Raw genomic sequence first — 57671 nt, forward strand, 5'->3', positions numbered from 1 at the left:
AGCGGTACCGGGACCCCGGGGCGGGGCTCCTCCAGCGGTCCGTGCAGCACCCCGTCCGCGCCGATGCCGAAGTGCCGGTCGCAGACGAGCCGTACGGACTCGGGGGAGACGGGGACGTCGGTGTAGCGGGGGTCGATCACCACGTAGTCGTTGCCCAATGCCTGATACTTGAAGAAGTCGGTCATGACTCGTCTCAGGTAGGTGGCGGGGGACGGGGCCGTTCCCTGCGAGGTCCGGACGGGAACGGCCCCGTACGTCAGTCCTCTTGGTCGTCGAGGGCCGCGGCGTCGTGCTCGTCGCCGTACCACTTCTCCGCCCAGCGGGAGAAGGCGATGATCACAATGTCGCGGTGACCGGGCCCGCCATCGGCGGAGAGGACGTCGGTGACGTCATGGGCAAGCGCACGATCGTCCAGCAGGACCGCCTGGCCGGCGTCGAGAGTGCCCGACCAGAAGGGCTCGTCCGCCCCCGGGTTCCACAGCCGGGTGGTGCCGCCCGCCACGTTCACCTTGTTCAGGATCGCGATCATGACGAACTCGTGCCCGTCGTGGTGCACCCCTTCCGGAGTGAGCGGGCCGGGCTTGCCGCCCTCGGCACGGGTCCGGTTCTGGTGGACGTTGATCTGCCACGGCTCGGACCGGTCCAGGCCGAGTTCGCGGATGCCTTCGGCGATCAGCGGGGTGAAGTCCACCTCGATCGGATCGTAGACGCGGCGGATGCCGCCGCCGACCGGGTTGAACTTCTTGAACGTGGTGTAGTCGCGGTGCGGAAGCCGCTTGAACGACCAGCTCTCGTTCTCGACGGGAGTGAGCTTGTACTGCGAGAACCGCTTGAAGCGGGTCCCGTTGCCCATGTAGTCGTCGACCGGGCATCGGTCGTAGCTGGGCAGGATGTCGGGTGCGACCTCCGGCAGGTCGACGACGGTGAATCCTTGGCTGCCGAGCGGCATGTGCTCTCCCCTCCTGGTGAGTGGTGTCGGAATCAGCCGGCGATCGACGGCATGCGCTCGTCCAGATACGTCGCCGAGGAGTTGAGCCGCCACAGGATGCCGCGGGCGATGGCCCGGCGCATCCGGGCGGACTCGGCGGCGGGCAGCACCACGTTGTGGAACCAGCCCTGAGCGTGCTGGGAGTCGATGGTGACGTGCAGCCGGTGGTAGACGATGCCGACTTCGGGCAGGCCCAGCCGCTCCCAGGCGTGCACGACCTGGACGAATCGGTCCGGCGCCATCCACTCGGTCATGCCGAGGTAGCCGACGGCCTCCGGGTACAGGGCGCGGTAACGGCACAGCAGCACGGCGAGGTTGCCGTTGAGGAGCGAGTTGGCGGTGAGCGAGCGCTCCAGCTCCTCGTCCGGGATCTCGAAGACCTCGAAGATCTTGTTGAAGAGAGTGGTGTGGACCTGGGCGTGGTCGCCGTTGCCCATCTCGTCCCAGAAGTTGGAGGCGATCTCCATCTTCGCCGCACCCGCCGTGCCGACCTGCATCATCGCCAGCAGATCGTCGAAGCGGCCGTCGACCACGGACTCCTGCATCACGTAGTTGCGCAGGTCGTCCTCGGTGGCGCGGTTGCGGATGAACTCATGGTAGTACGGGTGCTTGTACACCCGGTGGTCGCGGGCGATCGCCTTCAGCCAGGAGAGATAGGCCCGCGGTTCGGTGGGCGCCTCCTCCAGTAGCCCCGGCTCGATCAGCCGGTCCTGCGCCTCGGCGGTCGCGGACTCCAACAGCCGCCCCATCTCGTGCACGACGGTCGAGCCCTCGGCGGTCTCCTGTTCGGAGATCTTGGTGTGCAGCCGGTAGAGACGGTCGAGCAGGAACTGCTGCGCGTACACGGCGTGCGGGTCATTGTCGGCCGCGGCCTTGTTGATCTCAGCCACCCGGCCGAGCAGGGCGGTGCGCGCATCGCCCGAGAACTGTGCGTCGACCTTGTCGGGCGCCTTCGCGAGTAACGCGGTGACCTCGTCGACGGTGGTCAGAAAGCGGGTGGCGGGCTCGGTCTCGGCCCGGGAAGTACCAACTTCGAGCATCTGCTTCCCCTTAAATTCACCTGATGCCTGTGCCGTGCCGTACGTGTCGTGCGGGTAGCCGTCTGTCGCGCTGAGGAAGGAGGGAGGACGAAGGGGGATCGCGCCGCACACAGCCCGGACGTACGGGGCCAGGTGTGTGCCAGAACGGTAGAGGCGGAGAATGAGCTGCAGGTCAGGCGGTCTCCGGCCTCGTACCTGGTGAGGTGGCGGGGAGCGAATAGCCGTGCTTCTCATGCGGTGCGCCGCCCATACTGCACGCAGACCTCTGGGCAGACTCTGTATGCGGTCTATACGGATTCCGGCCACCGGGCGGGGCGCGTGGTGAGAGCGGCCGGACCCGGGCGCGGGCATGCCGAAAGGGCGCGGAGTACGGGACCGTATCCGTACTCCGCGCCCTCATTCAGGGGTGACGCAAAGGTATTACTCAGGGTGACAGGGACTGCGGCGGCGGCGATCGGCCCCGGGTGAGGGCGTCTCCTTCAGGTTCAGGAGACGGTCCCCGGGGTGCTTCACCACCGAACTGGCATCGCACAGCCGCCGCGGCCTCGTCGTCCTGCCCGCGCCGCGCGGCACCCCTCTCCGGGTGCGCGGTACGGGCAGGGTCTGTGGGCCCAGGGGTGTCCGGCGGATCAGGCCTCGGTGTTGCACGGCGCTTTCAAAGTCAGTGACTGGGCGTCACCTCATGAAGAAGGTGCCCGTCCTGCGACACGTCGGCGCTGATCTCCGCGACGAGGACGGCCGGGGCGGTGGTCCCGGTTGACAGCGGCCGGTCCGCTCCCTGGCGTTCGGTCTACAACCTGATTAATATTCACATACACGGACGAGGAAGGATCCGGCGGCTCAAGGTCTGCACCGTCGCCGGACTGCTCTTTCCCGGGGCTGCCCAGGCCATCGAGCTCAAGCGCCGCCGGGTGGACCGCAAGACCGGGAAAATCAGCATCAAGACCGTGTACGCGGTCACCAGCCTGAATGCCGAACAGGCCACCCCCGCCCAGCTCGCCTCCTTGATCCGTGGGCACTGGTCGGTCGAAGCACCGCACCACGTCAGAGACACCACCTTCGCCGAGGACGCCTCACAGCTTCGGACGGGCAACGCGCTCCGCGCCATGGCCACCTGGCGCAACCTCGCCATCGGAGCCCTCCGCCTCGCCGGCCGCCACGGCATCACCGCCGCCCTCAGGCGAAACGCCCGCGACGCCACCCGGCCACTGCGAATCCTGGACATTCCATGATCAGAAAAACGCCAGTGTCCAACGGGCCGAAGGCCGCTACCGCCCGATGCCCGGCATCATCTCGGCGCTGCGCGACCACGCGAACCCCTTCTCGATCCTCACGAAGGGCACCCTGATCCTGCGTGACCTGGACCTGCTGCGACGGGCGGCCGAGGTCACCGAGGTCGGCATCTCCGTCTCCGTGGGCTTCACCGACCGCGAGCTGTGGCGCACCGTCGAACCGGGCACCCCCTCCCCCGAGCGCCGGCTCGACGTCGTCCGCACCCTGGCCGACCACGGCATCGAATGCTCGGTGCTCATGGCGCCGGTCATCCCCTTCCTCGGCGACGGCCCCGACCAGCTGCGCGCGACGGTCCGGGCCGTCGCCGAGGCCGGTGCCGCCTCGGTGACCCCCCTGGTGCTGCACCTGCGGCCCGGCGCCCGCGAGTGGTACATGCGGTGGCTCGGGCAGCACCACCCGCACCTGGTGCGGCGGTACGAGCGGATGTACGCGGGCGAGGCGTACGCGCCCACCTGGTACCAGCGCCGCATCACGCGCCGCGTGCACGAACTGGCCGCCGAGTTCGGGATCGGCCCCGCGCACCGGGGCGACTCCCGCCGGATCGCCGTGCGCGAGGAGGCGGCCGCCCTGCCGGACGAGCCCGGGCCCACCCAGCTGACCCTGCTCTGACCGCACCACCGCCTGTTGACCAAACGGGTCAACTCTTGCCGGAATCTGTCCCTCCGCACCCGGATGCGGGGAGCATGCGGCCGTGGCTGTACCCCTCACAGCCCCGATCCCCACCACGGGAGGCCGTATGACGAAACGTGCAGGCATTCTGGTCGCAGTCGGTGCCACCCTCGCCGGGCTGGTCACCGCGGCACCGTCCACCGCACAGCAGCCCCCTCGGGCTGCCGCGCCGCCGAAGTGGACCGCCTGCGCGACGCAGGCGTATCCCACCCTCCAGTGCTCGACCGTCCGCGCGCCGCTGGACCATGACATGCCGTCAGGCCGCCAGGTCACCCTCGCCCTCTCCCGGATCCCCCACACGGCGAAGACGTCACAGGGCCCACTGCTGGTCAACCCGGGCGGCCCCGGCGGGAGTGGACTCTCGATGGCGGGCTTCGTGGCGTCCTCGCTGCCCGAGAAGCTCGCCGCGCAGTACGACGTGATCGGGTTCGACCCGCGCGGGGTCGGGAGGAGCACCCCCGCCCTGGACTGCGCGCCGAAGCACTTCGACCCGGTGCGCCCCGACACCGTGCCGGACTCCTACGCGGCCGAGAAGACCAACCGCGACCGGGCGGCCGCCTTCGCCGCCGCCTGCGGCAGGACCCACGGCGACCTGCTGCCGTTCATGGACACCGTGAGCGCCGCCAAGGACCTCGACGTCATCCGCCGGGCCCTCGGCGCGCAGCGGATCAACTATTTCGGCTACTCCTACGGCACCTACCTCGGCGCGGTGTACGCCAAGCTGTTCCCGGAGCACGTGCGGCGCCTGGTGCTCGACTCGATCGTCGACCCCCGGGGCGTCTGGTACGAGGACAACCTGGGCCAGGACTACGCGTTCGACGCCCGCCACAAGGCGTTCGCCGCGTGGGTGGCGAAGAACGACGCGACCTACCGGCTCGGCACCGACCCGGCAGAGGTGGAAGCCGCCTGGTACCGGATGCGCGACGCCGTGAAGAAGCACCCCGCGGCCGGCAAGGTCGGTCCGGGCGAACTGGAGGACACCTTCCTGCCCGGCGGCTACTACGACGGCTACTGGCCCCACCTCGCCGAGGCGTTCGCGGCGTACGTGAACGGCAAGGACGAGGACGCGCTCGCCGCCGCGTACGAGAACTTCGGCGAGGTGGACTCCTCCGGCGACAACGGTTACTCGGTGTACACGGCCGTGCAGTGCCGCGACGCGGCCTGGCCCCGGACCTGGAGCACCTGGCGCAACGACACCTGGCAGGCGCACCGCAAGGCACCCTTCATGACATGGAACAACACCTGGTACAACGCCCCCTGTGCCACCTGGCCGGTGGAGCCGCTGACTCCGGTCCGGGTCACCAACCACAGGATCCCGCCGGCGCTACTGCTCCAGGCCACCGATGACGCGGCCACCCCGTACGAGGGCGGCGTCGCCATGCACGGCGAGCTCAGGGGTTCCGGCCTGGTCGTCGAGCAGGGCGGCGGCAACCACGGCATCAGCCTGAGCGGCAACAGCTGTCTGGACGCCTACCTGGTGGACTACCTCACCGACGGCACCGTCCCGAGGGCCGGCGGAAACGGGGCCGACGCGGTCTGCGACGCCCAGCCCGACCCGCAGCCACTGACGGCCGCGAAGACCGGCTCGGACACGAAGGGCAGCACGCTGCACGGGCTGCTCGGCTTCCGCGGCTGAGACGTACGGCAGCCCTCCTCCGGGGCGTACGCCGGAAGGGGTCGTGGACGACACGGCCCACTCCCGCGTACGCCCCGGCGTTACGCGGAGTCACTGCCTGTACCGCCGGCGCTCAGCGCACCGGCAGCCGGCTGAGGGCCGCTGCCGCCGCCGCAGCGAGGCGCGGGTGGGGCAGCGCCGCCTCCAGGACCGGGCGGGCCGCCCCGTCACCCAGGCTTCCGAGCCCTTCGACGCAGGCGAGCGCGACGCGCCAGTGCGGCTCCTGCGGCGCCAGCAGGCCCCGCAGGGTGCTGACGAGGGCAGGCACGGATTCCGGAGCCCGCAGGGCGGTGAGCAGCCGCACCGGGTGCAGGGCGTAGGCCGTCCGCAGCGTGTTCGTGGCGAGTGCCGCCGCGGCCCTGGGGGTCCGGGGGTCGCCGAGGAGCAGCAGCGCGTGGGCGGACGAGACGCAGCGCTCGGGGTCGCGGTGGTTGAGCAGCAGGACCAGCGCCTCGAAGGCCCGGCGGTCGCCCCGGCAGCCGAGCCGGAACGCCGCGAGCTCATGGGCCCAGAGGGGGCGTTCGCGCTCGACGAGGACGCGGGCGAGCTCCTCGGCGTCCTCGGTGGCGAGCAGTTGGTGAAAGGCCGCCGACTCTTCCGCCTCGCCCCGGAGCCGGTCGGTCAGCGAGCGGAACTCCTCGTCCATGACGCACAGTTTACCGCCGCATACGGACAGTGCCGCACGGCGGGGATGGAGAAGTGTGTGCCAGCGCACAGACCGCCAGGGCTGGCGCGCTCGTTACCCGCCGGTTAACCTCATGTGAGCGGGACACCCTCCCGCCGGCTCCGGTGGCCTGGTGACGCAGCCACCCGGAGTGCTTGTCGGTTCGGCAGCTTTGCGAGACGCGACTCCGGGACAGAGTCCGTCACCTTTCCCCGGTCCCGGTGCTTTCCGAGCACCCGGGACCCGTGCACCACGACACGCAACCCCCGCACGCCGAGCGCCGGTTCATCTCAGCGGCCCGCGCGCCCGGGTGCTCCTCACAGCCGTCACTCACCCTGGAGTCCCGTGATGGACACCCCGCTCAGCACCATTGCCGTCGTCGGTCTCGGCACCATGGGAACCGGCATCGCCGAGGTCCTGGCCCGTGCGGGCCGCGAGGTCATCGGCATCGACGTCAGCGAAGCCGCCGCCCTTCAGGCCGTCGTCTCCCTGGAGGCCTCCACCGCGCGGGCCGTGAACCGTGAGCGGATCACCGAGCAGGAGCGGCGCGACATCCTCGCCCGGTTCCGTACGTTCACCGATCTGCAGGCCGCCGCGGACGCGGAACTGGTCATCGAGGTCGTGCCGGAGACGTACGAGATCAAGCAGCAGGTCTTCCGGGATCTCGATGCGGTCGTCTCCCCCACCGCGATCCTCGCCACGGGCACCAACGCCCTGTCCGTGACCCGGCTGGCGGCCGAGTCGCAGCACCCCGAGCGCGTTCTGGGCATGCACTTCTTCAACCCGGCCCCGGCGATGAAGCTCGTCGAGGTGGTCTCCTCGGTGCTGACCGCGCCGCCGGCCGTGGAGAGCGTGACGCGCCTGGCGCGTGAGCTGGGCAAGGAGCCGGTCGCGGTCGGCGACCGGCCGGGTTTCGTCGCGGACGGACTGCTGTTCGGCTACCTCAACCAGGCCGCGGCGATGTACGAGGCGAACTACGCCTCCCGTGAGGACATCGACGCCGCGATGAAGCTGGGCTGCGGGCTGCCGATGGGCCCCCTCGCCCTGCTCGACCTGATCGGCATCGACACCGCCCGCACGGTGCTGGAGGCCATGTACGCGGCGTCGCACGACCGGCTGCACGCACCCGCGCCCGTGCTCGGGCAGCTCAGTGAGGCCGGGCTGACCGGCCGCAAGGCGGGGCGCGGTTTCTACACGTACGACACCCCGGGCGGCCAGAGCACGGTGCCGGACGCCCGGACGCCGTCGGCCGGTGCGGGCGAGGTGGCCGGACGCGAGGTCTCCGCGGTGGGTGTCGCGGGCTCCGGGACGATGGCCTCGGGCATCGCGGAGGTCTTCGCCAAGGCCGGGTACGCCGTGGTCCTCGCCGCGCGCAGCCAGGAGAAGGCGGACACCGCCAAGGCCCGGATCGCGAAGTCGCTGGAGCGCTCGGTCACCAAGGGACGGCTCACGGAGACGGCCCGCGACGAGGCGCTCGCCCGGATCACGGCGGCCGGTTCGCTGGACGCCCTCGCCGACGTGGACCTCGCGGTCGAGGCGGTCGCCGAGGACCTGGAGATCAAGCAGCAGCTGTTCGTCACGCTGGACAAGGTCTGCAAGCCGGGCGCCGTGCTGGCCACCACGACGTCCTCGCTGCCGGTCGTGGCGGTCGCACGGGTGACCTCACGCCCCCAGGACGTCGTCGGCATGCACTTCTTCAACCCGGCACCCGCGATGAAGCTGGTCGAGGTGGTGCGCACGGTGCTGACGGCCGACGACGTGCACGCCACCGTCCGCGAGGTCTGCCTTAAGGTGCGCAAGCACCCGGTGGACTGCGGCGACCGGGCCGGCTTCATCGTCAACGCGCTGCTGTTCCCCTACCTCAACAACGCGATCAAGATGGTCGAGGAGCACTACGCGACGCTCGACGACATCGACGCGGCGATGAAGCTGGGCGGCGGATACCCGATGGGCCCGTTCGAACTCCTGGACGTGGTCGGACTCGACGTCTCGCTCGCCATCGAGAAGGTCCTGCACAGCGAGTTCCGCGACCCAGGCCTGGCCCCTGCGCCACTGCTCGAGCATCTGGTGGCCGCGGGCTGCCTCGGCCGCAAGACGGGGCGCGGCTTCCGCGAATATGCCCGCCGCTGAGCAGTCGGCGGCAGGCGACACCACGAAGCCTGCCGCCGGCCCCGCCGGCGTCGGGGCCGGGTGGGGCGGGCTGCTGGGGCCCTCGGACGACCCGCCCCCACAGGCGCACTCCCCGGCACGGATGAGTTACGTTCACACCATGTCCCAACCCGCCAAGTCCCCCCGTTCCTCCGCCGCGTCCGACGCCCCGGAAAGTGCCGCAGGCACCCGCGCCGCCGCGCAGCGGCTCAAGATGCGCCGCGAACTGGCCGCCGCGGCGATGGAACTGTTCGCCACGAAGGGGTACGAGGCGACGACGGTCGACGAGATCGCGGGCGCTGCCGGAGTGGCCCGGCGTACGTTCTTCCGCCACTTCCGTTCCAAGGAGGAGGCGATCTTCCCGGACCACGACGACACCCTCGTCAGGGCCGAAGCCGTCCTCAACGCGGCACCCGCGCACGAGCACCCGCTCGACACCGTGTGCCGCGGCATCAAGGAAGTCATGAAGATGTACGCGGCGAAGCCCGCGGTCTCCGTGGCCCGCTACAAGCTGACCCGTGAGGTGCCGACACTGCGGGAGGCGGAGATCGCGTCGGTGGCCCGCTACGAGCGCTTGTTCACCCGCTATCTGCTGGGCCATTTCGACGAGCGTGACCACCACGTGGGCAACGACGACCCGCTGCTGGCCGAGGTGGCCGCCTCCGCCGTCGTCACCGCGCACAACCACGTGCTTCGGCGCTGGCTGCGGGCGGACGGCCAGGGGGACGTGGAGGCGCAGCTGGACCACGCCTTCGCGATCGTGCGGGACACGTTCGGTTCCGGTATCGGGGCCGGGCGGGCGGTCGGCGGCGAAACCACGAAGGCCCCGGCGGCCACGGTGACCGCCCAGGGGGAGGTGCTGGTCGCGGTGGCGCGTACCGACGCGCCGCTCGACGAGGTGATGCGCACGATCCAGCAGGCGCTGAAGGAGCTCTGAGCGCGCCGCCCTGCTACGCGTCCGCCGACGGCCGGACGGCCGCCGCCGCGTGCCAGGGCAGAGGCGCGCCCTCCTCGCTCCACGCAGACAGGGACTCCAGGTCCACGCAGAGGATGCCGCACTGTCCGGCGTACTCCAGGGCGGGTTCGGTGAACGTGCTCGTGGTGACGACGACGGCGACCTCCGCCTCGTGCACGGCGTAGCAGGTGCCGCCGAAGCGCTGCAGGTCCTGGGATCCGACCTTGTTGTCGGGTCCGTACTGCTTGCACTGGATCACCAGGCGGCGCCGGTCGGGGGTGGTGGCGACGACGTCGGCCCCGAGGTCACCGGCGCCGCCGACGACCTCGACCTCCGTGCAGCCGTCCCGCCTGCAGAGGCCGGCGATCGCCTCCTCGAAGGCGTACGGGTCCATGTCCAGGTAGTCGACCGGCTCCGGGCGTGGCCGCGGCTCCGGTTCCCGGACCGCCGCGTCGAGCTCCGCGAGCCCCGTGTCCACCATGTCGTACGCGGCCTCGACGACCGCTGCGGCCCCCTTGGCCGCCACCCTGCGGTTGTGGCGGCGGCGCAGGAACGCGGCGGTCACGGCGGCCAGGGCGGTCACCGTCGCCACGGCGACGGCCGGGTGCCGCAGGGCGCTCTGCCAGGCCGTCCGCAGGGCCAGCCCGGCGCCGCAGAGCAGCAAGGCGGCGAGAACGAAGCCGAGCGCCGTGCGGCGCAAGCTGAAAGCGGGCCGGTCGTTCCTCGGAACGCGCCTGCGGACCGGTATCGCCATCGGTGCCCCCTGTTCACTGTGGTGTGCGCGTCGGTGCGCGCTTCTGTCTGTCGTCCGTCGGTCAGCCCAAGATCACTTCCGTCTGCCCCCGGGGGCCTGACTTGACGCAGGCAGCCGCGAAACCCGTTTGTGCGGTGGGCGGGTGCGTGCTCGGGTGGGCCCATGGACCCTGCTGAGCTGCTTGCCCTGTTCGACCACGAGATGCGGGAGCACGCACGCCCGGACGGCCCGGGGGTGCGGGTGGAACGCGACGGCCCCCTCGTGCGCCAGGTGGGGGGCGCCGACGACTGGAACGGGGTCGTCTGGTCCGCACCGGACATGGACGCCACGGCGGCCGACGCGGCGATCGCCGCGCAGGTCGCGTACTACACGGCTCTGGGCCACGACGAGTTCGAGTGGAAGTGCTACGCCCACGACCGGCCGCGCGACCTCGGGCGGCGGCTGCTCGCCGCCGGTTTCACCCCACAGGACGCGGAAACCCTGCTGATCGCCCCCGTCGCGGACCTTCCCACCGCCTCGGCTCTCCCCCAGGGGGTCGAGCTGCACACGGTGGCCGACGCGGCCGGTGTGGAGCTGATGGTCCGGGCCCACGAGGCGGCCTTCGGCAGCGACGGGGCACGGCTGCGCCACCGCGCCCTGGCACGCCTCGCCGATGCCCCCGGCACCTTCGTCGCGGTCGTGGCCCTGGCGGACGGCCGGCCGGTGAGCTCGGCGCGCATGGAACTCTCGCCCGGCACCGGGTTCGCCGGGCTGTGGGGTGGCGGGACAGCCCCTCGGTGGCGGGGCAGGGGCATCTACCGGGCCCTGGTCGCCCACCGGGCGCGCACCGCCGCGGAACGCGGCTACCGCCACCTCCAGGTGGACGCGACCGACCGGTCGGCCCCGATCCTGCGCCGGCTCGGCTTCACCGCCCTGAGCACGACGACGCCGTACGTGTACCGCACCACGCCGTAGCCACCACAACAGGGGGACCGAACCGGCATACCGCGCATGATGTTGCTCATGCGTGCCACCGCGATGACAACTGAGAGAAATTGTTGGCACTGGGTGCCTTGCCACCTGTCACGCAGTGCCATACGTTGAAGGTGTCCGGGCGGCCGGCGTGCAGAGACCTCTCGCACGTCGGCTGTCCCCGCAAACCACGTGTCTGCGCGCCCGGGCGCCTGCGTCACAGGCAACCCCTTCTGCTCCACCGAGCAGGCCGAAGCACCACCCGCCGAACCGACGGCACACCTCCACACCGCTCAGCTCCCCTGTCCACAGGGGCCCTCCGGCGTTCCCTCGACGCCGGGGACCCGATCTGCCGGAGGCATCACCGTGAAGGAAATCCTGGACGCGATCCAATCGCACGACAGCACCGCTGCGGACTTCGCGGCCCTGTCACTCCCCGAGTCGTACCGCGCGGTGACCGTGCACAAGGACGAGGCGGAGATGTTCGCCGGGGTCGACAGCCGCGACAAGGACCCGCGCAAGTCCCTCCACGTGGAGGACGTGCCGGTGCCCGAGCTCGGCCCGGGCGAGGCCCTGGTGGCGGTCATGGCCAGCTCCGTGAACTACAACTCCGTCTGGACCTCGATCTTCGAGCCGGTCTCGACCTTCGGCTTCCTGGAGCGGTACGGCAGGCTCAGCGACCTCAGCAAGCGCCACGACCTCCCGTACCACGTCATCGGCTCCGACCTGGCGGGCGTCGTCCTGCGCACCGGCCCCGGCGTCAACGCCTGGAACCCGGGGGACGAGGTCGTCGCGCACTGCCTCTCGGTCGAGCTGGAGTCCTCCGACGGCCACAACGACACGATGCTCGACCCCGAGCAGCGCATCTGGGGCTTCGAGACCAACTTCGGCGGCCTCGCGGAGATCGCGCTCGTCAAGTCCAACCAGCTGATGCCCAAGCCGAAGCACCTCAGCTGGGAGGAGGCCGCGGCTCCGGGCCTGGTCAACTCCACCGCGTACCGCCAGCTCGTCTCGCGCAACGGCGCGGGCATGAAGCAGGGCGACAACGTGCTGATCTGGGGTGCGAGCGGCGGACTCGGTTCGTACGCCACGCAGTTCGCCCTGGCGGGCGGCGCCAACCCGATCTGCGTCGTCTCCAGCGACCAGAAGGCCGAGATCTGCCGGAAGATGGGCGCGACCGCGATCATCGACCGCAACGCCGAGGACTACAAGTTCTGGAAGGACGAGCACAACCAGGACCCGCGCGAGTGGAAGAGGTTCGGCAAGCGCATCCGTGAGCTGACCGGCGGCGAGGACGTCGACATCGTCTTCGAGCACCCGGGCCGCGAGACCTTCGGCGCCAGCGTCTACGTGACCCGCAAGGGCGGCACGATCGTCACCTGCGCGTCCACCTCCGGCTACAACCACGAGTACGACAACCGCTACCTGTGGATGTCGCTGAAGAAGATCGTCGGCTCGCACTTCGCCAACTACCGCGAGGCCTGGGAGGCCAACCGGCTGATCGCCAAGGGCAAGATCCACCCGACGCTCTCCAAGGTCTACTCCCTCGAGGACACCGGCCAGGCCGCGTACGACGTCCACCGCAACCTGCACCAGGGCAAGGTCGGCGTCCTCGCGCTGGCACCCCGCGAGGGCATGGGCGTGCGCGACACGGAACTCCGCGAACAGCACATCGACGCCATCAACCGCTTCCGCAACGTCTGAGGTCGACGATGACCGAACGTCAGAAGGACCGTCCGTGGCTCATGCGGACGTACGCCGGTCACTCGACCGCCGAGGCGTCCAACGAGCTCTACCGGCGCAACCTCGCCAAGGGCCAGACGGGTCTGTCGGTCGCCTTCGATCTGCCCACGCAGACCGGTTACGACCCCGACCACGTCCTCGCCCGCGGCGAGGTGGGCCGGGTCGGCGTGCCCGTCTCGCACCTCGGTGACATGCGGCGGCTGTTCCAGGACATCCCCCTGGAGCAGATGAACACCTCGATGACGATCAACGCCACCGCGATGTGGCTGCTGGCGCTCTACCAGGTGGTCGCCGAGGAGCAGGGGGCCGACCCCGACAAGCTCCAGGGCACGACACAGAACGACATCGTGAAGGAGTACCTGTCCCGGGGGACGCACGTCTTCCCGCCGGGCCCTTCGCTGCGGCTGACGACCGACATGATCACGTACACGGTCAACCGCATCCCGAAGTGGAACCCGATCAACATCTGCAGTTACCACCTGCAGGAGGCGGGGGCCACACCGGTCCAGGAGATCGCGTACGCCATGTCGACGGCCGTAGCGGTCCTCGACGCGGTGCGCGACTCCGGCCAGGTGCCCGAGGAGCGGTTCGGCGACGTCGTGGCCCGTATCTCCTTCTTCGTGAACGCGGGCGTCCGCTTCGTCGAGGAGATGTGCAAGATGCGCGCTTTCGGCCGCATCTGGGACCGGGTCACGCGCGAGCGCTACGGCATCACGGACCCCAAGCAGCGCCGCTTCCGCTACGGGGTGCAGGTCAACTCCCTGGGGCTGACCGAGGCGCAGCCGGAGAACAACGTCCAGCGCATCGTGCTGGAGATGCTGGCCGTCACCCTCTCCAAGGACGCCCGCGCCCGCGCGGTGCAGCTCCCCGCCTGGAACGAGGCTCTGGGGCTGCCCCGGCCGTGGGACCAGCAGTGGTCGCTCCGCATCCAGCAGGTGCTCGCCCATGAGAGCGACCTGCTGGAGTACGAGGACATCTTCGCGGGTTCACACGTCATCGAGGCCAAGGTCGACGAGCTGGTCACCGATTCGCTGGCCGAGATCGACCGGATCCAGCAGATGGGCGGCGCGATGGCCGCCGTCGAGTCCGGCTACCTCAAGTCGGAACTGGTCTCCTCGCACGCGGCGCGACGGGCCCGGATCGAGGCCGGCGAGGAGAAGATCGTCGGTGTCAACATCTACGAGACGACCGAGCCCAATCCGCTGACCGCCGACCTGGACGCGGCGATCATGACGGTGGACCCCGAGAACGAGGCCCGGGTCGTCGCCGCGCTGCACGAGTGGCGCGACAACCGCGACGAGGCGCGCGCGACCGAGGCGCTGGCCGCTCTGAAGAAGGCCGCCGCCGGAACCGCGAACATGATGGAGGCGACCGTCGAGTGCGCACGGGCGGGCGTCACCACGGGCGAGTGGGCCTGGGCCCTGCGTGACGTGTTCGGCGAGTTCCGGGCGCCGACCGGCGTCTCGTCCGCGCCGCTCGCCGTCACCGCCGAGCCCGGCACCCCGCTCGCCCTGGTCCGCGAGAAGGTGACCCGCACCGCCGGGGACCTCGGCGTCGGGCGGCTGCGCCTGCTGGTCGGCAAGCCCGGCCTGGACGGGCACTCCAACGGCGCCGAACAGATCGCCGTACGCGCCAGGGACGCCGGCTTCGAGGTGGTCTACCAGGGGATCAGGCTGACGCCCGAGCAGATCACCGACGCCGCGCTGGCCGAGGACGTGCACTGCGTGGGCCTGTCCATCCTGTCCGGCTCGCACGCCGAACTGGTGCCGGACGTGCTGAACCGGCTGCGTGAGGCCGGGGCGCCGGACATCCCGGTGATCGCGGGCGGCATCATTCCCCCGGCGGACGCCGCAGCCCTGATCGCCGTGGGCGTCGCCGCGGTCTTCACCCCGAAGGACTTCGGAATCACCGAGATCATCGGCCGTATCGTCGACGAGATCCGGAAAGCGAACAAGCTCGACCCTCTGGAGGTCCCCGCATGACCACGCCCTCGTCCCCCGTGAACCGGCTGCGCCCGCGCCGCTCCTGCCTCGCGGTGCCCGGCTCCAACCCGAGGTTCCTCGAGAAGGCCCAGGGCCTGCCGGCCGACCAGGTCTTCCTGGACCTGGAGGACGCCTGCGCGCCGCTCGCCAAGGAAGGCGCCCGCCACCACATCGTCGACGCGCTGAACAACGGCGACTGGACGGGCAAGACCCGGGTCGTGCGGGTCAACGACTGGACGACGCACTGGACCTACCGCGACGTCATCACGGTCGTCGAGGGCGCGGGCCCGAACCTCGACTGCATCATGCTGCCGAAGGTCCAGGACGCCCAGCAGGTCGTCGCGCTGGACCTGCTGCTCACGCAGATCGAGAAGACGATGGGCTTCGAGGTCGGGAAGATCGGCATCGAGGCACAGATCGAGAACGCCAAGGGCCTGGTGAACATCGACGACATCGCCGCCGCTTCGCCCCGCCTGGAGACGCTGATCTTCGGCCCGGCCGACTTCATGGCCTCGATCAACATGAAGACCCTGGTCGTGGGCCAGCAGCCGCCCGGCTACCCGGCGGACGCCTACCACTACATCCTGATGCGCATCCTGATGGCGGCCCGTACGCACGACCTCCAGGCGATCGACGGCCCGTTCCTGCAGATCCGCGACGTGGACGCGTACCGCGAGGTCGCGGGCCGTGCCGCCGCGCTGGGCTTCGACGGCAAGTGGGTCCTGCACCCCGGTCAGGTCGACGCCGCGAACGAGGTGTTCTCGCCCTCGCAGGAGGACTACGACCACGCCGAGCTCATCCTCGACGCGTACGACTGGTGCACCTCCGAGGAGGGCGGCAAGAAGGGCTCGGCGATGCTCGGCGACGAGATGATCGACGAGGCCAGCCGCAAGATGGCCCTGGTCATCGCGGGCAAGGGCCGCGCGGCCGGCATGCAGCGCACCTCCAAGTTCGAAGCACCGGAGGCCTGACCATGCAGTTCGGACGCACTTACGAGGAGTTCGAGGTCGGTGCCGTCTACAAGCACTGGCCCGGCAAGACGGTCACGGAATACGACGACCACCTCTTCTGCCTGCTGACCATGAATCACCACCCGCTGCACATGGACAGCAACTACGCCGAGAAGACGACGGATTTCAAGAAGAACGTTGTCGTGGGCAACTACATCTATTCGCTGCTGCTCGGCATGTCGGTGCCGGACGTCTCCGGAAAGGCGATCGCCAATCTGGAGGTGGAGTCGCTGAAGCACGTCGCGCCGACCTTCCACGGCGACACCGTCTACGGCGAGACGACCGTCCTCGGCAAGACGCCGTCGAGGTCCAAGAGCGACCGCGGCATCGTTCACGTGGAGACGAAGGGCTACAAGCAGGACGGCACGCTGGTCTGCGTGTTCCGCCGCAAGGTGATGGTCCCCACCGAGACGTACATCGAGGAGCGCGGCGGAGAGCAGCCCGGCCGCCCGGAGCTGAATCAGCCGCCGAGCAAGAACGTGGAGAAGTAGCCATGAGCCGACTCGCGCAGACCGCCGGTCTGACCGATGTCCAGCAGGAAATCCTCTCGACGGTCCGGAACTTCGTGGACAAGGAGATCATTCCTGTCGCCACACAGCTGGAGCACCGCGACGAGTACCCGACGGAGATCGTCGAAGGGCTCAAGGAACTCGGCCTGTTCGGGCTGATGATTCCCGAGGAGTACGGCGGTCTGGGCGAGTCGCTCCTCACGTACGCGTTGTGCGTCGAGGAGATCGCCCGCGGCTGGATGAGCGTGTCCGGCATCATCAACACGCACTTCATCGTGGCGTACATGCTCAAGCAGCACGGCACGCAGGAGCAGAAGGACACGTTCCTGCCGCGGATGGCGCTGGGCGAGGTCCGCGGAGCGTTCTCGATGTCCGAGCCGGCGCTCGGCTCCGACGTGTCCGCGATCACGTCCAAGGGCGTCAGGGAGGGTGACGAGTACGTCCTGAACGGCCAGAAGATGTGGCTGACGAACGGCGGTACGTCCACGCTGGTCGCCGTTCTGTGCCGGAGTGACGAAGGACACCCCGAGGGAACGGCTCCGCACAAGTCGATGACGACCTTCCTGGTGGAGAAGGAGGCGGGCTTCGGGGAGGTCCGCCCCGGTCTCACCATCCCGGGGAAGATCGACAAGATGGGCTACAAGGGCGTCGACACGACCGAGCTCATCATGGACGGACTACGCATTCCGGCCAATCGCGTACTGGGCGGCACGACCGGCCGGGGTTTTTACCAAATGATGGACGGCGTCGAGGTCGGGCGCGTGAATGTCGCCGCGCGTGGCTGCGGTGTCGCGCAGCGTGCCTTCGAACTGGGTGTTTCGTACGCCCAGCAGCGTCACACCTTCGGCAAGGCCATCGCCCAGCACCAGGCGATCCAGTTCAAACTGGCTGAAATGGCCACCAAGGTCGAAGCGGCCCATGCGATGATGGTGAACGCAGCACGCAAAAAGGACTCCGGGGAACGGAATGACCTGGAGGCAGGGATGGCGAAGTACCTCGCCTCCGAGTACTGCAAGGAAGTCGTCGAGGACGCCTTCCGTATCCACGGCGGTTACGGCTTCTCCAAGGAGTACGAGATCGAGCGCCTCTACCGCGAGGCCCCGATGCTGCTGATCGGTGAAGGTACCGCCGAGATCCAGAAAATGATCATCGGTCGCCGGCTCCTCGAGGAGTACCGGCTCCAGGGCTGATTATCCCTTTCGAGGTGGTTTAGTGGCGAAGAAGATCACACCGAGTCACCCTCGTCGGGAGCCTGTCAGCCGTCCGACTCGGCTGCTGGCTTGCCCAGTTGCCGCTCGCACCCGATAGCATCGCCGGAAAGCCGCCGTCCCCCCGTTGCCAGCGCGGCATCATCCGCTACGAAGGTCATCCATGCCCGACAGCCAAACCTCCGCACCGCGCGGCGGGGTCCGCCTTGCGCGCGGAGCATCGCCGTGGCTCCTCCCGACCGTCGCCACCGCGGCACTCACCCTCGCCCGGGCCCGCCGGTCCGGGCGCTGGGCCGCCGTGGCCGTGCCCACCACCGCGCTCGCGGCGGGCATGCTGTGGTTCTTCCGCGACCCCGAGCGCGAGATCACCCAGGGCCGGGTCATCTCGCCGGCCGACGGCGTGGTGCAGAGCATCATGCCGTGGAAGGACGGGCGCACCCGCGTCGCGATCTTCATGAGCCCACTCAATGTCCACGTCAACCGGGCACCGCTGTCCGGCACCGTGACATCGGTGGAGCACATCCCGGGTGGGTTCGTCCCCGCGTTCAACAAGGAGAGCGAGAACAACGAGCGCGTTGTCTGGCACTTCGACACCGAGCTCGGTGACATCGAGATGGTGCAGATCGCAGGAGCGGTCGCCCGTCGCATCGTGCCGTACCTCCCTCAGGGCACGAAGGTGGAGCAGGGCGAACGCATCGGCCTGATCCGGTTCGGCTCGCGCGTCGACATCTACCTTCCGGAAGGTATCGATGTCGCGGTCGAGGTCGGCCAGGCCACCACCGCGGGGGTGACTCGAATTGACCGTGATTGATCCTGATACACAGGCCGGCTGGGTTCCGGAGGCCGCGGAGGACGAGGACGCCGACGGCACGCAGGACATGCCCCTGTCGATGAGGCTGTCGATAGCGGACACCCTCACGCTGGGTAACGCCACGTGCGGCTTCATGGCGGTGTACTTCACCACCACGGGGATCCTCATCCCGCACCTCACGGGCAGCGACGAGTCGGGCATGGCCCGGCACTCCGCCGCCACCGCGGTGATCCTCATGCTCATGGCGGCCGTGTTCGACCTCTTCGACGGGCTCGTGGCGCGCAAGCTGCGGTCCTCGCCGATGGGGGCGGAGCTGGACAATCTCTCCGACCTGATCAGCTTCGGGCTGGCCCCGGCCTACTTCGTCCTGGTGTACGGGATGGTCGCGGACGACGCGCACCAGAGGGTGTCGGCGCTCGCGGCGATCGTGGTGCTGCTGGCCGTGGTGCTCAGGCTCGCCAGATTCTCCTGCGTGACGCTGAAGGACGGCATGTTCCAGGGCATGCCGAGCCCCTTCGGAGCGCTCACGGTCGTCTCGATCGTGCTCCTGGAGCTGCCCTTCGTACCGACGCTGCTCGCCATCGTCGGAGTGGCGTGGCTGATGGTCAGCCGGGTCGAGTACCCGAAGCCGCGGGGTGTCCTGGCGGTTGCGATGCTCAGCTGGATCGTGGCCGCGATGGGCCTGCTGGCCGCGTGGGCGTTCGACGCCCCCGGCGGTCAGCTGCTCCTGCAGACCGGCTGCGCGCTGCAGGTGGTCCTGGGTGCGGTGATCCCGCTCTTCGCCACGGCGCGGCGGGTGAACACCTTCCGCGACAACCGGCGCGAGGCGAGGGCGGCGCAGCTCCCGTAGCCGCTCGGAAAGAACCTTCACGAGGGCCCGGATGCTCCCCGGCATCCGGGCCCTCGTGCGTCCGGGCGCATTTCCGTGTCCCGCGTACACAGGGGGCGTATCGTCCCGTATATGTCGCATTCCGTGCCGGCTACCCGGGCGCTCGCCCCGGGGAGGGGGTGAGGGCGTGCCGGACCACACCGCCTCCTCCTCCGCCGCCATGGGTTCCGGCACGGAACTCCTGGAGAGTGCCGTGGCCCATGTCGTGCGGGAGACCGGCGCCTCGGTCGCCATGCTGTACCTGCTTCCGAGGAACGAGAGCGTGCTCCAGCTGACCGTGCTGGCCGGGGTGCCCGGCCAGCTGGCCACCCCCTGGACCCGGGTCCCGCTGACCTCGCCGATGCCGGTGGCCGACGCCGTGCGCCACAGGAGCCTGATCTGGCTCGGCAGCCAGGAGGAACTGGCACGGCGCTATCCGCGCCCCGCGCTCGTACTCCCGTACCAGTTCGCGCTGGGCGCCGCACCGATCCGTACCGGCACGACGGACCGGGGCGGGCTCGTGCTGCTGTGGCCCGGCTCGCACCCGCCGGAACTGCCTCCCGGGGAGCGTGAGGCCGTCCTCACCGGCTGTCACGGCATCGGGATGCTCCTGCAGCAGGCCGAGAGCAGCGGTTACCCGGTACGCCCGGGGAGCCAGCCCCGGGTACTGCCACCACCGGTATCGCGCCCTCCCGGGCCGGTCGAGGGTGCGGCCGCCGTGGAGTTCGTCGAGCGGCTTCCCGGCGGGAGCTGTGCGCTCGCCCTGGACGGGACCATCACCTTCCTCAACGACTCCGCCGCGGCTCTCCTGGGAGTCCCGGCCTCCGAGCTGCTGGGCACCCTGCCCTGGGTCTCCCTGCCCTGGCTCGACAACCCGTCCGTCGAGGACAACTACCGGGCCGCGGTCATCAGCCGCCAGCAGACGGCCTTCACCGCTCTGCGGCCACCGGACCGGTGGCTGTCCTTCCACCTCTTCCCGAACGCCACCGGGCTCAGCGTCCGCATCCTGCCCGGCACGCAGCCCGACCACGCCGACGAGCTGCCGCCGCCGCTGCCCCCGAGGTCGGCCGTACCGAACCGGGCGACCGCCCTGTACCACCTGATGCACCTGGCAGCGACGCTCACCGAGGCGGTAGGCACCCGGGACGTGATCGAGCTGGCCGGTGACCAGCTCATGCCGGCCTTCCGGATCCAGTCCCTCGTCGTGCTGACCTCGGCGCAGGGGCGGTTGCGGATCGAGGGCCGCCGCGGCAGTCATCCGGCGCTGATGGACCGCTTCGACGGCGCCCCGCTGACCGCGGACACCCCCGCCGCCCGCGTGCTCGTGACCGGCGTCCCCGGCTTCTTCGCCGACTTCGCGGAACTGCGGCGCGCCTACCCGGCCGCGGGCCTCCGCGACGCCGTCGCCGCCTGCGCCTTCCTCCCGCTGATCGTCTCCGGACGTCCCGTCGGCTCGCTGGTCCTCGCCTACGACCGGCCCCACACGTTCGAGCCCGAGGAACGCGCCCTGCTGACCTCGATCGCGGGTCTGCTCGCCCAGGCCCTCGACCGTGCCCGCCTCTACGACACCAAGGACCGGCTGGCGCACAGCCTGCAGGCCCACCTGCTGCCCCACACCCTGCCCACGATCTCCGGTCTCGACGTCGCCGCCCGCTATCTCCCGGCCACCAAGGGAATGGGCATCGGCGGGGACTTCTACGACCTGATCCGGCTGGACGACACGACGGCGGCGGCGGCCATCGGTGACGTACAGGGCCACAACGTGAACGCCGCCGCGCTGATGGGCCAGGTCCGCACCGCCGTCCACGCCTCGGCCGGCGCACCGCCCGACGAGGTGCTGGCGCGGACCAACCGGCTGCTCACCGACCTCGATCCGGGTCTGTTCACGAGCTGCCTGTACGTCCATCTGGATCTGGCGGGGCACACCGCCCTTCTGGCGACCGCGGGCCATCCCCCACCCCTGCTGCGGCAGCCCGACGGCCGCACCGAGGCGCTCGGTCTGACCCCCGGCCTGCTGCTCGGCATCGACCCGGCGTCCCGTTACCCGACGGCCGAGGTCCAGCTCCCGCCCGGCGCGGCACTCGCCCTGTTCACCGACGGGCTGGTGGAGGCCCCGGGCGTCGACTTCGACGATGCCACCGCCGCGCTGGCCGAGCTCTTCGCCCTGGCCCTGGACCAGACCATGGACGAAGTCGCCGACACCCTGGTGCGGTACGCCGAGCGCTTCACGCCCGGCAGCGACGACATCGCCCTGCTCCTCATCAACGCCCTGGGCACGGACCGATGAGGTCCGCCGGCCGGGGTCGGTGAACGGCTCTTCCGTGGAGTCCCGGGGCGCCGAGGCGGTGGGGTTCATCGGCACCCCGGGACGGTCACAGGTGGTGCTGCGGCCAGGGATCAGCCGCCGTAGAGGTCGGTCAGGTCGATGCCCGTGGTGCTCGCCGGGCCGCCGAGCCTGACCTGGTGGTCCAGGCCGACGAACTTGCCACCCGACTGCCAGAGGGCGGGCTTGAGCATCGCGTACTTGGCCTCGTCCCAGGTCGCCCAGTCGTAACCCAGCAGGCCGCCCGTGTCGCCGGAGTTCGGGTTGATGCACCAGAACGTCTGGTGGATGCCGTTCTCCACGATCAGGTCGCGCAACGCCGTCATCCACTTCTGGTTCGGGCCGTTGTCGAGGTGCCCGCCCCACTCGCCGATGAACAGCGGCGCGGTGCCGTTCTTGTGCAGGTAGAGCCAGTTCGGGCCCCAGACGTCACGTTCCAGTGTGCTGCGGTTCCACTCGCCCTGGAACCAGGGCTGCTGGTAGACGAGGGGGCCGTAGTCGTGCGGGGAGTAGACCAACTGGTCCTGCTGTGCGCCGAGGTTCACGGGGTGGTCCCTGGCTCCGCGCAGGTTCCCGCCCCACCACATCCCGTGGTAGTCCGTGGCCGCCGTGGAGGACCAGTTCGCACCGTCCTTGGGATAGATCTCGATGCCCTCGCACAGGACGAGGACGTTCGGGTTGACGGCGAGGATCCGCTTGCCGGCGGTCTCACAGGTGTACTTGAAGTTGTCCTGGTCGCTGGAGCCGTCCCACTTGGCCCGCGGGCTCTCGGACTGCTTTCCGTGCGGCTCGTTCTTGATGTCCATCGCGACGAGGGTGTCGTCGTTCCGGTAACGGGCGGTGACCCACTCCCAGGCCGAGTAGAACTGCTCGGTGGTGATCGCACCCTTCCACCACACGGGGTACACATGGCCGGAGTTGTCGGCCTCCGCACTGTGGACGTCGAGCATCACCTTGATGCCGTACTTCTTGGCCACGGCGAGGAAGGCGTCGAACACCTGCAGGGTCGTCCTGTCCTTGAGCTCCGGGTTGGCCCAGGTGTTGACGGCGCTGGAGACGGCCGCCTGTCCGTTCTTCCACTCCAGCAGGAGCTGGGTGGAGATCGGCACACGGACGATGTTGATCCCCCGCTCCGCCATCTGCCGTGTGATCGTGTCGAGGTTGGCGGACCAGAGACCGTGGAAGACCCGCTCGGTCGCGTTGAAACCGAACCAGTTGGCGCCGGTGAGCCAGACCCGGTTGCCCTGCTCGTCGACGATGCGGTTGCCCTCGGTGTGGAGCCAGTCGTCGCCGTCGGCGGCCGCCGCGGGGGCCACCGGCACGGGCGCCGGTGCGACCGTCGCCGCCCGGGCGGTCGTCGGGCCGGACAGGGTCATCAGCACCGCGGTCGCCGTCACGGCCGCGCCGAGGGCCGCGCCCAGCCGCTTTCTCATGGGTGACTTCATCCGTCGTCGCCTTTCAGGGGGTAAGGCAGGCAGAGGATCTTGGGAGCGCTCCCATTCGTTGCTCACATGAAGCCAGCGGGACGGATGCACTGTCAATGGGCATGTCAATCTTCACTTCTTGAAGTGACGTGCGGGCCGGACGGACGGCCCGGGACGCGACCGGCGCCGTGCGGGGCGGCCGGGGACACGACCCTCGGTGACCCCATGCGCACCGGGGTGGCCGACGTCTCAACCGCGCTCGCGGAGATACGCCTCCAGGTACGCCCCCAGCTCCGCGGCCCCGGTCAGCATCGCCCGCCCACGGGCGGACAGCCGGCCGCGCCAGTCTCCCAGTGCGGCCTCCAGCGGCTCCAGCCCGCCGGCCGCCCGCACCTGGGTGATCAGCGGGGCGATCCGCTCCAGCGGGTAACCGCCGCGCCTGAGCTGGTGGGCCAGCCGGGCGTCCCGTACGTCGGCCGCGCTGTAGACGCGGTACCCGGTCCGCGGGTCGCGGCGCGGGCTCACCAGCCCGGCGCGCTCCCAGGCGCGCAGCGTCGCGGGCCGGATGCCGAGCTGTCCCGCCAGTGGCCCGATGAACGTGCCGGCCGGCCCGGCCGCCCCGGCCGGCTCGGACCCCGCCCCGGCCGGCTCGGATCCCGCCCCGGCCTCGGTCGCCGCGAGAGGTCCCAGGTCGCGCAGGGCGCTCTCGACGGCCTGGAGGGTTCCCCGGTCGTCGAGGAGCTGGACATGGCTCTCGTCGATGAGGCGGAACGCCTCGTCGACCGCATCCCGGTTCACGGCCCGCATGATCGACGTCGCCGTCCGGTGGCCGTGGCCGGGCACCAGGGCGAGGAACGCGCGCAGGGCTTGCGCGTGCAGCGAGGTGTAGGTGCGGTAGCCGTGGGGTGTGCGACCGGCTTCCGGAAGGATGCCGAACTCCTCGTAGTTCCTGACGGCTTGCGTGGACAGCCCGTGCGCGCGTGCCAGATCGACCGGCCGTAGTCTCTCGCCGTGTTGAAGCTTTTTCCCCATGGGCCCCGACGGTATCGCAGGAAAGTCTCAACCGAGTCTTCAACGATACCGTTGAGGGTATGGCTACTGACATCAAGCGCACCACCTCTGCCGTCGAGGCTGCCGCCGTCATGAGGCTGCTCCCGTCCCGGCCCCGGCTGCTCGCCCTGGGCGAGCCCACCCACGGAGAGGACGCTCTGCTCGAGCTGCGCAACGAGCTCTTCCGGCAGCTCGTCGAACAGGAGGGTTACGGGACGATAGCGATCGAGAGCGACTGCATGACGGGCCTGATCGTGGACGACTACGTCACCTCGGGCACGGGCACCCTCGACGAGGTCATGGAGCACGGATTCAGCCACGGCTGGGGTGCCTCCACCGCCAACCGCGAGCTCGTGCGCTGGATGCGCGCCCACAACGAGGAGCGGCCCGCATCCGAGCGGATCCGCTTCGCCGGCTTCGACGGCCCCTTGGAGATCACCGGCGCCGCGAGCCCGGGACAGGCCCTCACCGCACTCCACGGCCACCTCTCGGCCCAGGTGGACGCGGACCTGCTCCCGTGCACCACCGAAACGCTCGAGCGCCTGCTCGGCACGGACGACCGGTGGACCGAGCCCGCGGCGATGACGGACCCGTCCCGGTCCGTCGGGCAGTCGGCCGAAGCCGGGGAACTGCGGTTGCTCGCCGACGACCTGGTGGCGTTGCTCGACGCGCAGACGCCGCACCTGATCACGGCGACCTCACGGGAGGAACGGGATCGGGCGCGTCTGTACGGGCGCACCGCGACCGGCCTGTTGCGCTACCACCACTGGATGGCGGACACCTCCCCGGCCCGTCTGACCCGGCTGGTGGGCCTGCGGGACCAGATGATGGCCCACAACCTCCTCGCCCTCGCCGAACGGGGCCCGGTGTTCGCGCATGCCCACAACTCCCACCTCCAGCGGGAGAAGAGCACGATGCACATGGGCGGGGTGCCGCTGGAGTGGTGGAGCGCCGGTGCGCTGGTGAGCGCCCGGCTCGGTGAGGACTACGCCTTCGTGGCCACGGCCCTCGGCACGATCCGTCACCAGGGGGTGGACACTCCGCCGCAGGACACCCTCGAAGGACTCCTCTACGCACTCCCGGAGGACCGCTGCGTCATCCACGCCGGGCGACTGGCCACGGCCCTCGGCGCATCGCAGCCCGCTCCCCGCGTGTCCCCCTGGTTCGGCTACGCGCCGTTCGACCCGTCCCATCTGGCGGACAGTGACGGCATCGTGTTCGTCAAGGACGTGCCGCGGCGCCGATGAAGGCGTCCCGCGCCTCCGGTGCCCCTATCGGCGGTCCGGAGCAGGCCTCCCGTGGCGGGCCGCCCCGGGCGAGCGAGCGGACGCGGACACGCCGGCGGCGCCCCGGCTTCCGGCCGGCGCCTCCCCGGGTGTGAGCCGGACGGCGGCGGACACCACCTGCCCCTGCCACGGACGGCCGGGCGCCGGCCCTCTCCCACCAGCGGCGTTCCCGGCCCGGCGCCCTCCACGACGCGGACGCACCCCATACCGGGACACGGAACACGCACAGGGAGGGAAGAGCTCAATTTTCCCGACTCCGCGTCGTGAATTTGAGCGTAGAACACGAAATCTTGCGCAGACCGTGGACTTCCTTGCGGTGTTGCTCCTAGCCTGTGGGGCGTCCGCAGAGCCCCCACGAGCCGCAAGGACGTCCCCCGTGACTCCACACCGAAGACGACGCCTGCTCAGCCGCTCCCTGTCCGCCTCCCTCTCCCTGGCCCTCACCGCCGTGGGCACCGCCGCGGCGGTCGTACTGGCCGGCGCCCCCGCGGCCCAGGCCGCCGGTGTCCCCGCACCGTCGCCCGTCGGGATACCGGGCCGGGGCGCCACCGTTCCGTTCACCGAGCAGGAGGCCGAGTACGCCGCCACCAACGGCTCGCTCATCGGGCCCGGACGCCTCTACGGCACGCTGCCCTCGGAGGCGTCGGGCCGGCAGGCCGTGACGCTCGACGCGGCCGGCGAGTACGTGGAGTTCACGCTCACCGCCCCGGCGAACGCGATGACCTTCCGCTACTCGCTCCCGGACAACTCCGCCGGAACCGGCCGGGACGCCTCCCTCGACCTGCGGGTGAACGGCTCGTCCCTCAAGAGCGTGCCGGTGACCTCCAAGTACGGCTGGTACTACGGGGGTTATCCCTTCAACAACAACCCGGGCGACACCAACCCGCACCACTTCTACGACGAGACCCGGACCATGTTCGGCTCCACCCTGGCCGCCGGTACGAAGGTGCGGCTCCAGGTGACCTCCACCGCCACCTCGCCGTCCTTCACCATCGACCTGGCGGACTTCGAGAAGGTCGGCGCCCCGGTCGGCAGACCGTCGGGAGCACTGGATGTGGTGGGCGACTTCGGCGCCGACCCGACGGGCGCCGCGGACTCCACCGCGAAGATCCAGGCCGCGGTCGATGCGGGCCGCGCCCAGGGCAGGGAGGTGTACATCCCGCAGGGCACCTTCAAGGTCACCGACCACATCGTCGTCGACCGGGTGACCCTGCGCGGTGCCGGCCCCTGGTACAGCGTGCTGACCGGGCGCCACGCCACGGACCGCAGCAAGGCGGTCGGGGTGTACGGGAAGTACTCGGCGCAGGGCGGCAGCAGCAACGTCACCCTGAAGGACTTCGCCGTCATCGGCGACATCCGTGAGCGGGTGGACAACGACCAGGTCAACGCCATCGGCGGGGCCATGTCCCACTCGGTCGTCGACAACGTCTGGATGCAGCACACCAAGTGCGGCGCCTGGATGGACGGTCCGATGGACGACTTCACCATCAGGAACAGCCGGATCCTGGACCAGACCGCCGACGGCGTGAACTTCCACTACGGCGTCACGAACTCCACGGTGACCAACACCTTCGTCCGCAACACAGGGGACGACGGGCTGGCCATGTGGGCGGAGAACGTACCGAACGTGAACAACAAGTTCACGTTCAACACCGTGATCCTGCCGATCCTGGCCAACAACATCGTCACGTACGGCGGCAAGGACATCACGATCTCCGACAACGTCATGTCGGACACCGTCACCAACGGCGGCGGCCTGCACATCGCCAATCGGTATCCCGGTGTCAACTCCGGTCAGGGTACCGCCGTGGCGGGCACGCACACCGCGGCACGCAACACGCTGATCCGGACCGGGAACAACGACTACAACTGGCACTTCGGGGTCGGCGCGATCTGGTTCAGCGGGCTCAACGAGCCGATCAGCAACGCGACCGTCAACATCACCGACAGCGAGATCCTGGACAGCTCCTACGCGGCCATCCACCTGATCGAGGGCGCGAGCAACGGGCTGCACTTCGACAACATCAAGATCGACGGTGCCGGTACGTACGCCCTGCAGATCCAGTCCCCCGGCACGGCGTCGTTCAACAGGGTCGTCGCCACGCACATCGCCCAGCCCAACCCGATCCACAACTGTGTCGGCAGCGGCTTCCAGATCACCCAGGGCACCGGCAACTCGGGCTGGTACGCGAACCCGCCCGCCTGCACCGGTGTCTGGCCCGACCCGGTATGGACCAACGGCGGGGTGCCCGGAGGCTCCGGCCCCACCGACCCGACCGACCCCACGGACCCGACCGACCCGCCCGAGGAGACGGGAAACCTCGCCCAGGGACGTCCGGTCACCGAAACCAGCCACGCCGACGTGTACGGGGCGGCCAACGCCGTCGACGGAAATGCGAACAGCTACTGGGAAAGCCGCAACAACGCCTTCCCGCAGTCCGTCACCGTGGACCTCGGCGCTCCGAAGGCGGTGAAGAGGCTGGTGCTGAAGCTGCCCCCGGCCGCCGCGTGGGCGACCCGCACCCAGACGATCGGGGTGTCGGGCAGCACCGACAACTCGGCGTACACCGCGCTGAAGGCACCGGCGGGATACACGTTCGACCCGTCGAGCGGGAACACCGCCACCATCAGCCTTCCTGGGACGCCGGTCCGCCACCTCCGGCTCACCTTCACCGCGAACACCGGCTGGCCGGCCGGCCAGCTGTCCGAACTGGAGGCCTACACCCACTGATCGTGCCCGCACGGCGACGGGCCCGGCCCCCGTGGCCGGGCCCGTCGCCGTGCGGGCACGATCAGGAACGCGTGAAGGTCTCCGCGGCCGGGGCGACCTCGGCCGGGCGGACGACCTTGAGCCCACCCGAGGACTTCGCGTCCGGCTTCATGACGACGGTCTCCCGGCTGGACGGCGCCTCCGGGTCGGTGAAGTCGTGCTCGACCCCGAAGTCACCGAAGCCCTTGACGGAGAGCAGCGCCTTGTCGACACCGGCACGGGTGAGGTCCTTGGACGCGCAGGACTTCTTCAGCGCCTCACCGAAGAGGGACGCCGCCTGGTAACCGGCGATGACCCCGTTGTCCAGGCCGTCCTTCGGGTACTCCGCCGCGTACGCCCCGGCGAGGTCGGACGTGCCCTTTGCGGGGTCGCCGATGGGCAGCGAGGGTGCGCCGATGTAGTAGTCCTTCTGCAGGGCCGCACCGGCCTGGGTGGCGAGGAGCTGCGGCGCGTAGGCGGAGTTGTTGCCGACGACCGGGACGTCGAAGCCGGTGGCCGCCGCGACGCCGACCAGCGAGGCCGCCTGGCGGGGTCCGGCGCTGACGACGATCGCCTTGACGCCGGCCTGCTTGAGCGCCGAGACCTGGGCGGTCATGTCGTTGTCGGTGGGCTTGATCTTCTGCTCGACGATCGTCAGCCCCGCTTCCTTCGCCGCGTGCTTGGAGCCGGCGAGGGCGTTCTCGCCGTAGTCGCCCTCGAAGTAGACGTGGCCGATCTTGTCGCCCTTGGCGATGCGCTTCTCGTCGAGGAGGTAGTCGATCAGGTTGATCGTCTCGATGTCGTAGGTGGCGCCGATGACCCGGATGTACTTGGAGCCGAGCAGGTTCGCCGACCAGGCCTGCGGCAGTACGACCGCCTTGTCCTGACCGTCGATGCGCTGTTCGACGGCGGCGACGAAGGGTGAGCCGAGGAACTGGGAGAAGCCCAGGACGTTCGGCTCCAGTTCGGTGTAGGCCGCGACCGCCTTCTGCGGGTCGTAGCCGTGGTCACGGATGGTCAGCTCGATCTGCCGGTCACAGATGCCGCCCGCGGCGTTGGTCTGCTTCACCCACAGCTGCTGGGCCTGGGTGACGCTCTTGCCCAGCGAGGCGTACACGCCGGTCATGTCGGTGAGGGCACCGAGGGTGATCTTCGTGTCGGTGACCCCCTCGCCCGTCTTCACACCGCTCTTGTCCGCGGCCGTGTCGTCTCCCGACTTCGCCTTCTCGCTGCACCCCGTCACGGCGAGGGTGAGGGTCGCGAGGACCGCTCCGTAGACACGCAGTTTCATTTCTTCTCCCCAGATTTCTTCGGACGCGCAATGCCGCCGGGCAGGAACAGGACGACCGCGACCACCGCGGCGCCGTACAGGTAGCGGGACGCCTCACCTGGTGCGATGCCGCCCGTACCGGGGGCGGAGACCAAGGGGAGGGAGTCGCTGTAGTGGGTCAGCACCTGCGGGAGCAGCGAGACGAACGCGGCGCCGACGACGGCTCCCGCGACGCTGCCGAGCCCGCCGATGACGATCATGGCCAGGTACTCGAGGGACAGGACCATGCCGAAGTACTCGGGCACGGTCCGCTGGAAGACCAGGGCGAGCAGGACACCCGCGAGCCCCGCGTACATGGAGGACAGGACGAACACCGCGGCCCGGTACCGTGCCACGGGGACGCCCATCACACCGGCGGCGATCCGGTGGTCACGGATGGCGTTCAGCGCACGGCCCGGCCTGCTCCGCAGCACGCCGCGGGCGAAGAGACCGCCGGCGGCGAGGGCGAGCAGGGCCACGTACCAGAGCTTCTCGGAGGACTGGAAGGGCACTGCCGCGACGACCACTTCGGTGTCGTCGAACGTGAAGCCGAACAGCGACAGCGGGGGCACGGAACGGCCGTTGAAGCCGCCGGTGAGCGAACCCGCGTTGAAGAGCACGTGCTGGCCGATGAAGATCAGCGCGAGCGTGGCGATGCCGAGGTAGGCGCCGCGCAGCCGGCCCGCGATCGGGCTGAACAGTCCGCCCGCGGCACCCGCCAGCAGGACGGCGAGGATCGCGGCGAGCCAGGTCGGCAGGCCGAGCCCGCTGATCTCGTGGCCGTTCTCCGAGTTGCTCTCCCCCGCGAGGACGCTGTAGCCGTACGCGCCGACGGCGAGGAAGAACGCGTGGCCCATGGAGAGCTGGCCGGTGCTGCCGGTGAGCAGGTTGAGGCCGATGGCGCCGATCGCGGCGGCCATCGCGAAGAGTCCTGCCTGCAGCCAGAAGCGGTCCAGGTAGAAGGGGAGCAGCAGGAGCAGGACGGATCCGGCGAGCCAGAGATAGGTGCGGGGCCGCCGCAGACCCGCGGCGAGCGGCTTCGGGGAACCGGCGGCCGGCGCGGTGGACGCGTCGGCGTCCCTGACGGTGGTGGACGTGGCCTCAGACACGGGCGAGCTCCTTCGTGCCGAACAGTCCCGCCGGCCTGATGAGCAGGACGGCGATCATCACGAGGTAGGGCGCGAGGTCCCCGATACCGCGTCCGAGGAAGGACAGGTCGCTCTGGTAGCCGGTGGCGAGCGACTCGGTGACCCCGACGACGAGGCCTCCGACCAGGGCGCCCGTCGTGGAGTCCAGGCCGCCGAGGATCGCGGCGGGGAACGCCTTGAGCGCCGCGAAGGAGGTGGCCCGCTCCAGCCCCGGGGTGGGAAAGACGGTCAGGAAGAGGGCCGCGACCGCGGCGAGGGCCCCGGCGACCGCCCAGGCCGAGAGCGAGACCCGGCCGAGCCTGATCCCCATCAGGGCCGCCGTCTGCGGGTTCTCCGCGGCGGCCCGCATCGACACGCCCCAGGAGGTGTAGCGGAAGGCGAGGAGGAACAGAGTGATGAGCAGTCCGGCGACGACGAAGGCCGCGATGCGGGTCTGTGCCAGGGTGACGCCGCCGACGGTGACGACGCCGTCGCCCCACGGGTCGCCGAGGGCGAGGACCTCCGTACCCATCCGCCGGGTGAGTTCGGTGGTGATGAGGATGTCGACGCCGATGGTGACGATGGCGAGGACGCTGTGGTCACTGCCCCGGTAGCGGCGCATCACGAGGAACTCGACGGCGGCGCCGACGACCGCGGCGCCCGCGATGCCGACGGCGAGCGCGGGCCAGAAACCGATGTCGTCGTGGAGGACCGCGGTGACGTAACCGCCCGCCAGCAGCAGGGAGGCGTGCGCGAAGTTGACGACCTCGGTGGCCTTGAAGATGACGACGAAACCGAGCGCGATCAGTGCGTAGACCGATCCGATGGCGAGTCCGCCGAGGAGGAGTTCGATGAAGGTGGTCATTCCTGAGTCCCCAAGTAGGCCTGGACGACGGCCGGATCGTTCTGCACCTCGGCGGGCCGCCCGCCGGCGATCCTGCGCCCGAAGTCGAGTACGGTCACCGCGTCCGCGAGCCGCATCACCACGCCCATGTCGTGTTCGACCAGCACGATCGAGATGCCCAGGCTGTCGCGTACGTCGGCGACGACGGCCGCGACGCGGCGCCGCTCGTCGGCCGTCATGCCGGCGACGGGTTCGTCGAGAAGCAGCACCTGCGGTTCCATGCAGAGCGCCCTGCCGAGCTCGACGAGCTTCTGCTTCCCGTACGGAAGGATCCCGGCGGGCGTCTCCAGCTCCTTCTCCAGGCCGATGAACTCGGCGATCTCCCGGACCCGCGCACGGTGCAGGCGGCCCTCGCGGGCCGCCGACGGCAGCCGCAGTCCGGCTGCCACGAAGCCGGTGCGGGTGAGGCGGTGCCGGCCCAGCAGCAGGCTGTCGGCGACCGTGGCGTGCGGGGGCAGGGCCAGGTTCTGGAAGGTGCGGGCCACGCCGAGGCCGGCGATCCGGTGCGGGGCGAGCCCGGTGAGTTCGGTGGAACCGAGGTGGACGGAGCCGGAGGTGGCGCGGTAGACGCCGGAGAGCACGTTGAAGGTGGTGGACTTGCCGGCGCCGTTGGGCCCGATGACGGCGTGCACGCTGCCCGGTTCGACGGTGAAGGAGACCGCGTCCAGGGCGGTGAGGCCGGCGAAGCGCACGGTCACCTCGCGGACGGCGAGCGCGGCCGGGGCGGTGGCCGGCGCCGTGGTGGCGGGGGCGGCGCTCATGCGGACCACCTGCTCAGCGACCGCGACGGGCCGGCGACAGCCTGCGTCGCGTCCTCGGCGGCCGTCTCGTCGACCACGCCCAGGTAGCGCCTGCGTACCTCGTCGGAGGCGGCGAGCTCGTCGGCCGGTCCGTGGAGGGCGACCTCACCGACGTCCAGGACGTACGCGGTGGAGGCGAGCCGCAGCGCGATGGCCGCGTTCTGCTCGACGAGCATCACGGAGGTGCCGCCCGCGTTGATCTCCTGGATGGTCTCGGCGATCCGGGTGGCCATCAGCGGCGCGAGGCCGAGGGACGGCTCGTCCAGGAGCAGCAGCCTGGGGCCGGCCATCAGGGCCCGTCCCATGGCCAGCATCTGCTGCTCGCCACCGGACAGCAGGCCGGCCCGCTGGTGCGCCCGCTGGCCGAGGACCGGGAACAGTTCGTGCACGCGTTCGAGTGCGGCGGCGACGGTCCTGCGCCCGCCGCGGGCCCCGAGCGCGCCGGCCCGCAGATTGTCGGCCACCGTCATCCGGGCGAACACCTGCCTGCCCTCCGGCACCTGGATCACCCCGGCGGCCACCACCTGGGCGGGGCGCAACCCGTCCAGGGGCCGGCCGTCGAAGCGGATGCTGCCCGTGCCCGTCCCGCGGTGGAAGCCGAGGGTCCGCGATACGGCCCGCAGCAGCGTGGTCTTGCCGGCGCCGTTGCCACCGAGAACGGCGGTGATAGCGCCGGCCGGCACGTCGACGGAGACGTCGCGCAGTGCCCGTACCGGGCCGTAGCCCACGGACAGTCCGCGGATCTCGAGCGTTGCCATGCGTCCTCCTCCTTCCGACTGGTCGTTGTGGTGCCACAGACCAGCAGGGGGCGCGCCGCGCGTCCACGGGGTACGGCGCACTCGCTGCGGCTGACCAGCGATCCGAGGGGGCGGTTGTGCACGCGCACAGTGGGATTCGATCCGCTGTCCGCCCCCGCGCGGCCGGTGGCATCCTCACCAGCCATGAGCGGCTCGGCCGCACACGGGCCGTCCGACGGCCGCAGATCGGAGTGGGAACATGCAGCGGCGCAGTGACGAGCAGGGCCAGGCGCTGCTCGACGCCCTGCTGGAGGGGCGGCCGCAGGAGCCGGGTCTCGCGGCCCGCGCGGCCGCCGCCCTCGGGCTGCCGGAGCAGGGCCGCTACACGGTGGTGGTGTTCCGGGCGGGCGGGTGCGGGCCGGCGGACCTGAGCACGGCGGCGGACGGCATGCGGTTCTTCCGGCGGACGCGGGCCGACTGCGAGATCCTCGTCGTCGCCCTCGCGGACCACGACCCGGCCGGGCTCGCCCCGTTGCTGGCGCGGTGGTGTCCGGGCCCCGGCGGGATCGGTCCGCCGGTGGACGGCCTCGCCGAACTGGGGGCGGCCCGCCGGCTGGCCGATGTGGCGTTGCTGACCTGCCCACCGGGCACGGCGGGGATCGTACGGCTGGAGGAGCGGCTGCCGGCGGCGCTGGTGGCGAGCCAGCCGGAGCTGTCGGCACGGCTGCTCGCCGACGTCTTCGGGCCGCTGCTGGCCCTGGACCCGGCGGACCGTGCGCTGCTGGTGCGGACGCTGGACGCGTGGCTGGAGTGCGGGGGGTCGGCGGGGCGGGCGGCGGGCCGCCTGTACTGCCACCGCAACACGGTGCTCAACCGTCTGCGGCGGCTGGAGCAGCTGACGGCCCGGTCCCTGTCACAGCCGCGGGAACTGGTCGAGATGATGCTGGCCCTGTACGCGTTCGAGCTGTCGGCGCCGCTGTGAGAGGGCGGGCCGCCGCCGCCCCGCACAGGCTCGGGGCCGCCGCCCCGGACGGGCGCCGCCCCGCGGTGCCGGGCACCGCGGGGCGGGGTCGCCTCAGGACAGGAAGTCGCGGGCGATCGACTCGGCCACGCGTTCCAGCAGGGGGCCCGCCTGTGCCATGGAGACCGCCGGGTCGGGTTCCAGCTCCGACAGGGCGTAGGCCCGGCGGATGCCGGCCCGGCCCAGAGCCTCGGCCGGCAGGGCCAGACGCCCGCAGACGGCGACGACCTCCACGCCGGCCGCGCGGGCCGCCGCGGCCACGCCCGCCGGGGCCTTGCCGTGCAGGGTCTGCTCGTCGAGCGAGCCCTCGCCCGTCACGACGAGCGTGGCCCGGGCGAGCGCCGGGGCGAAGCCCAGGACGTCGAGCATGACGTCGATACCGGGCCGGAAGCGTGCGCCCAGGGCGACCAGGGCCCCGTAACCGATGCCGCCGGCGGCGCCGGCTCCGGGGAGCTCGGCGTGTTCGGGCCCCAGTACGGAGGCGTAGTGCGCGAGCGCCGCGTCCAGGACCGCGATGTCCTCCTCGGTGGCGCCCTTCTGACGCCCGTACACCTCGGGCGCGCCCTTCGGCCCGGTGAGCGGGTTGTCCACGTCGCTGGCCAGGATCAGGTCGATGTCCGCCACCCGCGGGTCCAGCCCCGACAGGTCGGCCTCGGCCAGGTCGGCGAGCCCGCCGCCGCCGGGGCCGACGGGCTTGCCGTCCGCGTCCAGGAAGCGGGCCCCGAGGGCGGCGAGCATGCCCGCGCCGCCGTCGGTCGTCGCGCTGCCGCCCACACCGAACACGATCGTCCGGGCACCCGCGTCCAGCGCGGCCGCCAGCAGTTCACCGGAGCCGTACGTGGTCGCCGTGAGCGGGGCGAACTCCCCGGCCGGCAGGTGCTGGAGGCCGGACGCCTCCGCCATCTCCACCACGGCGGTGGTCCCGCGTACCGCGTAGGACGCGTCCACCGGCGTCCCCAGCGGCCCGGTCACCCGCGCCTCACGGCGCTCGAATCCGGCGGCCACCGCCGCCGCGACCGTGCCGTCGCCGCCGTCCGCGACGGGCAGGGTCTCGACCTGCACATCGGGTACGACGCGCCGCAGCCCGGCCGTCACCCGCTCCGCGACCTGTACGGCCGTGAGCGAGCCCTTGAACTTGTCCGCCGCGACGAGCACGCGGGCGGTCTTCATCACTGCTCCGTCCGTCACCTTGCATCCCTTGCTTTCGAACAGGCAGTCGCGCCGCCCCGACCCTATCCGGCCCACCCCCCGTCTGCCCATGGCCACCGGAACCCGGCCCGCGGTGCCCGTACGCTGCCAGGCGTGACCACCACTAACTACGCCACCTACATCGCGGGCCTGCCCCGGGTCCTCGCCGCGGCCGCCTCGCTGTTCCGGGACGGGACCGGACGGATCCTGCTCGTCGAGCCGAACTACCGCGCGGGCTGGGCGCTGCCCGGCGGCACGGTCGAGTCCGACGCGGGCGAGGGTCCCCGGCAGGCCGCGCGCAGGGAGACGGCGGAGGAGATCGGCCTCGATCTGGAGCCGGGCCGGCTGCTCGCGGTCGACTGGGCGCGCGGCACCGCCCGCCCACCGATCGCCGCGTACCTGTACGACGGCGGTGTCCTGTCCGACGAGCAGTTCGCGGCGATCCGGCTCCAGGAGGCGGAGCTGCTGTCCTGGAAGCTCGTGGAGCGCGCCGCCCTCGACGGGTACCTCCCGGGCCCGCTCGGGCTGCGGGTGCGGGCGGCGCTGGACGTGCTGGACTCCGGGGCGGGCACGGCCGAGCTGGAGGACGGCGAACCGGCCGCCCGCTGAGGGCTCAGCCCTGCGGGTCCTGAGGCCGGGCGTCGGCCTCCCGACGCGCGTCGTCGTGGGCGGCCGCCCGCGCCTCGGTGCGGTGGCCGCGCGCGATGTAGTCGCGCACGACGAGTTCGACGGCGTCCTGCGGGTTGCCCACCCCCGCGAGGACCATGACTTCCACGACGAGTTCGGCGTCCAGAGCAACGGTGACCTTGGCCATGGGGCGGACCCTATGGGGTGCCGGCGGAAATGTCATCGCGGCGGGCACGACCCGGCAGGTGCGGCCCTTCGCCTGTCCGGCGGGCATCGCGGCCGGACAGGGGCCCGGCTCGTCGTCGTGGACGCGGAGCCGGGCCCGTACGGCGAACCGGGGCCGGGGCGACGATCCGCGCATCCATCGGGACGGCGCTCCCGGCGCCGCCGGACCGGCTGTCCGCGGAGGGCCGGCCCGGACCGGTCCGGCCCGGGGCCGTCAGCGCTCCAGCTCCGCCCGTACGCGGCGCGAGGGGCGGAAGACGTACAGGTCGAGGATGTCCGGCGGGTCCGCGAGGCCCGGGCCGCCGTCCTGGGCCCAGCTGACGATGTCGTCGACGGCGTGGGGGTCGTTGACCAGCCCGAGCCATACGGGCCGCCCACCGGCCCGGCGCCCCTCGGCCGACGGCTGTACGACGATGACGTTGCCCTGTTCGCAGGCGTCCAGGCACTCCACGGCACGCACGGTGGCGCTCCCGTCGAGTGACCGCCGCAGGTGCGCCAGCTGGCCGGCGTGGTCCACACCGGGGATCTTCGGGGTACCGCAGCAGCAGCCCCGGCAGACGCTGACGGTGGGCCGGGCCGGCCCGGGTTCGCCGGCGGTCCGGCGCGTGCGACGGCTCATGCGGGGGCACTCCCGGTGGTGTCACGGATGATCACCCCGAGACTGTACCGATCGCTGCCGTGCAGGCCCGGTGGGGTATCGTGGACGGCTGCGAAGGGGAGTAGCCCCGAAAACCGGTCGTCGACACACTGGAGCCTCCGGGTTCCCGGTGGCCGGGCTCGTAGATCCTTACGGGTGGGCGAGACCTTCGGTCAGGTATGACACGCCCGCGCCCTGCGGGCGTCGCCGTCATGCCGGGCCGTGGTCCTCCTGAAGCCCGAGTGGTGCTTCGCGGAAGCCCGGGGCCCGGCTCTCACAGAAGGCCACCCGGAATGCATCTCGACCCCCTGGCGATCCTCACCGCCTTCGGGCTGATCTTCCTCGCGGAGCTCCCCGACAAGACCATGTTCGCCTCTCTGGCCATGGGCACCCGCATGCGCCCGCTCTACGTCTGGTTCGGCACGTCGTCCGCGTTCGTCGTGCACGTCGCCATCGCGGTCGGGGCGGGCGGACTGATCGGTCTGCTCCCCGGCTGGATCGTCAAACTGGTGTCGGCCGCCCTCTTCGCCTTCGGCGCGTTCATGCTGCTGCGCAGTGGCGGCGGCGACGAGGACGAGGGTCAGGAGGTCCGGACCGTGACCGGCTTCTGGCCGGTCTACTCGACCGCCTTCATGGCGGTCTTCATCAGCGAGTGGGGCGACCTGACGCAGATCACCACCGCGAACCTCGCCGCGAGCAACGGCACGTGGTCGACGGCCGTCGGCGCGGCCGCCGCCCTGATGTCCGTGTCCGCGCTGGCCCTGCTGGCGGGGCGTTTCATCGCCAAGCGGATCCCGCTGAAGACCGTGCAGCGTATCGGCGGCCTCTGCATGCTGGCCCTCGCGATCTGGTCGGTCGTCGAGATCTTCACGGGCTGACGCGGACGGCCCCTCTTCACGGGCGGACACGGGCGGCTCCGGAGGGCCCCGGCTGATCTCCGCGGGCCGGTCGCCGGCGGCCGGTCCGGGCCCGGAGCCGGCCTCAGAACAGGGTCGGCGTCCCGTCGTGCGCCCTTCGTTCGAAGGCGAGCAGCCGCTGCTTGCGCTCCAGCCCGCCGCCGTATCCCGTCAGGCCTCCCGACGCTCCGACGACCCGGTGGCAGGGAACGATGATCCCGACCGGGTTCCTGCCGTTGGCCAGGCCCACCGCGCGGGAGGCGCCGGGCCTGCCGAGCTCCGCGGCGAGTTCGCCGTACGAACGTGTCTCGCCGTACGGGATGCGTCGGAGCCCGGCCCAGACGTCGCGCTGGAACACGGTGCCCTGGAGGTGGAGCGGCAGGTCGAACTCCGTCAGCTCGCCCGCGAAGTAGGCGTCGAGCTGGCGGACGGTCTCGGTGAAGGGCCGGTCGTCCGGGTCGCCGAAGGTCTCCTCGGGCGGGCGGTGCCGCTGGTCGGTCATGTACAGGCCGGACAGCGCACCGCCGGTGGCGACCAGCGTGAGCGCCCCGTACGGGCTGTCGACGACGGTGTGCTGCCTGGTCGTCGGGGATGGGGTGGTCATGGTTCGTCCTTGCTCCCTCAGACGGGCAGGTGGTTGATGGGGTGGTCGTCGACGGTCCACAGGTACTGCACGGCGTACGCCCGCCAGGGGCGCCAGCGCGCCGCGCGTGCGGTGAGAGCGGCCGGGGTCGCGGGGAGGCCGAGCCGCTCCGCCGCACGGCGGATGCCGAGGTCGGTGGCGAGGAAGGCGTCCGGGTCCCCGAGGCCGCGCATGGCGATCACCTCCGTCGTCCAGGGACCGAACCCCGGCAGCGCCCCCAGCTCGGCCCTGGCCTGCTCCCAGTCGGTGCCCTCCCCCAGGTGCAGGGACCCGCCGGCGAGCGCGGTGACCAGGGTGGTGAGGGTGGTGCGCCGGCTGCGCGGCAGGGCGAGCGCCTCGGGGTCGAGCCCGGCCAGTGCCCCGGGAGCGGGGAAGAGATGCGTCAGACCGCCCTCGGGGTCCTCGACCGGTGTGCCGTGGGCGGTGACCAGGCGGGCCGCGTGGGTGCGGGCGGCGGCCGTGGAGACCTGCTGGCCGAGCACGGCGCGCACGGCGAACTCCGCCGCGTCGACCGTACGCGGCACCCGGCGCCCGGGACCCGCCTCGACCAGTGGGGCGAGCAGCGGGTCGGTGCGCAGCTGGTCGTCGACGGCGACCGGGTCGGCGTCGAGGTCGAGCAGGCGGCGGCACCGGCTGATGGCCCGGGTGAGATCGCGCGGGTCCGTGAGGGAGAGACGGCAGGCGATGTGGCCGGGCTGCGGGGAGAGCGACACGACACCGTGTCCGTGCGGGAGGGTGAGCGTGCGGCGGTAGGCGCCGTCGCGCCATTCCTCGACCCCGGGCACGGCGGTCGCGGCGAGATGGCCGAAGAGGTTGCCGGGGTTGAGGGGTGCGCGGTAGGGCAGTCGCAGGGCGATGATCCCGGGGGTGGCGGGCACCGCGGTCCCCCGCGCCGCCCTGGTGCGCAGCTCCCCCGGGGAGAGGGCGAAGACCTCACGCACCGTGTCGTTGAAGGTGCGGATGGAGGCGAATCCGGCGGCGAACGCCACCTCGGCCATCGGCAGGCCGGTGGTCTCGATCAGTACCCGTGCGGTCTGGGCGCGCTGGGAGCGCGCCAGGGCGAGCGGCCCGGCACCGAGCTCGGCGAGGAGCTGGCGCTCTATCTGCCGTGCCGAGTAGCCGAGCCGTGCGGCGAGTCCGGGTACGCCCTCGCGGTCCACGACGCCGTCCTGGATGAGGCGCATGGCCCGGGCGACGGAGTCGGCGCGGGCGTTCCACTCCGGGGATCCGGGGCTGGTGTCGGGACGGCAGCGCTTGCACGCCCGGAACCCGGCCTGCTGGCAGGCGGCGGCGCTGGGGTAGAAGGTCATGTTGCGGGCCTTGGGCGGCACGACGGGGCAGCTGGGCCGGCAGTAGATCCGGGTGGTCAGGACCGCGGTGAAGAACCAGCCGTCGAAGCGGGCGTCCTTCGACCGGACGGCCCGCACGCAGCGCTCGGTGTCGGTGTGCATGGCTCAAGCATCCGGCACCGACAGCGGCATGGCTGGCGGAAATCCGACATCAGCCTCGCGCTGCCAGGGGTTGCCCCGTCCCCGTTGGCGAAACAGGGCCCCGGGTTCGCCGGGACGGCCGGTGGAGACGGGGTACGCCGGCGTGCACGGGGAACCGGCGACGGCCCTCCCGCCTTGCGCCTGCCGTCCCCGATCGGCGAGCCCCGAACTTCCTCCTGTCTCCCGCACGGCGTCTGCGCACACCCGTTCGTGTGCCTCGACGGTGTGGCGTCATGGCTCCTGCGGCTCGGTGACGTGGCATGGGGAAGGTGACAAAGAACGTTGGCAGCGGGCGGTTGCGCCGGATCGCGCACCGGCGCGCCGGGGGGCGAAGCCGACGACAACGAAATCAGCGGCTCGGCGCGAAGGTTCCCACGGCCGGAAGGCAGAGGGAATGGATCGGCCTCATGGTGGTCAGCTTGCCGGGACTGGCTTCGCTGGCCGCGCTGCTGTTCACCTGGTTGCAGGTTGGCCAGGCCAGCAAGGAACTGCGGATCAGCGAACAGGGCCAGATCACCAATCGGTTCAACGCGGCGATCAGCAACCTGGGTTCCGACTCCCTGGACGTGCGTCTGGGAGGGGTTTACGGCCTGGAACGCATCATGCAGGACTCCACTCGCGACCATCCCACAGTGGTCTCGGTCCTGACCGCGTACGTGCGTCGGCACGCCCCGCCTCCGGAAGCCGACGCCGAGGAGCGACGCACCACCACCGCGGAGCTGTCGCCGGGAGCCGATATCGAAGCGGTGATGGATGTCTTGGCCAGACGGCCGCGCGGTGTCGCCGAGGCATCCGGACTCGACTTCAGCCGCACCGATCTGCGGGGGTGGACGTCCGAGGAGGGCACAAGCAGTTTCACCGACGCGATCTTCCGGAAGGCGGACCTGTCCGGGGCGAAACTGGGCCATGCGGATCTGAGTGGTGCGGCCTTGAACGACGCCGTCCTGCGCACAGCCGATCTGACGAGGACTCTCCTGGTCGGCGCGTCCCTGACTCACGCGGACTTGTCCGACGCGCACCTGACCGTCGCGGATCTGACCTCTGCCGACCTGACCTCTGCCGACCTGACCCGCGCGAAACTGAACGGCGCGATCCTTTCCAGCGCGGTCCTGAACGACGCGGTGCTCCGTGCCGCGGACCTGACCGGAGCCTCCATGCTGAGCGCGGGTCTGGAAGGTGCGAACCTGTCCGGCGCACGCCTGACCGTCGCGGAGTTGCCCTTCGCGGAGCTGGTGGACGCGAACCTCGCCGGAGCGAATCTCACGGGCGCCGATCTCACGGGCGCGAATCTCAGGGGCGCGGACCTCACGGGCGCCGACCTGACCCGAGCGGACCTGCGCGGCGCGGACCTGACCGGAGCCCGCCTCACGGGTGCGAAGCTCGACGGAGCTCGTGGGCTGCCGACGCCGCCGCGCTGAGTCCTGCGGCCGGAAGGCGTGCCGGGCACTCCGGGGAAGGACCCCGTCGTTGTCATCACGACCGCCACGACCGGGTGCGGCGGACGCGGCGGGACTCGCTCATTCCCAGGGCAGCACGCTGAGCCGGATGCTCGCCCGGTCACCGAGGATCGGGGTGGCGGTGGCGGGGAAGGGGACGTGTGCGACCCACTCACCGCTGTCCGGGTCCTCGTCGCCGAGAGGAGGTCCCTCGGGTTCGTGGTTCCTGATGGTGCCGGGGATGGTTGAGTTCCATGTCGCCCAGACTGCGGGCGTGGCCGGGCGCGTACGGACGTCGATGACCACGGAGTCGGCGAAGTCCGCGCTCTGTTCCACGTGGTCGGTGAGGGGGAGAAACCCGTCTCGCTCCCGGAAGGACAGGATCCGCACATGCAGTACATGCCGCAGGGTCTGGCTTCCCGCGGGCCGTGGGGCATGACTCGTCAGAAAGGTGGTCGCGAGCAGGACAGGCGTGGAATCCGCCTTGTTTTCGTGAGCGGCAGGCAGGCGGATCGGGCACCAGTGGGCGGCCATCTGTTCGTGCAGCACGATGGGCAGCCCGCGGACGGATAGTTTGACCTCGGCCTGCCAGGTCGTGCGGCCGTCGTCGGGCGGGAGATCGTAGCCGACGAGTTCCGCGGTGATGTGCAGGTCACCGAAGAGGAAGCGGCGCAGGTTCTGGTAGCCCTCCTCGGAGTTGACGAGCCCGTAGCGGCCGCTGTGGCTGCGGTGGACGAACGCCCGGTGGGCACCGGGCACGAGGGCGTTCTCGACCTGCACCAGCCCGTCGCTGCGTGCTCCGACGGTGGCCGCGGACAATCCGTGAGCGACCTCGTAGTCGGTGGGGTTGGTGCCCACCAGGCAGAACACTCGGCGGACCGGGAAGTCTCCCGATCCGCTCGGCATGTCGCGGGCGCGCCAGCCGGGCGGCGGCCCGTCCTCGCTCTGCTCGGCGGTGGGGGTGAGGTACTCGTACATCCTGCGCGGGCCGAAGACGTCTGCACCGTTGATCCCGACGGTGTCCCTGACCCGCTCCAGCACTCCGAAGCCCGCGTCGAAGGTGATGCCGCCGTGCGGAGTGCCGTAGGTGAACAGCTTGGCGACGTGGTCGGCCGGGTCCTCACCCTCGTCCGGGAGGATCTTCTGAATCAGGCACCGGCAGACGAGTCCACCCATCGAGTGGGCCACGAGGTGGACCCGTGGCGCTCCGGTCCGCTCTTTGAGCCTCCTGATGAGGCGCAGCAGATCCTGCGCCGCGTCCTCCATCCGAAATTCCCGCGGGACCCCGCTCCAGGTACTCGCGGAGACGTCGTAGAAGCGCGCGACCCAGAGGCTCTTCTGCTCGATGTGGTCGTGCGTGTCCAGATATGCCTCCTGACTTCCCTCGACGAGGATCTGGTAGCCCTCGTCCAAGTGCAGCCGCAACAGGGGGCTTTCGAACTGGTGGAAGCTGGGGCTGTCCTCGGGGCCCACCCGGACGTGTGTGGAGCCTTCGTTGAATCCGTAGAACGGGTCCTGAACGGCGTTGTCGATGCCGGCCCTGTCGCCGGCGAATCCCCGCACGTACACGATGGGAAGCTTTGTTGTGTCGGGCATCGCTCGGCTCCATGGCTCACGTAGGAGTCCGGCCTTCCGGGCAGTGCCTGCAGCGCCGCGGGAAACCGGGCGGATCCGGGGGCCGAGGCTCTGGGGCGCCGGCCGGGTGCCCGGTCCGGTGCTCACCGGTCGGCAGAGCGAAGGACGATGAACGCTGGAGGGGCGTCTGTCATCGGATGCGGTGGTCGCCTCGCGAGAGAGGCGGCTCCTTCGAGGATATGCGCAGAGCCCGGCCTGTGCCTGCCGCGAGCATCGGCGAAGCCGGGTGCGGGGGCAGGCGGGGCCCGATGACGCCCCAAGTGGTGAGGTGCGCCCATGGGGATGAGCATGAAGGGGAGAGCGGATCTCCTCGAGGGGGATCCGGATCCGGGCGCCTTCCCTTCCCTCCGATGACGGGTTCGTCATGACTTTCCTCGGCATCCGCCCTGCTTCGCCGAGACTTCGGCAGCAGTTGCGGCACCAGCGCGACGACGGCCCCGGGCACGGTTTCGGTGGTGGTCCCGGGCATGGCTCCGGTGGACGGCCGGGCCATCGACCTGGTCCGGGCGGCGGGCCGGGTGAACGCCCCGGCGGGCCGCACCGGGATGGGGGCGGGCCGCACCGGGACGACGACAGGCCGCACCCGGGTGGTCAGGGGGACCACCCGCATCCCGGCGGCCCCACGGGCCCCCACCCACGTTCCGACGACGGCGTCCCGGGGCCCTTTCGGGTGGTGCGTCCGCAGGACATGCTCGTCGTCGACATCACCTTGATCAACCTCCGATTCGACGGTCGGCACCTGGTACGCCGGAAGCCGGGCGATCCGACGTTGGTTCTGGTCGGGCTGCCTCCCCAGCACGTTCTGGAGGAGGTCGCCCCGAATCTGGGACCGGCGACACCCGCGTCACCTTCCATGCAGGCGTTCGCCTCCGGCGCGTCCCAACTCGCCTTCTCCGTGCCCGACGACGTCGAAAGCCTGGATCTCTCCCTGGCGTCCCTGCTCGACTGGGAACGCTTGGTGCCGCTCACCGTTCCGGTCAACCAGCAGAGCCCTGACGAGCCCGGCACGACCGTCTTCGGTGGGATCCCCAGAAGCGTCCTCGAGTTCCCCACCCGACTGCTGCTCACCTATGACGAACCCGTGGACTGGACCTGCCCTACCGAGCCCCACGACGTGCAAGGGCGCACCACGTTGTGGCACGCCCTGCTGCGCGGCGCACAGGACGGCAACGTACTCCTGCGGGCCTTCGCCCGGGCCCGAGGCAGGGCGCCCGTCGCGGTGCAGGTCCCTCTGACCGAGGAGAACCGGGAGGACCTGGTCACTCTCACCAGCCGGGCCGAACTGGTCGACAGGACAGGCGCGCCCATAGACGTGCCCAGCGCGCCGCTGCACGCCGAACAGTTCATCGCCACACCCCTGCGGGCGTCGGCCCATCTGCACGGCGGCTGGGCGGACCTCTCCACGACCGCCGGGGCTCAGCTCGCTGGCATCGGCAGGCACCCCACGGATCTGGTGGGGTATGACCACATCACCGGCCTGGGGCGTGACCAGTTCGTCCGGGTCGTCACCCGCGGCTTCCTCTCCCCCGGGCAGCCGGCGCTGCTGGTGAGTGAGTTCAAGCGGCTGTTCGTCGCCCGGCCGGACGACGGCATAGTGGCCTACCTGCAGAAGGAGGAACGCATCGTCCTCAGGGACCCGGAGGTCCGGTACGGGGCGGGCACCGGCTTCAGGCACGAAGGGCGGGAGCTGCCCTTCAGCTCGTTGCGCGTCACCGACCGGGTCACCCCGCCGATCAAGCCGGTGGAGCGCGACGCCGACGAGCAGCCGAAGGCCGACGTGAAGCCGTTCTGGGTGGAGCTCGAAGGCTCCGACCGTGACGTGGAGTTCACCCTGAACGGCACGGACCACGAGGGGCGCACGGTCACCTTCACCGCCCCGCTGGTGTTCGTGCCCGCCTCGCGGGCGGATGACGGGCCCACCCTGCTGGCCCTGTACGCGGAGGAGGGGAAACGGAGGAACCGCCTCGACCGGTCGATGGACGGCCAGGTGATGGCGATGGCACAGCCGCCCGCCGACGCTCCCGGCAGCACCAGTCACCCTGTCGGCAAGCTCACCTTCGGTATGACGGAGAGGACCGCCGGAGGGCAGCATCCGCTGGCCGGCCTGCTCACCGTGTCCGCCGCGGAGGTGCGGGTGCCCGCAGTCGAGCAGTTCACCCCGGACACGGGAAACGTGCCCGTCGTCTTCAACGAGACCTATCTCAACCAGACCATGGCCGGGCACCCGGCGGGTGCCTACCTCGAGCTGTGCAACGCTGTCGACCTCTCCTTCGGGGCGGAGGCGGCCGGCGGTATCGCCCGGCCGAACTCCTCGGTCAAGCTGATCACTGCACGGGCGGGCGTCGTCCCGAACGTCTTCCAGGCCGAGACAGGCACCGGAAAGATCCTCGACGCCGCGCCCGTGGACGACATCAGAAAGGCGTTCGGGTCCGCGAAGCTGCTCGGCTTCATCGACCTGGGCAAGCTCGTGACGGGCATCGTCAAGGACGATCTCGAGCGACTGAGGCAGCTCGGTGACAGCGAGATCCAGAACATCCTGGACAGCGCCGGCGCCATGCTCCCCGCCCCCGTGCTGCGGATCCGCGACCTCGTGGACGGGGCGGGCAAGGAGTTGCGCTACGTGTGGAAGACCAGACTGGCGAACCCCAGCGGGGTCCCCGCCGTCCTGGACGTGTCCGACTCGGTGCTGATCCTGGACGCCCGCACGGTCGCCTCGACGGAGGCTGAGAAGAAGTCGTCGGTCGAAGGCCGGCTGACCGATGTCGCACTGGAGTTCGCCGGCGTCGCCCGGGTGGAGATCGCAGAGCTGCGCTTCAAGGCCGCGCCCGGCACCAAACCGGACGTATCGGCTTCCGGCCTGGAACTGGCGTTTCTGGGAGGCCTGCAGTTCATCAACACGCTGCGCAGCGCCCTGCCCGCCAACGGCTTCGGCTCCGGCGCCTATGTGGACATACAGCCGAGCGGCATCCGTACCGGCTACACGCTCGCCCTACCCGCCATCACCTTGGGCGTCTTCACACTGGCGAACGTCTCACTGTCGGCGGAACTGGTGATCCCGTTCGAGGACGACGGCAGGGTCGCTTTCCGCTTCTCGGTCTCCGAACGGCAGCACCCCTTCAACGTCACCGTCTCCCTGTTCGGCGGCGGTGGTTACTTCTCCATGCTGGTCGACTCCGACGGGATCAGGCAGGCCGAGGGTGCCATCGAGTTCGGCGGCAGTGCTGCCCTCAACCTCGGCGTGGCGAGCGGCGGGGTGTCGATCATGGCCGGCATACGCTTCGAGCTCAACGGCGACGACGTGACGGTCGGCGGATATCTACGGTGCAACGGCTTCCTGAACGTCCTGGGCATCATCACCGTCTCCGTCGAGTTCTACCTGGAACTCACGTATGAGAAGCACGGGCACGAGTCGGTGGTCCGTGGCAGGGGCACCCTCACGGTGAGCGTGAAGATCGCGTTCTTCAGCAAGTCCGTCTCGCTCAGTCTCGAGCGAAGTTTCTCCGGTTCACCGGGCGATCCGACCTTCGTCGACTGCTTCGACAAGGACACGCACTGGGAGGACTACTGCCTGGCGTTCGCTCCGTAGAAACTCCGAGGAGCCCTGGATGAAATTCCAACAGCAAGTGCAATGGACGGTGCTCCCGGCCGGGCTGTCTGCCGACGGCACCCAGGTCCGCGTCTCCGTCTTCGTCGCTCCCCGCCTGGGGGTGCCGGACACGGACCCGGCGCCGGAACCCCCGCCCCGGTCCGAGCGCGGCACACTGGAGCCGTTCGCCGACTTCCACTCCTGGCCGGACAAGGTCCGCACGGCCACGTTCGAGTTCGGCCCCGGAGACGGCGTCTCCCCCTCCTTCACCGGTCCGCTCTCCCCGTCGGGTCCGGCACCCGACACCGCGCTCTGGAAGCTGCTTTTCGGTAAGGCCACCCCGCTGCGGCCCTACGTCTTCGAGAGCATGGTCCGCCCCGCCGAATCGGTCCACACCTACCCGGCCGCGCTCGTGAGCAAGGCGACGCGGAAGGCCTACGCCGACGCGGCCAGGAAATCCCCCGAGAGCCCGCCCGAAATGCGGTCAGTCATGAGCCGGTTGCTGGCCCCGGAGGGCCTGGCAGCGGAGCGCGGCGGCACCGAGGAAGCCGTCGGCATGCGCAACGCCCTCGCACAGCTGCGTGACTTCCACGAATCCTCGGACAGGACTTCTCCGGGGCTGGATGCCAGGGAGGCCCCGCCGGCCCCGCCTCCGGAGAAGCCGGACCCCGACTTCCATCAGATGCTCACCTCGCTCGGCGATCACCCGGCGCTTCTGCGGCGCCTCGGACTGATCCTGGACTTCCTCCTGCCTGCCGACAGGCTCCCGCCCTCCTCGGGTGAGCGTTTCCTGAGCGTTATCCCGCACTGGACGTCCGGGCTCGGGGAGAGTTCGCGCGACCTGCCCCCACGCACTCGTTACGTCTTTCTGCCCGACCGGAAAGTCTTCGCGGCCGGCCCCCGGAACTTCGCGACCGACCCGCTGGCCTCCCCGGCCCGCGGTCTGGTGGCTCTGCCGGAGGAGAGTTTCTCCCTCGAGCAGGCCGACATCGTCGCCGCCGCGCTGAAGCTCGTCACGTCGCCCCAGGACGGCAAGGGACTGTCCCCGGTGCGCACCCAGGGACTGTCCCTGGTCAGGGAGGGACGCAGCGGGGTCCTCGAAGCCGACTTCGCCAAGGCGGCCGAGGCCGACCACGAGGCCGCCAGGGCCCTGGAGGAACAGGATCCGAATCGACCTGATTCGATGAACATGCCCGATCTGGACGCCGAGGACCTGGTCCGTGGTCACCGCATGGACGTGTGGGACAGCACCCGCGACCGTTGGTTCTCCTTGCACGAACGCTCGGTGGAGTACCGGACACCAGGTGGCGGCGACCCGCTACTCACGGCGTCCGACGAAGGCTTCTTCCAGGCCAGCCTGGTCTCCCCGCCGGAGGGCGTCCGCAGCGAGGAGATCTACGTGCCCGAGAACCTCATCACATGGGACGGGTGGTCGCATTCCGCTCCCCGCCCCGGACGAGTCCTGGGCATAAAGGACGAGGTGCCGGAGGAAGTCATCGAGCCCACCGACCGGGCCGAGACGGAACTGCCGCTCGAAATCCGGGTCAGGGCCAAGAACGGCTCACTCCCCCGGTTGCGGTTCGGCCACGGGTACCGGGTCCGGCTGCGCACCGTCGACCTGGCGGGCAACGGACTCTCACCCGGCGAGGCCGACGCTCTGGTGGATGCCCACACGGCCGACGACCTCACGCTGCCCGGTGACGGTCCGGTCGTCTTCCAGAGGTTCGAGCCGGCCCCCGCTCCCGCCGTGCTGCTCCGGCTGCCCCCCGGCGAGGGGGCATCGGTTAATCGGCTGGTGATCCGGAGCACCCCGGGGACCGGACCGGGTCCGGCCGGCGGTCCCGGCACGGGGACGCGGGTCGTCGCGCTGGCCGACGTCCAGGTCGGCAGTACCCATGACGACGTACGCGTCGTGCAGCAGGCCCTCATCGACCTGCACCACCCGATCCCGGACGGCCCGACGGGCTTCTTCGGCGACCAGACCAAGGCCGCCTACGCCGCCGAACAGCACGACCAGGGCTTCCGGGGCAGGGGAGCCGACGGCAACCCCGGTTGCGCGTCCCTCACCGAACTAGGCCGCAAAAGCGGTTTCGCGGTCGACTGCGGCGTCCACGACGCCGCCGCCGGCGGTGACGCGGGTGCCGTACTGCCGGGTCAGGAACCGGCCCGGACCGCCGAGCAGTATGCCGCAGACCGGAACCGGTCGCCGCTCTTCACCGCAGGGGGTCACGCTCCGTACAGCGGCATCGACGAGCGCCACCTTGTCGCGCCGAAGGCATCGCTGCAGTGCGTCGAACGGCACGCGCTGCTCGACGGGGCCCTGGGCTCGCAGGATCACGCCGCCAGGGAAGCCGGTTACAGCCTCGCGTCCCGCGAGAGCGGCTCGCTCGACGACCAGGACCAGCCCGACGTCGACGTCGAAACCGTCGATTCCCCCGCGGCCGACCCGCAGCACCCGGTGAGGACCGCACGGCACACGGGCGAGCAGATAGAACTCCCCTACCTGCCCGATCCCCTGGTCAGCGGAGCGGTCCTGCTGGATCTGCCCGGAATGGAACCCGGTCAGCCGTTCGAAGTCCCATGGGACGGGGATGTCTGGCACCGGCCCCGTTCCTTCCGGCTGAGGTTGGCCGAGGGGACCGCGCCACCACTCTTCGACCCGGTTTCCCGGGTGTTGACGGTGTCGCTGCCGAAGGGTGGGACAGCCACCGTGCGGGTGTGCTCCGGGATTCACTTCGACGAGAAGATGATGGGTCTCGCCTCCTGGTGCCGGGACCTCTCCGAGCCCGTGCGGCAGCCTTCGCCGGAGGCCGAGGCTGCCGAGGAGATGGCCCGCCAGGCGGAGGAGCGGCAACGCGCCGACACCGCCCTGCGACTGGCCGCCGCCGGCCGCCACTGGATGTTCACCCCCTGGCAGGAACTCACTCTCGTGCACGCCGTGCAGCGGCCGTTGAAACAGCCCGTACTGGACCTGCCGCAGCCGGAGGCGGCACACCGTGCCGCGGGCGCGACGGCCGAACACCTCATCGGCACCATCAGGCTGGACGAAGGCAGCACCGACCGGGTGGGACTCGTCGCGGAATGGAACGACGTGGTGGACGAAGGCGAGACCGGCCGCCGCGACCTCCCGCGCAGGACACCGGTGTTCGACCTGTTGACGGCACGCGTGCCATCCAGTGGCATCCCCGGCAACGAGTCCGCCGGCTTCCAGGACGGCGTCCTGTCCTTCAGTACCCGGGCGGCCGAGGACATGGCCAAGACGGATCCGGCCAAGAACCCACCGGTACCGGCGAAACACGAGTTCGGTGACACCAAGCACCGCACGGTTCGCTATCGCCCGGTCGCCGGAACGAAGTTCGGCGACTACTTCCCGGCCCGGCTCGCCGGGACGGACCCCACCGCACTGACCGCGGAGGGCGCGGCCGTCGAATACTCCGTACCCAGCAGCGCCCCGCCCGCGGTGCCCCGGCCGCTGTACTGCATGCCCACCCTGTCCCTCGAGACCGTCCCCGGCCCGCCGGGCACGGTCGTCCGGCTCCGTCACGGCGGCGGCATCCGCGTCTTCCTGGACCGTACCTGGTTCTCCTCCGGAGACGGCGAACTCCTGGGAGTGGTCCTCGGACAGGCGTCGGGCGGCGGCGCCTCCTCCGCCGGTTCCCCCTGGGTCACCGTCATGGGCCGCGATCCCATCCACCGCTCCGCCGGGGTCGTCGCTCCGACAGCCTCCACGTTCACCAACGCGGTGCGGCAGGCCGACGGGCTCGTCCTCCAGTCGCCCGCCGGGCCACTGACCGTCACCGTCATGGGCTTCGACACACAATTCGACCCGGACGGTGACCACCGGTTCTGCGACGTGGAGTTCGACACCGGGGACACCTACCTGCCCTTCGTCCACCTCGCACTGGTCCGCTACCAGCCCAACTCCATCCGCGACGCCGAGCTTTCGCCGGTTCACACCGATCTGGTACGAATCCTTCCCGACCGGGAACTGCGGGTGAAGCCCGGCGACCCGGCGACGGTCAGCGTCACCGGCCCTTCGTACGACCCGGCCGACTCCACGCCGCCGCGGATCGCGGCCGTCGTGCAGCACCGACGGGAGGGTGTCACCGACGACGACCTCGCCTGGGTGACTGTGGAGGACACGACCGTAATGCTGACCTCGATCGACGCGGGCTCCTCCCACCGCGCCTTCTACACCGGGCAGGTACCGATGCCACCCGGCGAGCAGCACTCGCAGCTCCGGATTCTGGTGCTGGAGACCGACGGCATGCCGTCCGACACCTCGATCCCGTCGACGACACCGGGGCCGGTCGTCTACTGCGACACCGTGCCACTCGGAGGCGACCGCGAGCCTGACACCGACCACCGTCGTGATGGTGAACGTCATGGCCGGGACGACCGTCATGACCATGAGCATCATGACCACCGCTGAACCGGGCGGTGTCCCAGATCGAGCGGACCACCCGTGCGGTCCGCAGGACGGGAGTGCTTCCGCCCCACGGCGTCGTTGCTCTCCGGCGGGCATGAGGCAACAGAGCGGCACCGAAAGGTCGCTGAGCTCTGGGGCGACCGTCGGCCCGCGAGTTGCAGGAGGTAGTGAGCGGGCCGGAGTCGATGGAACACCGATACACCGTTCTGCGCCAGGAACTCCGTGGCTTGTGTCCCGTGCAGGACCAACCCATGGAGGCGAGGGGAACACGTCACGAGAGCACCTGGAGCCATCATGGACGTAACTTTCCGGCGACGGATCTCCCGCGTCGCCGGCGCGTGCTCCTTGTCCGCCGCCCTCGCACTACCCGGCTTGGCCACGGCCGCGGCGGTGCCTGCCGAAATTACTCGATCCACGACACCGGCGTCCGACCCCTCGCCACCCCCGCCCCCGCCGGATATCCCGCCGCCACCGCCGCCGACGGACCCGCCTCCCCCGACAGACCCACCTCCCCCGACGGACCCGGACACGCCCCCGACGGACCCGGACACGCCCTCGACGGACCCGGACACGCCCCCGACGGATCCGCCTCCCCCGACGGACCCCGCCGAGCCGAAGAAGCCGGGAGAACTGAAGAAGGACGTCGGCGACCGGCTGGCGAACGCGCCGGAGGAGGTGAAGGAGAAGCTGACGAACGTACTGGCAAGAACGCTCACCTTCATCAGGAATCCGAATGCTGCGCCCGAGGACCGGGTGGCGTACACGATCATGGTCGAGGGATTCACCGAGGCGTTGCGGATCATCGAAGACCCGTACACGGCCCCCGAGGACAAGGCCGCATACACGCGGCTCGTGGCGACGATGACGGAAGCGGTGAGGAGGACCCTGCCCCGGCCGTCGGCGGACGCGGCGGAGTCGTCGGCGGCCGCACCGAAATGGGTCAACCGCTCCACGGCGATGAAGGGCCTGGTATGGGCGAGTAGGGGGCTGGGGGCACAACCGGAGGATCCGAAGGACCGCAAAATCATTCAGGCGGTCATGCAGGAGGCCTGTGAGGCGCTGAAGACGGTGCAGGACCCCGATGCGTCCCCCGAAGAACGGGTGGAGGCGAAGAAGAAGCTGGCGCAGCGGACCGAAGCGCTCCGCAACCACCGCTTCGCGGATCTCATGCGAGAGGTCAAGCGCTACAGGCCGGAGACGGGTTGCGTCAAGACGATCGAGAATCGAACGCGTCGGGTCGGATGGCCGGAAGGAACCGTCTGGGGGCTTTCGGATCCGCTCTGCGCTCCGGCGGTGGCCGAGGGAGCCCGCCAAGAACGTTCGCAGTGGCGTGCGGTGCTGGTATGCGTGCAGCGAGACCCGTTCTCCACCTGCGTGCATTACATACCCGCAGACTAGGGTCATCTCGTGACCGCCGGTCAGGGACGCGATGTTCTCCGGGCAGCCCGCCTGATCGCGGCGCCGGAGCCCTTCTCGACAGTCCCGTTCCGCTGTCGGCCTGAGGTCGCAGCGCTCCAGCGGGCTCATGAGCGAGGCGCGACGAGGGGTGGGGATTCCGGCGCGGACGAGCCGGTCTGAGGGCGGGCGGAGGACCGGTGGACCGGTGGGCCGCGGCCTGAGCGGTGAACCCTGGGAACGGACCGGACACGCGTCACCCGGCGTTTTCGCTCCGCGGGCCCGCGGAGCGGACAACTCCGGTGACGCCGAGCCGGCCCGCCGCGGTGACCGACGGCCCGGCGCCCTGGCCGCAGCTGCCCGGTCGGCACCGCCCTACCGTCTCGCCACGACCGGCGGTCGCCTGCGCGGTCGAATTTGCATACCGTGCATTTTTGCATAGCATGCACCTTCGTGACCCTCCCGAAGAATCCTCCCCTCGGACTGCGCGAACGCAAGAAGCGTGCGACCCGCGACGCCCTGGCCGACACCGCGCTGCGCATGGCGGCCGAGCGCGGACTCGACCAGGTGACGGTGGAGGCGGTCACCGCGGAGGTGGGCGTCTCGGTGCGGACGTTCTTCAACTACTTCGGCCACCTGGACGACGCGATCCTCGTCGCCGACCCCGACCTCACCGAGCGGACCCGCCGGGCGATCATCGAGGCCCCGGCGGGGAGCACGACTCTCACGGTGCTGCGCGAGGCGATCTCCGAGGAACTGACCCACATCGAGGTGGGCCACGACCGCTGGGAGCTGCAGTGCACGGTGCTGGGGAACACCCCGTCGCTGTTTCCCCGGTTCCTCGCGGCGCGAGGCGCCGATGAGCAGGCACTGATCGCCGCGGTGGCCGAACGGCTGGGCGTGGAGGCCGACGCGGACCTGCGACCGCGCCTCCTGGTGCACACCACCCTCGCCGCCGTTCGGTCCGCCGTCGAACTGTGGACCGCCACCGGACGCACCCGGCCCCTCAAGGCCGTCTACGACGAGGCGTTCGCCGAACTCACCGCCGCGCTGCGCGACTGACGGCGCGCCGGCCCTCCGCACGCACCCGTCACCACACCGTCCGCCCCCGTCCTTCGCTCCTGAAGGAACCGACTCCCAGAGAACCGAGGTACGTCCACCGATGTCCGCTGCCGTGACGCCCGCACCCGAGGCACCCCCCTCCATGACGAGACGTCAGATAATCCAGGCCATGTCCGGCCTGATGGCCGGGATGTTCGTGGCCATCCTCGCGTCCACCGTCGTCGCCAACGCCCTCCCCCGCATCATCACCGACCTGCACGGCAGCCAGTCGTCGTACACCTGGGTGGTCACGGCGGAGCTGCTGGCCATGACCGCCACCGTCCCCATCTGGGGCAAGCTCTCCGACCTCTACGACAAGAAACTGCTCATCCAGCTGTCGCTGGGGATGTTCGTCATCGGCTCGCTCGTCGCCGGCTTCTCGGACAGCGTCACCGTCCTCATCATCAGCCGTGTCGTCCAGGGCATCGGTGCCGGTGGCCTCACCGCGCTCGCCCAGGTCGTGATGGCCTCGATCATCCCGCCCCGCGAACTCGGGCGCTACTCGGGCATGTTCGGCGCCGTGTTCGCCGTGGGCACCGTGGCCGGCCCGCTGATCGGCGGTGTGCTGGTCGACACCTCGTGGCTGGGCTGGCGCTGGTGCTTCTTCATCGGGGTGCCGTTCGCACTGCTCGCGATCGTGATGCTCCAGCTCACGCTCGACCTGCCGGTCGTCCGCCGCAAGGTGAAGATCGACTACCTCGGTGCCTTCCTGATCATGGCGGGCGTGAGCGCCCTGCTGCTCTGGATCACGCTCGCGGGCAACCAGTTCGACTGGATGTCGTGGCAGACCGCGGCCCTCGTCTCGGCCGGTGTGGTCCTGATCGTCCTGGCCGTCGTCGTCGAGTCGCGCGTCGAGGAACCGATGATCCCGCTGGACATCTTCCGCAACCGGACGGTCGCCCTCACCACCGTGGCGAGCCTCCTCGTCGGTGTGGCGATGTTCGGCGGCACGGTCTTCCTCTCGCAGTACTTCCAGATCTCGCTCGGCAAGTCCCCGACCGTCGCGGGCATGATGAGCCTGCCGATGATCCTCGGTCTGATGGTCTCGACCACGGTGGCCGGCCAGATCATCACCAAGACCGGCAAGTGGAAGAACTTCCTGGTCGCCGGCGGTGTGATCATGACCGCGGGCATGGGCCTGCTGTCCACGATCGGTGCGGACACGGCGTTCTGGATCCTGGCCCTCTACATGGCCGTGCTGGGCGTCGGCGTCGGCATGCTCATGCAGAATCTCGTGCTCGCCGCGCAGAACGACGTACCGGCGGCCGAACTCGGTTCGGCGACCTCCGTCCTGTCCTTCTTCCGCAGCCTCGGCGGCGCGATCGGCACCAGCGCCCTCGGTGCCGTCCTCGCCCACCAGGTGACCAAGGAGCTCGAGAAGGGGCTCGGAGGCGCGGCGGCCGGAGGGGGCGGTGGCAGCCACTCCATCCCCGACCTCACGACCCTTCCCGCGCAGGCGCGCGAGGTCGTGGAGCAGGCCTACGGCAACGCGACCGCCGACGTCTTCCTGGTCGGCGCGCCCTTCGCGGTGCTGGCGCTGGTGGCGGTGCTGTTCGTCAAGGAGAAGCCGCTCAAGACGCAGAGCGGCCTGGAGCGGCTGGCCGAGGAGAGCAAGCAGCCCCTCACCCCGTCGCACTGACCCCGCGCGGGTGTGCCGGGCCGCCGTGATGTCACGGTGGCCCGGCACACCCGTGCGCGGCGGCAGGAGCCCCGTGCGGGACCCCGGAAGCGGGTCCTCACCCGGTCCGCAGCCGCCTCCACACCGCCTTCGCCGCATGGTGGCCCGACATTCCGTGCACGCCCGGCCCCGGCGGGGTGGCCGAGGAGCAGAGGAACACCGCGGGATGGGCGGTCGCGTACGGTACGCGGGCGAGCTTGGGCCGGATCACCGTCTGGAGTCCGGCGAACGCCCCGGTGGCGATGTCCCCGTCGACGTAGTTGGCGTTGCGCACCGCGAGGCGGGGCGGCCCCGCGATCGAGCGGGCGAGGACGAGATCACGGAAACCCGGTGCGAAGCGCTCCAGCTGACGCTCGATCACCTCCGTCGCGTCACCCTCCCAGCCCGCCGGGACATGGCCGTACACCCAGAAGACGTGGCGGCCCTCGGGCGCCCGGGACGGGTCCACCAGGCTCGGCTGCGCCGTGATCAGGAACGGGACGCTCGGGTCGCGCCCCGTCACCGCGGCGCGCAGGGCGGTGTCGATCTCACCCGCCGTGGGGCCGACGTGCACGGTGCCGGCCCGCCTGGCCTCCGGCGCGGTCCAGGGGACGGGCCCCGAAAGGGCGTAGTCGATCTTGAAGCAGGAGGCGCCGTAACGGTAGCGGCGGTAGGCGTTGCCGAGTCCGGCGATCCGGGCCAGCGCGGTCGGCGAGGTGTCGAAGACGTACGCGCGGGCGGGCGGGAGTTCGTCGAGGCGCTTGACCTCCGTACCCGTGCGGATCACGCCGCCCTGTTCGCGCAGGTAGGAGGCGAGGGCGTCCGAGATGGCCTGCGAGCCGCCGCGCGGCACGGGCCAGCCCTTCTCGTGCGCGGCGAGCGCGAACAGCAGGGCGATACCGGTCGTCGCGATCCCGCTGGTCGGCGCGATGGCGTGCGCGGCGAGCCCGGCGATCAGCCCGCGCGCCTTCTCGCCCCGGAAGCGGCGGGAGGCGAGCGTGGCGGGCTGGAGGGCGTCCAGCCCGAACCGCACCCAGCGGTACGGATCGCGGGGCAGCCCGTCCCAGGGGGTGCGCAGGAAGTCCTCGGCGAGGGTGTCCCAGTGGCCGATGTAGGGGGCGACCAGTCTGCGGTACGCCCCCGCGTCCTGCGGTCCGAGCGTCATGGCGCTCTCCCCCACCGACGTGGTGAGCACGGCGGCCGAGCCGTCGGGGAAGGGGTGGGCGAGCGCCAGCGGTGGCTGTACCCACTCCAGGCCGTGCCGGGCCAGAGGCATCGCCGCGAACGCGGGCGAGCCGATCCCCAGGGGGTGCACGGCGGAACACGGGTCGTGGCGGAAACCGGGGAGGGTGAGCTCCTCGGTACGCGCGCCGCCTCCGACGGTCTCCATGGCTTCGAAGACCTCCACGGAGAAACCGCGGCGGGCCAGTTCGGCCGCGGCGGTCAGTCCGTTGGGGCCCGCCCCCACGACGACGGCATCCAGCATCGATGGCACCTTCGGACTCCTTCGTCAGCCGACGGCCAGGGCGTCCAGGATATTCGGGCGTGCCGGCAACGGGGCCCCGGGTAACCTCCTGCCCGATGAACAGCGATCCGGCACTTCCTCCCGCCATCGCGTCGATGGCCTCCCGGCTCGTCCGGCAGCCCGGTGTCAGGGCTGTCGTCCTGGGCGGGAGCCGGGCCCGCTCCACGCACCGCCCGGACAGCGACTGGGATCTCGGTGTCTACTACCGCGGCGCCCCGGACGTGGCCGCTCTGACCGCCCTGGCGTCCGAGGCGCAGGGCGCACCGGCTGAGGTCGCGGGACCGGGCGGCTGGGGCCCGTGGGTCGACGGCGGCGCCTGGCTGACGGTGGACGGGGTCGCCGTGGACTGGATCCTGCGCGATCTGGACCGGGTGGAGGCGGTGTGGGCCGACTGCCGTGAGGGCCGCTTCGAAGTGGGCGTCCAGCCGGGCCACCCGCTGGGCTTCTGGTCCCCCTGTTACGCCGGCGAGGTCGCGCTGGGCCGCGTACTCCAGGATCCGCACGGCGAGTTGGCATCCCTGCGGGAGCAGACCCGTACCTACCCGGAGCCCTTGCGCAGGGCGCTCGCGGACGCCGCGTGGGAGGCGGACTTCTCGGTGGCCTCGGCCCGCAAGTCGGCTCCCTCCGGGGACACGCTCCACGTCGCGCTCTGCCTGTCGAGGGCGTTCGGCATCCTCGCCCAGTCGCTCCACGCCCACCACCGCACCTGGTGCCTGAACGAGAAGGGCGCCCTCGCGGCGGCGGCCGCTCTGCCGGACACGCCCGACGGTTTCATGGACCGGGTCTCCGGTGCCCTGCGCGGTCTGGACCCCGAGGCGGTGGAGACGGCAGCCGGCGTCGTCCGGGAAGTGCGCCAGGTGCTCGCCAGGCCGTGAGCGTCCCGGACGGGGCGGGCGGGACGTGGCGGGCCGGGGCGGGCGGGACGTGGCGGGCCGGTCCCGGGCCCTGGCTCAGACCCCGGCCCGCAGCGCGTCCAGTACCCGTTGCGCCGTCGCCGCGTCCCGCGCCGCCGTGAACGGCAGGTCGTTGCCGCCGGTGATGCGGTACAGGTCACCGGTGAGGGTGGACTGGGTGCCGCCCGCCTCGGTGACCAGGAGCAGGCCCGCCGCATGGTCCCAGGCGAACTCCCAGTTGAAGGCGACCGCGTCCTGCGCACCACTGGCCACGGCGAGGTACTCGAGCCCCGCCGAGCCGCACGCGCGG

At 70.8% G+C, this 57671-nt stretch carries 45 protein-coding genes and 1 pseudogene (2 of these 46 only partly in view); 26 read left to right on the plus strand and 20 right to left on the minus strand.

Features of this window, described 5'->3' with window-relative positions:
- The 3 genes from dapF to QFZ58_RS07145 all read right to left on the minus strand — a co-directional run.
- Window positions 1-185, minus strand: the beginning of a protein-coding gene (gene dapF, locus QFZ58_RS07135; protein WP_307124065.1) for a diaminopimelate epimerase. Its footprint begins 718 nt before the window's first position; 185 of the gene's 903 nt are visible here — the first part of the coding sequence; the start codon lies at window positions 183-185; the stop codon falls past the left edge of the window.
- A 71-nt stretch (window positions 186-256) separates the two neighbouring features.
- A complete protein-coding gene (locus QFZ58_RS07140) occupies window positions 257-949 on the minus strand; it encodes a 2OG-Fe dioxygenase family protein (RefSeq protein WP_307124066.1) in 693 nt (230 codons plus the stop codon).
- A 32-nt stretch (window positions 950-981) separates the two neighbouring features.
- Window positions 982-2028 carry an iron-containing redox enzyme family protein gene (locus QFZ58_RS07145; protein WP_307124067.1) on the minus strand — a complete coding sequence of 349 codons (1047 nt, stop codon included), beginning with the start codon at window positions 2026-2028 and terminating at the stop codon, window positions 982-984.
- Between the two features lie 746 nt (window positions 2029-2774).
- Between QFZ58_RS07145 and QFZ58_RS07150 the strand changes: the two genes are divergently transcribed.
- The 3 genes and pseudogenes from QFZ58_RS07150 to QFZ58_RS07160 all read left to right on the plus strand — a co-directional run bounded on the left by QFZ58_RS07150 (window position 2775) and on the right by QFZ58_RS07160 (window position 5626).
- Window positions 2775-3260: a transposase gene (locus QFZ58_RS07150; RefSeq protein ID WP_307124068.1), complete on the plus strand. Its 486-nt coding sequence runs from the start codon at window positions 2775-2777 to the stop codon at window positions 3258-3260.
- 19 nt (window positions 3261-3279) lie between these two features.
- Window positions 3280-3930 (plus strand): annotated as a pseudogene (locus tag QFZ58_RS07155) (radical SAM protein); the annotation flags it as partial.
- Window positions 3931-4057: 127 nt separating this feature from the next.
- Entirely contained in the window at window positions 4058-5626 is a 1569-nt protein-coding gene (locus QFZ58_RS07160) for an alpha/beta hydrolase (RefSeq protein ID WP_307124069.1), read from the plus strand.
- 112 nt (window positions 5627-5738) lie between these two features.
- On the opposite strand, the gene QFZ58_RS07165 is transcribed toward QFZ58_RS07160, so the two are convergent.
- Window positions 5739-6311, minus strand: coding sequence for an adenylosuccinate lyase (locus QFZ58_RS07165; RefSeq protein WP_307124070.1), 573 nt, complete (start codon window positions 6309-6311; stop codon window positions 5739-5741).
- 366 nt (window positions 6312-6677) lie between these two features.
- On the opposite strand from QFZ58_RS07165, the gene QFZ58_RS07170 reads away from it, so the two are divergent.
- Complete coding sequence (locus QFZ58_RS07170) at window positions 6678-8459, plus strand: 3-hydroxyacyl-CoA dehydrogenase family protein (protein WP_307124071.1); 1782 nt, start codon at window positions 6678-6680, stop codon at window positions 8457-8459.
- 139 nt (window positions 8460-8598) lie between these two features.
- Window positions 8599-9414, plus strand: coding sequence for a TetR family transcriptional regulator (locus tag QFZ58_RS07175; protein ID WP_307124072.1), 816 nt, complete (start codon window positions 8599-8601; stop codon window positions 9412-9414).
- Window positions 9415-9427: 13 nt separating this feature from the next.
- Here the strand turns inward: QFZ58_RS07175 and QFZ58_RS07180 are convergent, their stop codons facing one another.
- The gene (locus QFZ58_RS07180; RefSeq protein ID WP_307124073.1) at window positions 9428-10186 is read right to left on the minus strand and encodes a restriction endonuclease; all 759 of its coding nucleotides are present in this window, start codon (window positions 10184-10186) and stop codon (window positions 9428-9430) included.
- A 162-nt stretch (window positions 10187-10348) separates the two neighbouring features.
- On the opposite strand from QFZ58_RS07180, the gene QFZ58_RS07185 reads away from it, so the two are divergent.
- From QFZ58_RS07185 to QFZ58_RS07225, 9 genes are all read left to right on the plus strand, one after another.
- Window positions 10349-11140 (plus strand): GNAT family N-acetyltransferase, encoded by a 792-nt coding sequence (locus tag QFZ58_RS07185; protein WP_307124074.1) that lies wholly within the window; start codon window positions 10349-10351, stop codon window positions 11138-11140.
- A 363-nt stretch (window positions 11141-11503) separates the two neighbouring features.
- Window positions 11504-12841, plus strand: a complete 1338-nt coding sequence (gene ccrA / locus QFZ58_RS07190; protein ID WP_307124075.1) for a crotonyl-CoA carboxylase/reductase — start codon at window positions 11504-11506, stop codon at window positions 12839-12841.
- Window positions 12842-12849: 8 nt separating this feature from the next.
- The gene (locus tag QFZ58_RS07195; protein ID WP_307124076.1) at window positions 12850-14862 is read left to right on the plus strand and encodes a protein meaA; all 2013 of its coding nucleotides are present in this window, start codon (window positions 12850-12852) and stop codon (window positions 14860-14862) included.
- Window positions 14859-15833: a CoA ester lyase gene (locus tag QFZ58_RS07200; RefSeq protein ID WP_307124077.1), complete on the plus strand. Its 975-nt coding sequence runs from the start codon at window positions 14859-14861 to the stop codon at window positions 15831-15833. The genes QFZ58_RS07195 and QFZ58_RS07200 overlap by 4 nt, the downstream gene beginning before the upstream one ends.
- Before the next feature lie 2 nt (window positions 15834-15835).
- A complete protein-coding gene (locus QFZ58_RS07205; protein WP_307124078.1) occupies window positions 15836-16363 on the plus strand; it encodes a MaoC family dehydratase in 528 nt (175 codons plus the stop codon).
- A 2-nt stretch (window positions 16364-16365) separates the two neighbouring features.
- Entirely contained in the window at window positions 16366-17571 is a 1206-nt protein-coding gene (locus QFZ58_RS07210) for an acyl-CoA dehydrogenase family protein (RefSeq protein WP_307124079.1), read from the plus strand.
- A 181-nt stretch (window positions 17572-17752) separates the two neighbouring features.
- The gene (locus QFZ58_RS07215; protein WP_307124080.1) at window positions 17753-18400 is read left to right on the plus strand and encodes a phosphatidylserine decarboxylase; all 648 of its coding nucleotides are present in this window, start codon (window positions 17753-17755) and stop codon (window positions 18398-18400) included.
- Window positions 18387-19250, plus strand: coding sequence for a CDP-diacylglycerol--serine O-phosphatidyltransferase (gene pssA / locus QFZ58_RS07220; protein WP_307124081.1), 864 nt, complete (start codon window positions 18387-18389; stop codon window positions 19248-19250). The genes QFZ58_RS07215 and pssA overlap by 14 nt, the downstream gene beginning before the upstream one ends.
- Window positions 19251-19449: 199 nt before the next feature.
- Window positions 19450-21555, plus strand: a complete 2106-nt coding sequence (locus tag QFZ58_RS07225; RefSeq protein WP_307128791.1) for a SpoIIE family protein phosphatase — start codon at window positions 19450-19452, stop codon at window positions 21553-21555.
- A gap of 110 nt (window positions 21556-21665) precedes the next feature.
- On the opposite strand, the gene QFZ58_RS07230 is transcribed toward QFZ58_RS07225, so the two are convergent.
- Window positions 21666-23024 (minus strand): glycoside hydrolase family 5 protein, encoded by a 1359-nt coding sequence (locus tag QFZ58_RS07230; RefSeq protein ID WP_307124082.1) that lies wholly within the window; start codon window positions 23022-23024, stop codon window positions 21666-21668.
- A 240-nt stretch (window positions 23025-23264) separates the two neighbouring features.
- The gene (locus QFZ58_RS07235) at window positions 23265-24047 is read right to left on the minus strand and encodes a TioE family transcriptional regulator (RefSeq protein WP_307124083.1); all 783 of its coding nucleotides are present in this window, start codon (window positions 24045-24047) and stop codon (window positions 23265-23267) included.
- Between the two features lie 59 nt (window positions 24048-24106).
- On the opposite strand from QFZ58_RS07235, the gene QFZ58_RS07240 reads away from it, so the two are divergent.
- Together QFZ58_RS07240 and QFZ58_RS07245 are read left to right on the plus strand one after the other, a co-directional pair.
- The gene (locus QFZ58_RS07240) at window positions 24107-25312 is read left to right on the plus strand and encodes an erythromycin esterase family protein (protein ID WP_307124084.1); all 1206 of its coding nucleotides are present in this window, start codon (window positions 24107-24109) and stop codon (window positions 25310-25312) included.
- Between the two features lie 415 nt (window positions 25313-25727).
- Entirely contained in the window at window positions 25728-28082 is a 2355-nt protein-coding gene (locus tag QFZ58_RS07245) for a discoidin domain-containing protein (protein WP_307124085.1), read from the plus strand.
- A 61-nt stretch (window positions 28083-28143) separates the two neighbouring features.
- On the opposite strand, the gene QFZ58_RS07250 is transcribed toward QFZ58_RS07245, so the two are convergent.
- From QFZ58_RS07250 to QFZ58_RS07270, 5 genes are read right to left on the minus strand one after another with little or no spacing between them, the layout of a single operon-like run.
- The gene (locus QFZ58_RS07250; RefSeq protein WP_307124086.1) at window positions 28144-29391 is read right to left on the minus strand and encodes an ABC transporter substrate-binding protein; all 1248 of its coding nucleotides are present in this window, start codon (window positions 29389-29391) and stop codon (window positions 28144-28146) included.
- Entirely contained in the window at window positions 29388-30518 is a 1131-nt protein-coding gene (locus QFZ58_RS07255) for a branched-chain amino acid ABC transporter permease (protein WP_373428529.1), read from the minus strand. The genes QFZ58_RS07250 and QFZ58_RS07255 overlap by 4 nt, the downstream gene beginning before the upstream one ends.
- Window positions 30511-31401, minus strand: coding sequence for a branched-chain amino acid ABC transporter permease (locus QFZ58_RS07260; protein WP_307124087.1), 891 nt, complete (start codon window positions 31399-31401; stop codon window positions 30511-30513). The genes QFZ58_RS07255 and QFZ58_RS07260 overlap by 8 nt, the downstream gene beginning before the upstream one ends.
- Window positions 31398-32201: an ABC transporter ATP-binding protein gene (locus QFZ58_RS07265; RefSeq protein ID WP_307124088.1), complete on the minus strand. Its 804-nt coding sequence runs from the start codon at window positions 32199-32201 to the stop codon at window positions 31398-31400. The genes QFZ58_RS07260 and QFZ58_RS07265 overlap by 4 nt, the downstream gene beginning before the upstream one ends.
- On the minus strand, window positions 32198-32998 hold the full coding sequence (locus tag QFZ58_RS07270) for an ABC transporter ATP-binding protein (RefSeq protein ID WP_307124089.1): 801 nt from the start codon (window positions 32996-32998) through the stop codon (window positions 32198-32200). The genes QFZ58_RS07265 and QFZ58_RS07270 overlap by 4 nt, the downstream gene beginning before the upstream one ends.
- 238 nt (window positions 32999-33236) lie before the next feature.
- Between QFZ58_RS07270 and QFZ58_RS07275 the strand changes: the two genes are divergently transcribed.
- A complete protein-coding gene (locus tag QFZ58_RS07275; RefSeq protein ID WP_307124090.1) occupies window positions 33237-33959 on the plus strand; it encodes a CdaR family transcriptional regulator in 723 nt (240 codons plus the stop codon).
- Window positions 33960-34052: 93 nt separating this feature from the next.
- Here the strand turns inward: QFZ58_RS07275 and QFZ58_RS07280 are convergent, their stop codons facing one another.
- Window positions 34053-35168 (minus strand): glycerate kinase, encoded by a 1116-nt coding sequence (locus QFZ58_RS07280; protein ID WP_307124091.1) that lies wholly within the window; start codon window positions 35166-35168, stop codon window positions 34053-34055.
- A gap of 132 nt (window positions 35169-35300) precedes the next feature.
- Between QFZ58_RS07280 and QFZ58_RS07285 the strand changes: the two genes are divergently transcribed.
- Window positions 35301-35795: an NUDIX hydrolase gene (locus tag QFZ58_RS07285; RefSeq protein ID WP_307124092.1), complete on the plus strand. Its 495-nt coding sequence runs from the start codon at window positions 35301-35303 to the stop codon at window positions 35793-35795.
- A gap of 4 nt (window positions 35796-35799) precedes the next feature.
- On the opposite strand, the gene QFZ58_RS07290 is transcribed toward QFZ58_RS07285, so the two are convergent.
- Both QFZ58_RS07290 and QFZ58_RS07295 read right to left on the minus strand, forming a co-directional pair.
- The gene (locus QFZ58_RS07290) at window positions 35800-36000 is read right to left on the minus strand and encodes a type II toxin-antitoxin system VapB family antitoxin (protein ID WP_307124093.1); all 201 of its coding nucleotides are present in this window, start codon (window positions 35998-36000) and stop codon (window positions 35800-35802) included.
- Between the two features lie 252 nt (window positions 36001-36252).
- The gene (locus tag QFZ58_RS07295; RefSeq protein WP_307124094.1) at window positions 36253-36657 is read right to left on the minus strand and encodes a (2Fe-2S) ferredoxin domain-containing protein; all 405 of its coding nucleotides are present in this window, start codon (window positions 36655-36657) and stop codon (window positions 36253-36255) included.
- Between the two features lie 311 nt (window positions 36658-36968).
- On the opposite strand from QFZ58_RS07295, the gene QFZ58_RS07300 reads away from it, so the two are divergent.
- The gene (locus QFZ58_RS07300; protein ID WP_307124095.1) at window positions 36969-37553 is read left to right on the plus strand and encodes a TMEM165/GDT1 family protein; all 585 of its coding nucleotides are present in this window, start codon (window positions 36969-36971) and stop codon (window positions 37551-37553) included.
- Between the two features lie 103 nt (window positions 37554-37656).
- On the opposite strand, the gene QFZ58_RS07305 is transcribed toward QFZ58_RS07300, so the two are convergent.
- Together QFZ58_RS07305 and QFZ58_RS07310 are read right to left on the minus strand one after the other, a co-directional pair.
- Entirely contained in the window at window positions 37657-38175 is a 519-nt protein-coding gene (locus QFZ58_RS07305) for a methylated-DNA--[protein]-cysteine S-methyltransferase (RefSeq protein ID WP_307124096.1), read from the minus strand.
- 17 nt (window positions 38176-38192) lie between these two features.
- Window positions 38193-39665, minus strand: a complete 1473-nt coding sequence (locus QFZ58_RS07310) for an AlkA N-terminal domain-containing protein (RefSeq protein WP_307124097.1) — start codon at window positions 39663-39665, stop codon at window positions 38193-38195.
- A gap of 299 nt (window positions 39666-39964) precedes the next feature.
- Here QFZ58_RS07310 and QFZ58_RS07315 point away from each other — a divergent pair, with 299 nt between their 5' ends.
- Window positions 39965-41122: a pentapeptide repeat-containing protein gene (locus tag QFZ58_RS07315; RefSeq protein ID WP_307124098.1), complete on the plus strand. Its 1158-nt coding sequence runs from the start codon at window positions 39965-39967 to the stop codon at window positions 41120-41122.
- A 99-nt stretch (window positions 41123-41221) separates the two neighbouring features.
- Here QFZ58_RS07315 and QFZ58_RS07320 read toward each other — a convergent pair whose 3' ends face one another.
- Window positions 41222-42736, minus strand: coding sequence for a triacylglycerol lipase (locus QFZ58_RS07320; RefSeq protein ID WP_307124099.1), 1515 nt, complete (start codon window positions 42734-42736; stop codon window positions 41222-41224).
- 709 nt (window positions 42737-43445) lie between these two features.
- Here QFZ58_RS07320 and QFZ58_RS07325 point away from each other — a divergent pair.
- From QFZ58_RS07325 to QFZ58_RS07345, 5 genes are all read left to right on the plus strand, one after another.
- Window positions 43446-46361: a hypothetical protein gene (locus QFZ58_RS07325; RefSeq protein WP_307124100.1), complete on the plus strand. Its 2916-nt coding sequence runs from the start codon at window positions 43446-43448 to the stop codon at window positions 46359-46361.
- 19 nt (window positions 46362-46380) lie between these two features.
- Window positions 46381-50793, plus strand: coding sequence for a peptidoglycan-binding domain-containing protein (locus tag QFZ58_RS07330; protein WP_307124101.1), 4413 nt, complete (start codon window positions 46381-46383; stop codon window positions 50791-50793).
- A 672-nt stretch (window positions 50794-51465) separates the two neighbouring features.
- Window positions 51466-52188 (plus strand): hypothetical protein, encoded by a 723-nt coding sequence (locus QFZ58_RS07335; protein WP_307124102.1) that lies wholly within the window; start codon window positions 51466-51468, stop codon window positions 52186-52188.
- A 450-nt stretch (window positions 52189-52638) separates the two neighbouring features.
- On the plus strand, window positions 52639-53247 hold the full coding sequence (locus QFZ58_RS07340; RefSeq protein ID WP_307124103.1) for a TetR/AcrR family transcriptional regulator: 609 nt from the start codon (window positions 52639-52641) through the stop codon (window positions 53245-53247).
- A gap of 100 nt (window positions 53248-53347) precedes the next feature.
- Window positions 53348-54925, plus strand: coding sequence for an MDR family MFS transporter (locus QFZ58_RS07345; RefSeq protein ID WP_307124104.1), 1578 nt, complete (start codon window positions 53348-53350; stop codon window positions 54923-54925).
- A gap of 97 nt (window positions 54926-55022) precedes the next feature.
- Here QFZ58_RS07345 and QFZ58_RS07350 read toward each other — a convergent pair whose 3' ends face one another.
- Window positions 55023-56438, minus strand: coding sequence for an NAD(P)/FAD-dependent oxidoreductase (locus tag QFZ58_RS07350; protein ID WP_307124105.1), 1416 nt, complete (start codon window positions 56436-56438; stop codon window positions 55023-55025).
- 86 nt (window positions 56439-56524) lie between these two features.
- On the opposite strand from QFZ58_RS07350, the gene QFZ58_RS07355 reads away from it, so the two are divergent.
- On the plus strand, window positions 56525-57343 hold the full coding sequence (locus QFZ58_RS07355) for a nucleotidyltransferase domain-containing protein (RefSeq protein ID WP_373428530.1): 819 nt from the start codon (window positions 56525-56527) through the stop codon (window positions 57341-57343).
- Between the two features lie 75 nt (window positions 57344-57418).
- Here QFZ58_RS07355 and QFZ58_RS07360 read toward each other — a convergent pair whose 3' ends face one another.
- On the minus strand, window positions 57419-57671 hold the end of the coding sequence (locus QFZ58_RS07360; protein WP_307124106.1) for an inositol monophosphatase family protein. The gene runs 584 nt beyond the window's last position; only the last 253 of its 837 coding nucleotides appear in the window; its start codon lies off the right edge, out of view; the stop codon is at window positions 57419-57421.

The sequence above is a fragment of the Streptomyces sp. B1I3 genome (assembly GCF_030816615.1).
In the GTDB taxonomy this organism is placed as follows: domain Bacteria; phylum Actinomycetota; class Actinomycetes; order Streptomycetales; family Streptomycetaceae; genus Streptomyces.

Bases quoted from the DNA above. Each gene is read 5' to 3' on its own strand.
- QFZ58_RS07140 (WP_307124066.1), bottom strand. From the start codon at position 949: ATGCCGCTCGGCAGCCAAGGATTCACCGTCGTCGACCTGCCGGAGGTC.
- QFZ58_RS07145 (WP_307124067.1), bottom strand. From the start codon at position 2,028: ATGCTCGAAGTTGGTACTTCCCGGGCCGAGACCGAGCCCGCCACCCGC.
- QFZ58_RS07160 (WP_307124069.1), top strand. From the start codon at position 4,058: ATGACGAAACGTGCAGGCATTCTGGTCGCAGTCGGTGCCACCCTCGCC.
- QFZ58_RS07165 (WP_307124070.1), bottom strand. From the start codon at position 6,311: ATGGACGAGGAGTTCCGCTCGCTGACCGACCGGCTCCGGGGCGAGGCG.
- QFZ58_RS07170 (WP_307124071.1), top strand. From the start codon at position 6,678: ATGGACACCCCGCTCAGCACCATTGCCGTCGTCGGTCTCGGCACCATG.
- QFZ58_RS07175 (WP_307124072.1), top strand. From the start codon at position 8,599: ATGTCCCAACCCGCCAAGTCCCCCCGTTCCTCCGCCGCGTCCGACGCC.
- QFZ58_RS07180 (WP_307124073.1), bottom strand. From the start codon at position 10,186: ATGGCGATACCGGTCCGCAGGCGCGTTCCGAGGAACGACCGGCCCGCT.
- QFZ58_RS07185 (WP_307124074.1), top strand. From the start codon at position 10,349: ATGGACCCTGCTGAGCTGCTTGCCCTGTTCGACCACGAGATGCGGGAG.
- QFZ58_RS07195 (WP_307124076.1), top strand. From the start codon at position 12,850: ATGACCGAACGTCAGAAGGACCGTCCGTGGCTCATGCGGACGTACGCC.
- QFZ58_RS07200 (WP_307124077.1), top strand. From the start codon at position 14,859: ATGACCACGCCCTCGTCCCCCGTGAACCGGCTGCGCCCGCGCCGCTCC.
- QFZ58_RS07205 (WP_307124078.1), top strand. From the start codon at position 15,836: ATGCAGTTCGGACGCACTTACGAGGAGTTCGAGGTCGGTGCCGTCTAC.
- QFZ58_RS07210 (WP_307124079.1), top strand. From the start codon at position 16,366: ATGAGCCGACTCGCGCAGACCGCCGGTCTGACCGATGTCCAGCAGGAA.
- QFZ58_RS07215 (WP_307124080.1), top strand. From the start codon at position 17,753: ATGCCCGACAGCCAAACCTCCGCACCGCGCGGCGGGGTCCGCCTTGCG.
- QFZ58_RS07225 (WP_307128791.1), top strand. From the start codon at position 19,450: ATGGGTTCCGGCACGGAACTCCTGGAGAGTGCCGTGGCCCATGTCGTG.
- QFZ58_RS07230 (WP_307124082.1), bottom strand. From the start codon at position 23,024: ATGAGAAAGCGGCTGGGCGCGGCCCTCGGCGCGGCCGTGACGGCGACC.
- QFZ58_RS07235 (WP_307124083.1), bottom strand. From the start codon at position 24,047: ATGGGGAAAAAGCTTCAACACGGCGAGAGACTACGGCCGGTCGATCTG.
- QFZ58_RS07240 (WP_307124084.1), top strand. From the start codon at position 24,107: ATGGCTACTGACATCAAGCGCACCACCTCTGCCGTCGAGGCTGCCGCC.
- QFZ58_RS07250 (WP_307124086.1), bottom strand. From the start codon at position 29,391: ATGAAACTGCGTGTCTACGGAGCGGTCCTCGCGACCCTCACCCTCGCC.
- QFZ58_RS07260 (WP_307124087.1), bottom strand. From the start codon at position 31,401: ATGACCACCTTCATCGAACTCCTCCTCGGCGGACTCGCCATCGGATCG.
- QFZ58_RS07265 (WP_307124088.1), bottom strand. From the start codon at position 32,201: ATGAGCGCCGCCCCCGCCACCACGGCGCCGGCCACCGCCCCGGCCGCG.
- QFZ58_RS07270 (WP_307124089.1), bottom strand. From the start codon at position 32,998: ATGGCAACGCTCGAGATCCGCGGACTGTCCGTGGGCTACGGCCCGGTA.
- QFZ58_RS07275 (WP_307124090.1), top strand. From the start codon at position 33,237: ATGCAGCGGCGCAGTGACGAGCAGGGCCAGGCGCTGCTCGACGCCCTG.
- QFZ58_RS07280 (WP_307124091.1), bottom strand. From the start codon at position 35,168: ATGAAGACCGCCCGCGTGCTCGTCGCGGCGGACAAGTTCAAGGGCTCG.
- QFZ58_RS07290 (WP_307124093.1), bottom strand. From the start codon at position 36,000: ATGGCCAAGGTCACCGTTGCTCTGGACGCCGAACTCGTCGTGGAAGTC.
- QFZ58_RS07295 (WP_307124094.1), bottom strand. From the start codon at position 36,657: ATGAGCCGTCGCACGCGCCGGACCGCCGGCGAACCCGGGCCGGCCCGG.
- QFZ58_RS07300 (WP_307124095.1), top strand. From the start codon at position 36,969: ATGCATCTCGACCCCCTGGCGATCCTCACCGCCTTCGGGCTGATCTTC.
- QFZ58_RS07305 (WP_307124096.1), bottom strand. From the start codon at position 38,175: ATGACCACCCCATCCCCGACGACCAGGCAGCACACCGTCGTCGACAGC.
- QFZ58_RS07310 (WP_307124097.1), bottom strand. From the start codon at position 39,665: ATGCACACCGACACCGAGCGCTGCGTGCGGGCCGTCCGGTCGAAGGAC.
- QFZ58_RS07315 (WP_307124098.1), top strand. From the start codon at position 39,965: ATGGGGAAGGTGACAAAGAACGTTGGCAGCGGGCGGTTGCGCCGGATC.
- QFZ58_RS07320 (WP_307124099.1), bottom strand. From the start codon at position 42,736: ATGCCCGACACAACAAAGCTTCCCATCGTGTACGTGCGGGGATTCGCC.
- QFZ58_RS07330 (WP_307124101.1), top strand. From the start codon at position 46,381: ATGAAATTCCAACAGCAAGTGCAATGGACGGTGCTCCCGGCCGGGCTG.
- QFZ58_RS07345 (WP_307124104.1), top strand. From the start codon at position 53,348: ATGTCCGCTGCCGTGACGCCCGCACCCGAGGCACCCCCCTCCATGACG.
- QFZ58_RS07355 (WP_373428530.1), top strand. From the start codon at position 56,525: ATGAACAGCGATCCGGCACTTCCTCCCGCCATCGCGTCGATGGCCTCC.